The sequence below is a fragment of the Streptomyces sp. NPDC050422 genome, assembly GCF_044458665.1.
Lineage (GTDB): Bacteria > Actinomycetota > Actinomycetes > Streptomycetales > Streptomycetaceae > Streptomyces.
This window is the reverse complement of sequence record NZ_JBITIE010000004.1, coordinates 243,901-299,934: the sequence shown is the minus strand read 5'-3', so window position 1 is coordinate 299,934 and position 56,034 is coordinate 243,901. Positions and strand designations below refer to the sequence as shown.

54 protein-coding genes (1 of these 54 only partly in view) are annotated in these 56,034 nt (G+C 71.1%); 21 read left to right on the top strand and 33 right to left on the bottom strand.

Going from position 1 to position 56,034, the window contains the following annotated elements; translation table 11 throughout:
• The 4 genes from ACIBJG_RS07670 to ACIBJG_RS07655 form a co-directional block, all read right to left on the bottom strand.
• Positions 1–834, bottom strand: partial view of a sigma-70 family RNA polymerase sigma factor gene (locus ACIBJG_RS07670; RefSeq protein WP_399305153.1) — the 5' portion only. The gene continues 822 nt to the left of window position 1, outside the view; only the first 834 of its 1,656 coding nucleotides appear in the window; its start codon is at positions 832–834; its stop codon lies beyond the left edge, outside the window.
• Positions 835–939: 105 nt separating this feature from the next.
• Positions 940–2,118 (bottom strand): acyl-CoA dehydrogenase family protein, encoded by a 1,179-nt coding sequence (locus ACIBJG_RS07665; protein WP_399305150.1) that lies wholly within the window; start codon positions 2,116–2,118, stop codon positions 940–942.
• A gap of 105 nt (positions 2,119–2,223) precedes the next feature.
• Complete coding sequence (locus tag ACIBJG_RS07660; RefSeq protein ID WP_399305148.1) at positions 2,224–3,381, bottom strand: methyltransferase; 1,158 nt, start codon at positions 3,379–3,381, stop codon at positions 2,224–2,226.
• 132 nt (positions 3,382–3,513) lie between these two features.
• Complete coding sequence (locus ACIBJG_RS07655) at positions 3,514–3,711, bottom strand: hypothetical protein (RefSeq protein WP_362545683.1); 198 nt, start codon at positions 3,709–3,711, stop codon at positions 3,514–3,516.
• 251 nt (positions 3,712–3,962) lie between these two features.
• On the opposite strand from ACIBJG_RS07655, the gene ACIBJG_RS07650 reads away from it, so the two are divergent.
• On the top strand, positions 3,963–4,787 hold the full coding sequence (locus ACIBJG_RS07650; RefSeq protein WP_399305145.1) for an endonuclease I family protein: 825 nt from the start codon (positions 3,963–3,965) through the stop codon (positions 4,785–4,787).
• 46 nt (positions 4,788–4,833) lie between these two features.
• Here the strand turns inward: ACIBJG_RS07650 and glsA are convergent, their stop codons facing one another.
• Complete coding sequence (gene glsA, locus ACIBJG_RS07645; protein ID WP_399305142.1) at positions 4,834–6,171, bottom strand: glutaminase A; 1,338 nt, start codon at positions 6,169–6,171, stop codon at positions 4,834–4,836.
• A gap of 13 nt (positions 6,172–6,184) precedes the next feature.
• A complete protein-coding gene (locus ACIBJG_RS07640) occupies positions 6,185–6,751 on the bottom strand; it encodes a hypothetical protein (RefSeq protein WP_399305139.1) in 567 nt (188 codons plus the stop codon).
• A gap of 270 nt (positions 6,752–7,021) precedes the next feature.
• On the opposite strand from ACIBJG_RS07640, the gene ACIBJG_RS07635 reads away from it, so the two are divergent.
• Positions 7,022–8,137 carry a chemotaxis protein gene (locus ACIBJG_RS07635; protein WP_399305136.1) on the top strand — a complete coding sequence of 372 codons (1,116 nt, stop codon included), beginning with the start codon at positions 7,022–7,024 and terminating at the stop codon, positions 8,135–8,137.
• Positions 8,138–8,222: 85 nt separating this feature from the next.
• On the opposite strand, the gene ACIBJG_RS07630 is transcribed toward ACIBJG_RS07635, so the two are convergent.
• The 7 genes from ACIBJG_RS07630 to ACIBJG_RS07600 all read right to left on the bottom strand — a co-directional run bounded on the left by ACIBJG_RS07630 (position 8,223) and on the right by ACIBJG_RS07600 (position 17,198).
• Positions 8,223–10,610, bottom strand: a complete 2,388-nt coding sequence (locus tag ACIBJG_RS07630; protein ID WP_399305133.1) for a phosphoketolase — start codon at positions 10,608–10,610, stop codon at positions 8,223–8,225.
• Between the two features lie 63 nt (positions 10,611–10,673).
• Positions 10,674–12,080: an NADP-dependent succinic semialdehyde dehydrogenase gene (locus ACIBJG_RS07625; RefSeq protein ID WP_399305130.1), complete on the bottom strand. Its 1,407-nt coding sequence runs from the start codon at positions 12,078–12,080 to the stop codon at positions 10,674–10,676.
• 181 nt (positions 12,081–12,261) lie between these two features.
• Positions 12,262–12,765 (bottom strand): ATP-binding protein, encoded by a 504-nt coding sequence (locus tag ACIBJG_RS07620; protein WP_399305127.1) that lies wholly within the window; start codon positions 12,763–12,765, stop codon positions 12,262–12,264.
• A gap of 192 nt (positions 12,766–12,957) precedes the next feature.
• Complete coding sequence (locus ACIBJG_RS07615) at positions 12,958–15,057, bottom strand: xanthine dehydrogenase family protein molybdopterin-binding subunit (RefSeq protein WP_399305124.1); 2,100 nt, start codon at positions 15,055–15,057, stop codon at positions 12,958–12,960.
• 92 nt (positions 15,058–15,149) lie between these two features.
• Positions 15,150–16,136: an FAD binding domain-containing protein gene (locus ACIBJG_RS07610; protein ID WP_399305121.1), complete on the bottom strand. Its 987-nt coding sequence runs from the start codon at positions 16,134–16,136 to the stop codon at positions 15,150–15,152.
• Positions 16,133–16,711 carry a 2Fe-2S iron-sulfur cluster-binding protein gene (locus ACIBJG_RS07605; protein ID WP_399305118.1) on the bottom strand — a complete coding sequence of 193 codons (579 nt, stop codon included), beginning with the start codon at positions 16,709–16,711 and terminating at the stop codon, positions 16,133–16,135. The genes ACIBJG_RS07610 and ACIBJG_RS07605 overlap by 4 nt, the downstream gene beginning before the upstream one ends.
• A 94-nt stretch (positions 16,712–16,805) precedes the next feature.
• Positions 16,806–17,198 carry a hypothetical protein gene (locus ACIBJG_RS07600; protein ID WP_399305116.1) on the bottom strand — a complete coding sequence of 131 codons (393 nt, stop codon included), beginning with the start codon at positions 17,196–17,198 and terminating at the stop codon, positions 16,806–16,808.
• Positions 17,199–17,398: 200 nt separating this feature from the next.
• Here ACIBJG_RS07600 and ACIBJG_RS07595 point away from each other — a divergent pair, with 200 nt between their 5' ends.
• The gene (locus tag ACIBJG_RS07595) at positions 17,399–17,731 is read left to right on the top strand and encodes a DUF6479 family protein (RefSeq protein WP_399305113.1); all 333 of its coding nucleotides are present in this window, start codon (positions 17,399–17,401) and stop codon (positions 17,729–17,731) included.
• 99 nt (positions 17,732–17,830) lie between these two features.
• On the top strand, positions 17,831–18,640 hold the full coding sequence (locus ACIBJG_RS07590) for a VOC family protein (protein ID WP_399305110.1): 810 nt from the start codon (positions 17,831–17,833) through the stop codon (positions 18,638–18,640).
• A 27-nt stretch (positions 18,641–18,667) separates the two neighbouring features.
• Here ACIBJG_RS07590 and ACIBJG_RS07585 read toward each other — a convergent pair whose 3' ends face one another.
• From ACIBJG_RS07585 to ACIBJG_RS07575, 3 genes are all read right to left on the bottom strand, one after another.
• Positions 18,668–19,192, bottom strand: a complete 525-nt coding sequence (locus ACIBJG_RS07585) for a DUF6328 family protein (protein WP_399305107.1) — start codon at positions 19,190–19,192, stop codon at positions 18,668–18,670.
• A 141-nt stretch (positions 19,193–19,333) separates the two neighbouring features.
• On the bottom strand, positions 19,334–19,825 hold the full coding sequence (locus ACIBJG_RS07580) for a GNAT family N-acetyltransferase (RefSeq protein ID WP_399305105.1): 492 nt from the start codon (positions 19,823–19,825) through the stop codon (positions 19,334–19,336).
• A 69-nt stretch (positions 19,826–19,894) separates the two neighbouring features.
• On the bottom strand, positions 19,895–20,299 hold the full coding sequence (locus tag ACIBJG_RS07575; protein ID WP_399305102.1) for a DUF1992 domain-containing protein: 405 nt from the start codon (positions 20,297–20,299) through the stop codon (positions 19,895–19,897).
• A 238-nt stretch (positions 20,300–20,537) separates the two neighbouring features.
• Here ACIBJG_RS07575 and ACIBJG_RS07570 point away from each other — a divergent pair, with 238 nt between their 5' ends.
• Entirely contained in the window at positions 20,538–21,113 is a 576-nt protein-coding gene (locus tag ACIBJG_RS07570; RefSeq protein WP_399305099.1) for a hypothetical protein, read from the top strand.
• Complete coding sequence (locus ACIBJG_RS07565) at positions 21,110–21,685, top strand: hypothetical protein (protein WP_399305096.1); 576 nt, start codon at positions 21,110–21,112, stop codon at positions 21,683–21,685. The genes ACIBJG_RS07570 and ACIBJG_RS07565 overlap by 4 nt, the downstream gene beginning before the upstream one ends.
• A 123-nt stretch (positions 21,686–21,808) precedes the next feature.
• Here the strand turns inward: ACIBJG_RS07565 and ACIBJG_RS07560 are convergent, their stop codons facing one another.
• The 3 genes from ACIBJG_RS07560 to ACIBJG_RS07550 all read right to left on the bottom strand — a co-directional run bounded on the left by ACIBJG_RS07560 (position 21,809) and on the right by ACIBJG_RS07550 (position 23,781).
• Complete coding sequence (locus ACIBJG_RS07560) at positions 21,809–22,609, bottom strand: tyrosine-protein phosphatase (protein WP_399305093.1); 801 nt, start codon at positions 22,607–22,609, stop codon at positions 21,809–21,811.
• 381 nt (positions 22,610–22,990) lie between these two features.
• On the bottom strand, positions 22,991–23,299 hold the full coding sequence (locus ACIBJG_RS07555; protein WP_399305090.1) for an SHOCT domain-containing protein: 309 nt from the start codon (positions 23,297–23,299) through the stop codon (positions 22,991–22,993).
• A gap of 53 nt (positions 23,300–23,352) precedes the next feature.
• Positions 23,353–23,781 (bottom strand): DUF6325 family protein, encoded by a 429-nt coding sequence (locus tag ACIBJG_RS07550; protein WP_399305087.1) that lies wholly within the window; start codon positions 23,779–23,781, stop codon positions 23,353–23,355.
• A gap of 233 nt (positions 23,782–24,014) precedes the next feature.
• Here ACIBJG_RS07550 and mutA point away from each other — a divergent pair, with 233 nt between their 5' ends.
• The 5 genes from mutA (at position 24,015) to rho (ending at position 32,237) form a co-directional block, all read left to right on the top strand.
• A complete protein-coding gene (mutA, locus tag ACIBJG_RS07545; RefSeq protein ID WP_399305085.1) occupies positions 24,015–25,871 on the top strand; it encodes a methylmalonyl-CoA mutase small subunit in 1,857 nt (618 codons plus the stop codon).
• On the top strand, positions 25,871–28,096 hold the full coding sequence (gene scpA / locus ACIBJG_RS07540) for a methylmalonyl-CoA mutase (protein WP_399305082.1): 2,226 nt from the start codon (positions 25,871–25,873) through the stop codon (positions 28,094–28,096). The genes mutA and scpA overlap by 1 nt, the downstream gene beginning before the upstream one ends.
• A 12-nt stretch (positions 28,097–28,108) precedes the next feature.
• Positions 28,109–29,113: a methylmalonyl Co-A mutase-associated GTPase MeaB gene (meaB, locus tag ACIBJG_RS07535; RefSeq protein WP_399305079.1), complete on the top strand. Its 1,005-nt coding sequence runs from the start codon at positions 28,109–28,111 to the stop codon at positions 29,111–29,113.
• Between the two features lie 224 nt (positions 29,114–29,337).
• Positions 29,338–30,105 carry a dienelactone hydrolase family protein gene (locus tag ACIBJG_RS07530; protein ID WP_399305077.1) on the top strand — a complete coding sequence of 256 codons (768 nt, stop codon included), beginning with the start codon at positions 29,338–29,340 and terminating at the stop codon, positions 30,103–30,105.
• A 983-nt stretch (positions 30,106–31,088) separates the two neighbouring features.
• Positions 31,089–32,237 (top strand): transcription termination factor Rho, encoded by a 1,149-nt coding sequence (gene rho / locus ACIBJG_RS07525; RefSeq protein ID WP_399305075.1) that lies wholly within the window; start codon positions 31,089–31,091, stop codon positions 32,235–32,237.
• Positions 32,238–32,254: 17 nt separating this feature from the next.
• On the opposite strand, the gene ACIBJG_RS07520 is transcribed toward rho, so the two are convergent.
• The 4 genes from ACIBJG_RS07520 to ACIBJG_RS07505 all read right to left on the bottom strand — a co-directional run bounded on the left by ACIBJG_RS07520 (position 32,255) and on the right by ACIBJG_RS07505 (position 38,416).
• A complete protein-coding gene (locus ACIBJG_RS07520) occupies positions 32,255–33,619 on the bottom strand; it encodes an NAD(P)/FAD-dependent oxidoreductase (protein WP_399305074.1) in 1,365 nt (454 codons plus the stop codon).
• A 133-nt stretch (positions 33,620–33,752) separates the two neighbouring features.
• A complete protein-coding gene (locus ACIBJG_RS07515; RefSeq protein ID WP_399305071.1) occupies positions 33,753–34,097 on the bottom strand; it encodes a hypothetical protein in 345 nt (114 codons plus the stop codon).
• 29 nt (positions 34,098–34,126) lie between these two features.
• The gene (gene ctaD / locus ACIBJG_RS07510) at positions 34,127–35,857 is read right to left on the bottom strand and encodes a cytochrome c oxidase subunit I (protein WP_399305069.1); all 1,731 of its coding nucleotides are present in this window, start codon (positions 35,855–35,857) and stop codon (positions 34,127–34,129) included.
• Between the two features lie 336 nt (positions 35,858–36,193).
• Entirely contained in the window at positions 36,194–38,416 is a 2,223-nt protein-coding gene (locus tag ACIBJG_RS07505) for an NADP-dependent isocitrate dehydrogenase (RefSeq protein ID WP_399305066.1), read from the bottom strand.
• 159 nt (positions 38,417–38,575) lie between these two features.
• On the opposite strand from ACIBJG_RS07505, the gene ACIBJG_RS07500 reads away from it, so the two are divergent.
• Complete coding sequence (locus tag ACIBJG_RS07500; protein WP_399305063.1) at positions 38,576–39,079, top strand: tetratricopeptide repeat protein; 504 nt, start codon at positions 38,576–38,578, stop codon at positions 39,077–39,079.
• 3 nt (positions 39,080–39,082) lie between these two features.
• On the opposite strand, the gene ACIBJG_RS07495 is transcribed toward ACIBJG_RS07500, so the two are convergent.
• Both ACIBJG_RS07495 and ACIBJG_RS07490 read right to left on the bottom strand, forming a co-directional pair.
• Positions 39,083–40,114: a glutathione S-transferase family protein gene (locus tag ACIBJG_RS07495; protein ID WP_399305060.1), complete on the bottom strand. Its 1,032-nt coding sequence runs from the start codon at positions 40,112–40,114 to the stop codon at positions 39,083–39,085.
• Positions 40,115–40,123: 9 nt separating this feature from the next.
• Entirely contained in the window at positions 40,124–41,632 is a 1,509-nt protein-coding gene (locus ACIBJG_RS07490) for an MFS transporter (RefSeq protein WP_399305057.1), read from the bottom strand.
• Between the two features lie 141 nt (positions 41,633–41,773).
• Here ACIBJG_RS07490 and ACIBJG_RS07485 point away from each other — a divergent pair, with 141 nt between their 5' ends.
• Positions 41,774–42,169 (top strand): molybdopterin-binding protein, encoded by a 396-nt coding sequence (locus ACIBJG_RS07485; protein WP_399305054.1) that lies wholly within the window; start codon positions 41,774–41,776, stop codon positions 42,167–42,169.
• 76 nt (positions 42,170–42,245) lie between these two features.
• Here the strand turns inward: ACIBJG_RS07485 and ACIBJG_RS07480 are convergent, their stop codons facing one another.
• A complete protein-coding gene (locus ACIBJG_RS07480) occupies positions 42,246–43,553 on the bottom strand; it encodes an NAD(P)-binding domain-containing protein (RefSeq protein ID WP_399305051.1) in 1,308 nt (435 codons plus the stop codon).
• Between the two features lie 105 nt (positions 43,554–43,658).
• Between ACIBJG_RS07480 and ACIBJG_RS07475 the strand changes: the two genes are divergently transcribed.
• A complete protein-coding gene (locus ACIBJG_RS07475; protein WP_399305048.1) occupies positions 43,659–44,024 on the top strand; it encodes an ArsR/SmtB family transcription factor in 366 nt (121 codons plus the stop codon).
• Positions 44,025–44,079: 55 nt separating this feature from the next.
• On the opposite strand, the gene arsB is transcribed toward ACIBJG_RS07475, so the two are convergent.
• Positions 44,080–45,204 carry an ACR3 family arsenite efflux transporter gene (arsB, locus tag ACIBJG_RS07470; RefSeq protein WP_399305045.1) on the bottom strand — a complete coding sequence of 375 codons (1,125 nt, stop codon included), beginning with the start codon at positions 45,202–45,204 and terminating at the stop codon, positions 44,080–44,082.
• Positions 45,201–45,509, bottom strand: a complete 309-nt coding sequence (locus ACIBJG_RS07465) for an ArsR/SmtB family transcription factor (protein WP_399305043.1) — start codon at positions 45,507–45,509, stop codon at positions 45,201–45,203. The genes arsB and ACIBJG_RS07465 overlap by 4 nt, the downstream gene beginning before the upstream one ends.
• Positions 45,510–45,603: 94 nt before the next feature.
• Between ACIBJG_RS07465 and ACIBJG_RS07460 the strand changes: the two genes are divergently transcribed.
• The gene (locus ACIBJG_RS07460) at positions 45,604–46,026 is read left to right on the top strand and encodes an arsenate reductase ArsC (protein ID WP_399305406.1); all 423 of its coding nucleotides are present in this window, start codon (positions 45,604–45,606) and stop codon (positions 46,024–46,026) included.
• Between the two features lie 11 nt (positions 46,027–46,037).
• Here the strand turns inward: ACIBJG_RS07460 and ACIBJG_RS07455 are convergent, their stop codons facing one another.
• On the bottom strand, positions 46,038–46,583 hold the full coding sequence (locus ACIBJG_RS07455) for a DUF1697 domain-containing protein (RefSeq protein WP_399305040.1): 546 nt from the start codon (positions 46,581–46,583) through the stop codon (positions 46,038–46,040).
• 147 nt (positions 46,584–46,730) lie between these two features.
• A complete protein-coding gene (locus ACIBJG_RS07450; protein WP_399305037.1) occupies positions 46,731–48,074 on the bottom strand; it encodes an MFS transporter in 1,344 nt (447 codons plus the stop codon).
• 184 nt (positions 48,075–48,258) lie between these two features.
• On the opposite strand from ACIBJG_RS07450, the gene dhaK reads away from it, so the two are divergent.
• From dhaK to ACIBJG_RS07430, 4 genes are read left to right on the top strand one after another with little or no spacing between them, the layout of a single operon-like run.
• The gene (gene dhaK / locus ACIBJG_RS07445; protein WP_399305034.1) at positions 48,259–49,251 is read left to right on the top strand and encodes a dihydroxyacetone kinase subunit DhaK; all 993 of its coding nucleotides are present in this window, start codon (positions 48,259–48,261) and stop codon (positions 49,249–49,251) included.
• Positions 49,252–49,305: 54 nt separating this feature from the next.
• On the top strand, positions 49,306–49,920 hold the full coding sequence (gene dhaL / locus ACIBJG_RS07440) for a dihydroxyacetone kinase subunit DhaL (protein WP_399305031.1): 615 nt from the start codon (positions 49,306–49,308) through the stop codon (positions 49,918–49,920).
• Positions 49,917–50,327, top strand: coding sequence for a PTS-dependent dihydroxyacetone kinase phosphotransferase subunit DhaM (locus tag ACIBJG_RS07435; RefSeq protein ID WP_399305028.1), 411 nt, complete (start codon positions 49,917–49,919; stop codon positions 50,325–50,327). The genes dhaL and ACIBJG_RS07435 overlap by 4 nt, the downstream gene beginning before the upstream one ends.
• Before the next feature lie 51 nt (positions 50,328–50,378).
• Positions 50,379–50,876, top strand: a complete 498-nt coding sequence (locus tag ACIBJG_RS07430) for an NUDIX domain-containing protein (protein ID WP_399305025.1) — start codon at positions 50,379–50,381, stop codon at positions 50,874–50,876.
• Between the two features lie 33 nt (positions 50,877–50,909).
• On the opposite strand, the gene abc-f is transcribed toward ACIBJG_RS07430, so the two are convergent.
• From abc-f to ACIBJG_RS07415, 3 genes are all read right to left on the bottom strand, one after another.
• Positions 50,910–52,553, bottom strand: a complete 1,644-nt coding sequence (gene abc-f, locus ACIBJG_RS07425) for a ribosomal protection-like ABC-F family protein (protein WP_399305023.1) — start codon at positions 52,551–52,553, stop codon at positions 50,910–50,912.
• A gap of 315 nt (positions 52,554–52,868) precedes the next feature.
• Positions 52,869–53,804, bottom strand: a complete 936-nt coding sequence (locus ACIBJG_RS07420; RefSeq protein ID WP_399305020.1) for a M56 family metallopeptidase — start codon at positions 53,802–53,804, stop codon at positions 52,869–52,871.
• Positions 53,801–54,133, bottom strand: a complete 333-nt coding sequence (locus tag ACIBJG_RS07415; RefSeq protein WP_399305403.1) for a BlaI/MecI/CopY family transcriptional regulator — start codon at positions 54,131–54,133, stop codon at positions 53,801–53,803. The genes ACIBJG_RS07420 and ACIBJG_RS07415 overlap by 4 nt, the downstream gene beginning before the upstream one ends.
• Before the next feature lie 279 nt (positions 54,134–54,412).
• Between ACIBJG_RS07415 and ACIBJG_RS07410 the strand changes: the two genes are divergently transcribed.
• Positions 54,413–55,081, top strand: coding sequence for a DedA family protein (locus ACIBJG_RS07410; RefSeq protein WP_399305017.1), 669 nt, complete (start codon positions 54,413–54,415; stop codon positions 55,079–55,081).
• Entirely contained in the window at positions 55,081–55,683 is a 603-nt protein-coding gene (locus ACIBJG_RS07405) for a phosphatase PAP2 family protein (RefSeq protein WP_399305014.1), read from the top strand. Before ACIBJG_RS07410 ends, ACIBJG_RS07405 begins: the two co-directional genes overlap by 1 nt.
• Positions 55,684–56,034: the final 351 nt, after the last annotated feature.

The window sequence follows — 56,034 nt, the reverse complement described above, 5'->3', positions numbered from 1 at the left end:
CGTCGCCCCGAGCGCGTGCGAGGCGGCGACGGGCGCCATCCCGTCCTGCGCGGGCCACAGCGCGAGCAGGGCCACGGGCACCGCGACGAGCGCCAGCCCCGCCAGCAGGCCCTCGGCGGGCATCAGGCCGCTCCGGAGTCCGGCACACCGGAGGCAGTCACGGGCGTGCCGGGCTATGCGCTTGCGCCACAGGGCCGATGGCCGGCCGTCCCACGCCACGAGGACTCCGCGGAGTTCCTCGCACGGCGGTTGCGCGTCGAGCGCACGCACGACGATGCGGGCCGTCTCCAGCTGTGCCTTCATCCGCTGCACCCGGACCGCCGCGTACTGCGGCGAGAGCTCCAGCGCCTCGGCGACTTCGGACCGGGTCAGCTCCCCCGCACACTCCAGCCACCACAGCGACAGCAGGCCCCGGTCCTCCGGCTCCAGCCACCGCGTCGCGCGTGCCGTCTCCTGACGCTGCCCGGACAGTTGCAGACGCATCATCGTCAGACCGACGAAGTCGGCCCCGGGATCGGCGACCTGCCCGGCCTCCTCCAACGGGCCCGGCGCGCCGTTGCGGCCATGCCAGTACGCGCGGACCTGGTTCATCGCGATCGCCACCAGCCAGGAGCGGAAGCTCTCCGGGGCCCGCAGACCGCCGAGCCCGTGCAGCGCCCGGAGCATGGTGTCCTGCACCACGTCGTCCACGTCCGCCGAACCGTTCAACGCCCGGCCCACGATGTTGTAGACGAGCGGAAGGTACGCGCCTGCCAGCTCAGCCCTGGCCCCCGCGTCCCCCTCGCGGGCGGCGGTCACCAGTGCCACCGCGTCCACCGTGTGCTGATGGCTCATGAAGAAGTTCCCTGTCCTGTAGACCGCTGATGATGCCCGATGGCTCGGAGACCGCCGAGGGCGGCTCGGATATCAGTTATCCACGACCGGGATTTCCCCAGGGGCTCAGCGGCGTACCCGCGGCATCCCGAGGCCGATCCACGAGATGATCTCCCGCTGGATCTCGTTGTTGCCGCCACCGAAGGTGAAGATCACGGCGGACCGGTATCCGCGTTCGAGTTCGCCGTGCAGGACGGCGCCCGCGGAACCCTCCTTGAGTGGGCCGGCCGAGCCGACGACCTCCATGAGCCAGGCGTAGGCGTCGCGGCGCGCCTCGGAGCCGTAGACCTTGACGGCGGAGGCGTCCTGCGGGGTGAGCGTGGCGTGCTGGACGGCGGACACCATCTGCCAGTTGAGGAGTTTCATCGCGTCGAGCCGGGCGTGGGTGCGGGCGAGGCGGGCGCGTACCCAGCCGAGGTCGATGACGCGGCGGCCGTCGGCGATCCTGGTTTCGGCGGCCCAGCGGCGGACGTTGTGCAGGGCGCCGATGGCCATGGTGCCGTGGGCGGCGAGGGTGACGCGTTCGTGGTTGAGCTGGTTGGTGATGAGCCGCCAGCCCTTGTTCTCCTCGCCGACCCGGCGGGAGACGGGGACGCGGATGTTCTCGTAGTAGCTGGCCGAGGTGTCGTGCGAGGCGAGGGTGTTGATCAGGGTGCACGAGTAGCCGGGGTCCGACGTCGGGACGAGGAGCATGGTGATGCCCTTGTGGGGCGCGGCGTCCGGATCGGTGCGGGCTGCGAGCCAGACCCAGTCCGCCGTGTCGCCGTTGGTCGTCCAGATCTTCTGTCCGTTGACGACGTACGTGTCGCCGTCGCGCACCGCCCGGGTCTTGAGGGCGGCGAGGTCGGTGCCCGCGTCGGGTTCGCTGTAGCCGATCGCGAAGTCGATCTCCCCGGCGAGGACCTTCGGCAGGAAGTACGCCTTCTGTTCCTCGGTGCCGAACTGCATGATCGTCGGGCCGACGGTGTTGAGCGCCATCAGGGGCAGCGGCACGCCCGCCTGCGCCGCCTCGTCGAAGAAGATGAACTGTTCCATGGGAGAGAGGCCGCGCCCGCCGTACTCCGTGGGCCATCCGACGCCGAGCCAGCCGTCGGCGCCCAGGCGCCTGATCGTCTCGCGGTAGAAGCGTTTCTGGGCGGCCGGGTCGGCGTAGCGCGCGTAGGCGTTGTCGGGGACCAGGGCGGCGAAGTACGTATGCAGTTCGGCGCGCAACTGCTGCTGTTCAGGCGTGTATTCGAGGTGCACGGCCCCTCCAGGAGTCTCGCTTCGCGTCGCCCGTGTGCGGCGGCGCACACAGTAGAACGTGTTGCAAGAATCCGGAAGGGGCGCGAGCGCCACGGGGCGTGGCCGTCAGCGTTTGACGGCGCGCAGCACGACGAACTTGGGGTCGCCTGCCACCGTGGTGCAGTTGCCGAAGATCCGGCGCAGCAGGGTGTGGTAGGCGAGGTGCCGGTTGCCCACCACCCACAGTTCACCGCCCTGGCGCAGCGCGGTGCGCGCCCCGTGGAACATGTTCCGGGCGGTCGCGTCCGTGGTGGCCTGGTGCGAGTGGAACGGCGGGTTGCACAGGACGAGGTCCGCGCCGCCGGGCTCGGCGTCGGCCAGCCCGTCGGCGACCACGAAGCGGGCTTCCGCCTCCGGACCGACGTTGGCCCGGAAGGTCGCCTCGGCCGAGGCGAGGGCCTGGTAGGACTCGTCGACGAAGGTGAGCGATGCCTCGGGGTTGGCGAGCGCGGCGGCCAGGCCGAGGACCCCGTTCCCGCAGCCGAGGTCGACGACCCGGTCGGGGCCGCTGCGCGACGGCAGGTGCTTCAGGAAGAAGCGGGTGCCGACGTCGAGCCGCTCCGCGCAGAAGATGCCTGCGTGGTTGACCACGGTGCGGCCGGCGACGGCCCCGACGTCGTCGGGCAGCTCGTAGCGGTACGGCCAGGGGCTGGGCGTGCGGGCCAGGGAGGGGTCGGGCGTGCAGTGGATCAGCCGGGCCTTCTTGACCGCGAGCGAGGTGCGGGTGGGACCGATGATCCGCTCGAACAGCTTGAGGGTGGAGGTGTGGATCTCCTTCACCATGCCGGTGCCGATGACGACGGTGCCGGCGTGGACGGCGGGTGCGAGCCGGTGCAGCTGGTCCTCCAGGAGCGCGAGGCTCTTGGGTACGCGCACGAGCAGCACGTCGACCCGGTCCGGCGGCGTCTCGCGCACGGACAGCAGGTGCACGGCGTCGGGGGCGGCGCCGTTACGCTCCAGGTTCGCCGCCGTCGCCCGCTGTGCGAGGTAGGAGTCGGTGATCTGTACGGGGCGGTGCTCGGCCAGCGCCGTACTCAGCGCACCCCAGCGGTCGCCGACGATCACGACGCGTCCGGAGAGGCCGACCGGCTCGGCCCCGTCGACCCCCTCCAGGTGCCGGAGCAGGTATTCGTCGGCCGCGTCCCAGGCTCGGAACGGGTCGCGGGGGTTCTCGGGGAATCGGGCGAGGTCGTAACCAGCCCCTGACGTCGTCAAACGGTTCATATTGCGTTCAGGCTAACCGAGCAGCGCCGTACGCCCGAACAACCGGCGGCCGACGAGTGCCCGCACCCCGCCGGGCCGGCCGTGGCCACCGGCGATGCCGGTGGCCACGGCCGGCGCACGGGCCGCGGATGACTACGGCAGTTGCTTCTCGATGGCTGCCCTGCCCTCCCTGGCCAGCCTGCGCTCGGCCCACTCGAGATTCCGGGGTGTCAGGTCCCGCCCGGAGGCGAGCACCACGTCCTCCGCCGAAGGATTGTCGCTGGCACCGGTGTGCAAAAGACTGTCGGGGGTCACGCCCCGTACGGATATGGATTCGGGCTCGTCACTCATGCCGCCTCCTCGTCCTTGCGGCAATTCTCGCCCCCCGCCGACAGGAGCGCATCCGATGCCCGGGGGGCGCCTGCGACGGCCGGACACCGACCCTCACTTGACCTGCACATGATAGGTACGCAGCGTTCACACCTCGGTCACGGTGCGTGTGGAAGGCTCCCGCTGACCACCTAGTAACACGACCACCGCGGAGCCGCCCCCCACCCTGTGGCGGCGTCGCGGTGCCCGTATTTCCGGAGAGGACACCCCACATGTCCCGTCGTCACCTCTTCCACCGGCGCCCACTGCTGGCCACGCTCGCCGCCTTCGCGGTGCTCGGCGGCACCGCGGCCGCCGCACCCGCCACGACCCCACAGCCCACGGCCCGGCCCGCCACCCCGCTCGGCACCCTGGACGACACGTACTACCAGGACGCGCTCGGCAAGACCGGCACCGCGCTCAAGGGCGCCCTGCACACGATCATCAGCGACCAGACCAAGCTCAGCTACAGCCAGGTCTGGGACGCGCTCAAGACCACCGACGAGGATCCGGCCAACTCCTCGAACGTGATCCTTCTCTACACCGGCCGCTCCGAGCCCAAGAGCGACAACGGCGGCAACGTCGGCCAGTGGAACCGCGAGCACGTCTGGGCCAAGTCCCACGGCGACTTCGGTACCGCCACGGGCCCGGGCACCGACATCCACCACCTGCGCCCGGAAGACGTCTCGGTCAACTCCACCCGCGGCAACAAGGACTTCGACAACGGCGGCACCGAACTGGGTGACGCACCCGGCAACTACACCGACGGCGACTCCTTCGAGCCGCGCGACGCGGTCAAGGGCGACGTGGCCCGCATGATCCTCTATATGGCGGTGCGCTACGAGGGCGACGACTCCTTCGCCGACCTCGAACCCAACGACAGCGTGTCGAACGGCTCCGCACCGAACATCGGCCGGCTCTCCGTACTGAAGGCGTGGAGCGAGGAGGACCCGCCGGACAGCTTCGAACAGCGGCGCAACGACGTCATATTCGACGAGTTCCAGCACAACCGGAACCCGTTCGTCGACCACCCCGAGTGGGTGGAAGCCATCTGGTGACCAGCCCTCTCCGGGACACCTGAGGGAGCTGGTTCCCGCAGGACCGTCAGCCGTCGGCCGTCGCCGTGCACCAGGCGACGGCCGCCTCGCGGGAAGCGAAGGAACGCGCGGCCCCGGCCTCCTCGCCCGGCTCGCCGAGGCGGCCGTCGGGGTCGGCCACGGCGGTGCGCCGGCCGTCGGCGGCCAGCCGGGCCAGTCCGCTGCGCAGCATCGCCCGGGCCACGGTGTCGATGCCCGTCACGCGCACCAGGTCGAGTACCGTCGCGCCGGTCCGCCCGGTTCCCGCCTCGTCCAGGGCGTACAGGACCCGCTCCGCCGCGGTGAAGTCCAGGGCGCCCTGGGCGGCGGCGACCGCCACGCGCTCCCGGCGGGCGCGCTCACGCTCCCCGGCCGGGACGGCGGGCAGGTCGTCGGCGGTGGTGACCAGGGTGACGGTGGAGCCTGCCAGGGCCGGGTTGTACATGAGATGCAGGCCGAGCCGCTCGGAGAGCGTCCCGATCGCCAGGTGTCCCCGCACGGAGGTCCCGGTCGGATCGAGCAGCGGGCTGTACGTCGCCAGCCCGAACCGGGCCGGCCCCGCGGCGATCACTCCGCCGGACACCCCGCTCTTGGCCGGCAGCCCCACTCTGAGCAGCCAGTCGCCCGAGGCGTCGTACATGCCGCAGGTCGCCATCACCGCGAGCACCTGGGCGGCGACGGGCTCGGCCACCACGCGGTTTCCGGTGAGCGGATTGACGCCGCCGTGCGCCAGGGTCGCCGCCATCGCCGCGAGATCCAGGGCCGTCACCCGTACCGCACACTGCCGGAAGTACGTCTCCACCGCCGCCACCGGGTCCATGGGCAGGGGCCCCGTGCTGCGGACGAGGTAGGCGAGGGCGCGATTGCGGTCCCCGGTGGCGGCCTCGGAGGCGTACACCTCCTCGTCGACGTCGAGCTTCCGGCCGGCGAACCGGCTCAGGCAGTCGAGGATGCGCCCGAACCGCGGTGCGACGGGAGTGTCGGGGATGAGTGCGGTGGCGACGATGGCGCCCGCGTTGACCATGGCGTTGGCCGGGCGCCCGGTGCCGCGTTCGAGGCTGATGGCGTTGAACGCCTCCCCGCTGGGCTCGGCGTTCACCCAGCGGGACACCTCGTCGAGGCCGAGGAGGGACAGGGCCAGGGCGTAGACGAACGGCTTCGACACGGACTGGAGGGTGAACGGGACGTCGGCGTCGCCCGTGCTGTACCGGTGACCGTCCATGCTGATCAGGGCCAGCCCGAAGGCGCCGGGGTCGGCGAGGGCCAGTTGGGGGATGTAGTCGGCGAGTTCACCCTCGTCGACCCCGGCGTACGTGGTGTGCAGTTCTCGCAGTGCGTCCGTGACGGCACCGGTGGCGACGCTCACGCGGTTCCGGCCGTCAGCCGCGCTCGGCCTGGGCGATCCGGGGGAACGACTTGACGCCGGCGGCCTTGCGGCTGTTGGCGTGCTGACTGACCGTCCGGTTCGGCGGGGCGTCGGGGAAGCCCAGCACCACGGAGTCGAGGACCTTTCCGGACGCGTCCACGAACTCCACCCGCACGGCGTAGAAGGCCGCCTTGTCGGTGGGGTTGGTCACCCGTACGAGGGCGCTGCGGAACTGCTCCGACGCCGCGACCGGAAGGCCGTTGACGGAGACGTCGCCGACGGCGTTGCCCTTGCCCTCGACGCCCTTGAGTGTCGTCACGGCCTTCTGCCGGCTGCGTTCCACATCGGCGGAGACCGAGGCGGCGAAGTCCTCCTGGGTGCGCGGGCTCTCGGTCGCCGTAGCCGAGGTGGCCGGCTCCGCGGACACCGTACGGGTGCTTCTGGCCGTGCCCTGCATCGAGCTGTCGTCGCTGTCGCAGGCCGCGGTGCCCGCGACGATCACCGCGGCGAGCACGGCGGGGGTCAGGCTGCGGGCTGCGCGGCGGCCGAGGGCACGCCGCACGGGGCTGGTCTGGTTCACGGACGCTCCGTCTGCTCGGAAGTGCGAAGGAAAAGTGGCGCCCGACGAGATGGGGGCCGACGAGATAGGGGCCGGTGGCGGGGCCGGCTCCCGGAGGGTCATGCCGCGCCTTCGGCCGACTGGAACTTCCACACAGTGAGGGTGGACATCGCGCTACCTCCGGAACCCGAGATGACCAACTCGCTCATATTAGGATCAAAAGGTATGAATTGACTCGTCGAATCACCCGCTCCGCACGGCAGTGCGCGCAAGTCCCCCGGGAGGGAACTGATGGATACGGACGCCCTGACCGCCGGTCTGCTGCAAGAGCTCCGCGCGGCCAAGCCCTATCCGGCCCTGTCCCTGACCATGCCGACCCACCGGCGTGCACCGGACAACGCCCAGGACGCCGTACGGCTGCGCAACCTGGTGTCCGAGGCGGGCAGCCGGCTCGACGCCGACCCCGAGGTCACCCGCGAGGCGCGCGCGGCGGTCAAGCAGCAGCTCGACCGCGCGGTCGACGAGATCGATCCGCGCCGCGCACTGGACGCGCTGGTGGTCCTCGCCACGGCGGACGAGTACCAGATCTGGCAGCTGCCACGCACCGCACCCGAACGAGTGGTGCTCAGCGACACCTATCTGACCCGCAACCTGGTCGCGGCGAAGGCGAAAGCGCAGCCGTTCTGGGCACTCACCGTGTCCGCGGACCACGCCGCCCTGTTCAGCGGCACGTCCGACACGGCGCACGAGGAGCACATCGGCGGCTTCCCGCTGACGGCTCCGCGCGAGGCGCCCAACCCGCAGCGCGAGGAGCGGATCGGCGACACCCCGAGCACCTTCACCGACGAGGAGACCCGCCAGTTCCTGCGCACGGTGGACGAGAAGCTGCGCGGGGTGCTGGCCACCGATCCGCGCCCGCTCTACCTGGTCGGGCTCGCTCCGGCGCTGGCCCTGCTCGACGAGGTCGGCGAGGTCGCCAAGGAGGCGGTCGGCCGGGTCACCAAGGGCGCACCCGCCGAGACCTCGCCCAGCGACCTGCTGACCGAACTGCGGCCCGCGCTGGAGGCCCGGCGGAAGCGGTTCGCCGCGGAGATCGACGGCAAGCTGGACGAGGCCCGCGGGCGGCGCGCCTTCGCCGGCGGGCTCGACGAGGTGTGGGCCGCCGTACGGGAGGGACGCGCCGGCCTGGTGGCTGTGGAGGAGCACCACCAGCAGACGGTCCGGGTCGACCAGGAGCACCTGGTTCCGGTGAGCGGCGACGCCGCGGACCCGGCGGACGTGAACGTCCGTGAGGACATCGTCGACGAGCTGGTCGAGGCGGCACTGGACAGTGGCGCCGATGTCGTCTTCGTCGCGGACGACTCGCTCAAGGAGCACGGACGGATCGCGGCGGCGCTGCGTTACTGAGCCGGGGCTCCGGCCACGGCCCCTGCCAGCGGCACAGCCCCGGACGGTTGACCGTCCGGGGCTGTGCCGTGCGCAGGGGAAGCGCTCACCCCTCCCAGGTCCAGTCGGTCACTTCCGGCAGGTCCGTGCCGTGTGCGCGGATCCAGTCGTGATGGCGGGTCCGGGTGTCCGCCATCGCCTGGCGCACCGCCACCGCCCGGACCCCCAGGCCGGGAACGCGGTCGACGACGTCCATGACGAGGCGGTAGCGGTCGAGGTCGTTGCGGACCACCATGTCGAAGGGCGTGGTGGTCGTGCCCTCCTCCTTGTAGCCCCTGACGTGCAACTGGGCGTGTCCGGTCCGGCGGTAGGCCAGCCGGTGGATCAGCCAGGGATAGCCGTGGTAGGCGAAGATCACCGGCTTGTCGCGGGTGAACAGGGCGTCGTACTCGGAGTCCGGCATCCCGTGCGGATGCTCGGAATGGGGCATGAGCCGGGCCATGTCGACGACGTTCACCACCCGCACGGACAGCTCCGGCAGGTACTGCCGCAGCAGACCGGCGGCAGCCAGGGTCTCCAGCGTGGGTACGTCCCCGGCGCAGGCGAGTACGACGTCGGGTTCGCGGGTGCCGTCCTCGGTGCCCGCCCACTCCCAGACGCCCGCGCCGCGCGCACAGTGCGCACGGGCCTGGTCGAGGGTGAGCCAGTCGAAGCTCGGCTGCTTGCCCGCCACGATCACGTTCACGTAGTCCCGGCTGCGCAGCGCGTGGTCGGCCACGGAGAGCAGGGTGTTCGCGTCCGGGGGCAGATAGACGCGTACGACCTCGGGGCTCTTGTTCAGGATGTGGTCGACGAACCCCGGGTCCTGGTGCGAGAAGCCGTTGTGGTCCTGGCGCCAGACGTGCGAGGTGAGCAGGTAGTTGAGGGAGGCGATGGGGCGCCGCCAGGGCAGCCGGCGCGAGGTCCGCAGCCACTTGATGTGCTGGTTCACCATCGAGTCGACGATGTGGGCGAACGCCTCGTAGCAGGAGAAGAGTCCGTGCCGGCCGGTGAGCAGATAGCCCTCCAGCCAGCCCTGGCACAGGTGCTCGGAGAGAACCTCCATGACGCGGCCGTCGCGGGCGAGGTGCTCGTCGGTCGGGAGCGTGCCGGCCTGCCATGCCTTGCCGGTGGCCTCGTAGAGGGCGTCGAGGCGGTTGGACGCCGTCTCGTCGGGGCCGACGACGCGGAAGTCCCGCCGGTCGGCGGTGGCCGCCATGACGGCCTCCAGCAGGCCGCCGAGGATCCGGGTCGGTTCGTGGAGGACGGTCCCGGGCCTGTCCACCTGGACGGCGTGCGCGTCGAGGTCCGGCACCGGCAGGTCCCGCAGGAGCAGACCGCCGTTGGCGTACGGGGTGGCGCCGAGGCGCGCCGTGCCCTCGGGCACGCAGGCGAGGACCTGTTCCGTGGGCCGTCCCTCGGCGTCGAAGAGTTCCTCGGGCCGGTAGGAGCGCAGCCATCCCTCCAGCTGCCGCAGGTGCTCGGGGTTGTCGCGGACCCCGGGCAGCGGGACCTGGTGGGCCCGCCAGGTGCCTTCGACGGGCAGTCCGTCGACCTCGGCGGGTCCGGTCCAGCCCTTCGGCGTACGCAGCACGATCATCGGCCACCGCGGGCGCCCGGTCTCGCCGCCGGCCCTGGCGGCGTCCTGGAGCTCCCGGATGCGGTCGACGGCCCGGTCCATGGCAGCAGCCATCGCCCGGTGCACGGTGAGGGGATCGTCCCCCGCCACGTACAGCGGTTCGTGTCCGTAGCCGCGCAGCAGGGAATCGAGCTCGGCCTCGGGGAGGCGGGCGAGCACGGTCGGGTTGGCGATCTTGTAGCCGTTGAGGTGGAGGACCGGAAGGACCGCCCCGTCGTGGACGGGATCGAGGAACTTGTTGGCGTGCCAGGAACCGGCGAGCGGCCCGGTCTCCGCCTCACCGTCGCCGATGACACAGGTGACCAGCAGGTCCGGGTGGTCGAGTGCGGCGCCGTAGGCGTGCGCGAGGGCGTACCCCAGCTCGCCGCCCTCGTGGATGGAGCCGGGGGTCTCCGGTGCGACGTGACTGGGTACGCCGCCGGGGAAGGAGAACTGCTTGAACAGCAGCCCCATGCCCGCCTCGTCCCTGCTGACGTCGGGGTACGTCTGCGAGTAGCTGCCCTCCAGCCAGGAGTTGGCGAGGACGGCGGGACCGCCGTGCCCGGGGCCCCAGACGCACAGCGCGTCGAGGCGGCGCGAGGCGATCACACGGTTGAGATGGGTGTACACGAGGTTGAGCCCCGGTGAGGTGCCCCAGTGGCCGAGGAGTCTGGGCTTGATGTCCTCGGGGACGAGCGGCCGGCTCAGCAGCGGATTGCCCATCAGGTAGATCTGGCCGACGGCCAGGTAGTTGGCGGCCCGCCAGTGCGCATCGAGCGCGGCGATCTCCTCGTCGGTCGGGCCGGTCGTCGATGAGGAAGGCGGGGCGTCGCTCATGGTCACCTCTCAGCGGGCGTGTGCGGTGGGCCGGTCTCTCTGCGGCGTGTGCGGTGGTTCCGGTTACCTGGGGCCGTACCAGACGGTGGTGGCGTTGGAGAACTCGCGGATGCCGTGACCGGCGAGCTCACGTCCGTATCCGGAGCGCTTCACCCCGCCGAACGGCAGTGCGGGGTGCGAGGCCGTCATGCCGTTGAAGAACACGCCGCCCGCCTCCAGGTCCCGGATACAGCGGCGGCTCTCGTCGGCGTCACGGGTCCAGACGTTGGAACTGAGACCGAAGGGCGTGTCGTTGGCCACTTCCAGGGCCTCGTCGAGGCTTTCGGCCCGGTAGAGGGTGGCGACGGGGCCGAAGGTCTCCTCGCGATGGATGCGCATGGCGGGCGTGATGCCGGTGAGGACGGTCGGGGCGTAGAACCAGCCCCGCTCCAGTCCGCCGGTCAGACCCTCGGGCCGACCGCCGCCGCACAGGGCGGTCGCTCCGTGGCGCACGGCGTCGTCGACGAGCTCCTCCAGGTCGGTGCGCCCCTGTTCACTGGCGAGCGGTCCGATGTCGGTGGACTCCTCCAGCGGGTCGCCGACGGTCAGGTCGCGCATGCCCACGGTGAAGCGTTCGGCGAACTCCTCGTACACCTCCGTGTGCACGATGAACCTCTTGGCGGCGATGCAGGACTGCCCGTTGTTCTGGACGCGGGCGGTGACGGCGGTGCGGGCCGCCTTGGCGACGTCGGCCGAGGGCAGGACCAGGTAGGGGTCGCTGCCGCCGAGTTCCAGGACGGTGTGCTTGACCTCGTCGCCGGCGACGGCCGCGACGGCGCGGCCGGCCGGTTCGCTGCCGGTCAGGGTGGCCGCCGCCACCCGGCGGTCGCGCAGGATCGCCTCGACGGCTCCGGAGCCCACCAGCAGCGTCTGGAAGCAGCCGGCCGGGAAGCCGGCCCGGTGGAACAGGTCGCCCAGGTACAGCGCGGTCTGCGGCACGTTCGAGGCGTGCTTCAGCAGACCGGTGTTCCCGGCCATGAGCGCGGGCGCCGCGAACCGGACCACCTGCCAGAGGGGGAAGTTCCACGGCATCACGGCGAGCACGGTGCCCAGCGGCCGGTAGTGGACGTAGGCGCGGGACGCACCGGAGTCCTCGACGTCGGCGGGCGCGGGGTGCTCGTCGCCGAGGAGCTCCTCGGCATGGGCCGCGTACCAGCGCATGGCCTTCGCGCACTTCGCGGCCTCGGCCCGGGACGCCTTGATCGGTTTGCCCATCTCCAGGGTCATGGTGCGGGCGATGTCCTGCTGGTCCTCGTCGAGGAGGTCGGCGGCCCGGTTCAGCAGCCGGGAGCGCTCGCCGAATCCGGTGGTGCGGTACTCCCGGAAGGCGGCGTCCGCCGCGGCGAGCCGCCGCTCGATCTCGTCCGGCCCCAGTGCGTCGAACGTTCTGAGGGTCTCGCCGTTCGCGGGGTTGACCGTCGCGATGGGCATGGCTGTGGCCTCCTTGCCTCGGTACTTCGACCGTGCCGCGCCGCAGGCGGCGGCGCAACGCGGGCCGCCGCCATCCGCATACCCGACCGGCGCGGACCATGCATGCGTGAGGCATGCGATCCGCGCCGGAAGGGGGCAGGGGGTGGGGACGGGGGCGTGGGGCCGCTCCGTGCTGCGCGCCTCAGACGAGGGCGGGGGCGTCGGTCCGGACCGGATCGGCCATGGGGAAGTCCGTGACCACGGCCGGCGGGCGGCGGAACTCGCGGACGCCGGGCAGCGGCGGCAGCGGCACCAGTTCGATGTGCTGCGGCTCCTGCGCGTAGCGGGTGAACCAGACGACCTTGCCCTCGGTGGTCCGGCAGGTGCCCCAGCTGTCGCTGAGGGCCATGACCCGGCTGAGGCCGCCGCCCTCGTGGAGCAGCCGCGGCATGTCGGAACCGTTGTCGGCGACGGAGACCGTGAGGTGCCGTCCGGACCAGCGGAGTTCGACGACGCACTGGTTGTCGTCACCGACGTGCCGGTGGACGTTGGTCAGCAGTTCCTCCACGGCGCGGCACACGGGCCGGACGTGGAGTTCGAGACTCCAGTGGCGGAGGTGTGCGGCGACTATCCGTCGCAGCTGGGACACACGCTCTGCCGAAACCTGTAGTTCGACCACATAGTGCCGGTCGAGTGGAACGGTCATCGTCGAGGCTCCTCACATCGAGGCCCACATGCTTCGCCCCGTTGAACCAACGACCCCCGAATACGAACAGTGAGCAGATGTCACTTCTGGGTCACTCCTCAGGGTGAGGCCGCAGGGCCGGTTGCGCAACACATCCGGCCGCGCACCCCCGGTGACCGGCGCATATGCGTCCGGCGTGATCTCGCGCCGGCCTCAGTACAGAGCAGCGAGCAGCCGGTCCGGGGTGAGCGGAAGGGTCCGCATCCGGACACCGGTGGCGTGATGGACGGCGTTGCCGATCGCGGCAGCCGCGCCGACGATGCCGATCTCACCGATGCCCTTGCTGCCCATGGGATTGAGGTGCGGGTCGTCCTCGTCGATCCAGTACGCCTCCAGGCCGGTCGCGTCGGCGCAGGCCGGCACGTGGTAGGAGGCGAGGTCGCTCTCGGTGAAGTCGCCGAAGGCCGGGTCGAGGGTGCTGCCCTCGGTCAGGGCCATGCCGAGCCCCATGGTCATGCCGCCGATGAACTGGGATCGCGCGGTGCGGGAGTTGAGGATGTGTCCGGCGGCGAAGACTCCGAGCATCCGGCGTACCCGGACCTCACCGGTCCGGGAGTCGACCGCGACCTCCGCGAAGTGGGCCCCGAACGCGTGACGCGCGTACGGGGACTCCGCGGCCGTCTCCTCGCTCGTGTCCGCGGTGACGGTCACTCCGGCGGCGGGCGGCTGCCCGGAGGACTCGCCGAGCCGCGCCACGAGGGCGGTGGCCGCCTTGTGCACGGACCAGCCCCAGGAGGCGGTGCCCGAGGAGCCGCCGGCCAGCGGGGCGTCCGGCAGGTCGCTGTCCCCGATGTCGACCGTCACGTTCTCCACCGGCGTCTCCAGCACGCGTGCGGCGATCTGGGCCAGGACGGTCCGGGCACCGGTGCCGATGTCGGTGGCGTTGACGGCGATCCGGTAGGAGCCGTCGGGGGCCGCGTGCGCCGAGGCGTGGGAGGCACTGGCGTAGACGGGGTACGTGGCGGCGGCGACGCCCGTGCCGAGCAGCAGGGAGCCCTCCCGGCGGGCTCCCGGGCGCGGGTCGCGGTCGCTCCAGCCGAAGCGTGCCGCGCCGTCCCGGAGGCAGGCGGCCAGGTTGCGGCTGCTGAAGGGCTTGCCGGAGTCCGGCTCGGCGGCCGGATCGTTGCGCAGCCGCAGTTCGACGGGGTCGAGCCCGAGAGCCGTGGCGAGTTCGTCGACGGCTGATTCGAGGGCGTACATACCGGACGCCTCGCCCGGGGCGCGCATCCACGACGGGCTCGGGACATCGAGCGCGGTGACCCGGTGGACGGTCCGGCTGTGCGCGGATCCATACATCACGCGGGCGGGTACGGCGGCCTGTTCCACGAACTCCTTGACGGTGGAGGTGTGGGTGATGACCTCGTGGGCCACCGAGGTGAGGGCGCCGTCCCTTTCCGCACCGAGCCGGACGCGCTGCACGGTGGGCGCCCGGTGGCCGACGACGGCGGCCATGTGGCGCCGGGGCATGGCGAGCTCGACGGGGTGTCCCGTGTGGTGCGCGGCCATGGCGGCGAGTACGACCTGGGGGCGCGGCGTGCCCTTGCTTCCGAACCCACCGCCGACGTGCCGGGAGATGACGTTGACCTGGTCCGGCCGGAGTCCGAACACGGTGGCGAGGCTGTCACGCACCTTGGTGGCGCCCTGGCTGGAGTCGTACACGGTGAGGCGCCCTTCCGGCGACCAGTGGGCGGTCGTGGAGTGCGGCTCCATGGGGTGGTTGTGCAGCGGTCCTATCGTGTACGTGGTGTCGACCTGTACGGGTGCGGCCGCGAAGGCACTGTCGAAGTCGCCGCGTTCACGCACGGCCGGATACCCGCCGTTGGCGGTCTCCGGGGTGTAGAGCCCGCCATGGTCCGCGGTGAGGACGACGTCGTGCGTGGCGGTCTCGTAGGTGATGTACAGCGCCTCGGCGCCCGCCCGCGCGCCTTCGAGGGTGTCGGCCACGACCACGGCGATCTGCCAGCCCCGGTGCGGCACGCGGTCGTTCTGCAGGACGGCGAGGATCGGGTCGTCCGGCTCCTTGATCCGTGGCGCGTTCTCGTGGGTGAGGACGGCGCGGACACCGGGGAGGCAGAGGGCGTCGGCGGTCCGGATCGCGGTGACCCGGCCGTGGGGCACGGTGGCGGGCACGGGCCAGGCGTACAGGCAGCCGGGCAGGTTGAGCTCGGCGGCGTAGCGCGCGGCGCCGGTCACCTTGTCCCGGCCCTCGCGGCGGACGACGGGGGCGCCGAGCGGCTGGGGGGCGTTGCTCATGGCGGGAATCCTCGGCTGTTCGGGGGCGGGGGTTGTCAGGGGCGGGGGCCCTCGGGGGCGGACGTGTGGCGGACGTGTTCAGGGCGGGATCTTCAGGGGCGGGCAGCGAGTGCGGCCAGGGCGTCGACGGCCAGGTGGCGGGCCAGAGCCACCTTGAACGCGTTGTCCCGCAGTGGCCGGGCCGCGGCGAGCTCGGCGTCCACCGCGCTCACGTACGCGGTGTCGCCGGCGGGTGCGCCGCGCAGTGCCTCCTCGGCGGTGCGGGCGCGCCACGGCCGGTGGGCGAGCCCGCCGAACGCCAGCGCGGCGTGCTCGATCCGCCCTTCGCATACCCGCAGGACGGCCGCCACGGAGGCCAGGGCGAACGCGAACGAGGCGCGGTCGCGGGCTTTGCGGTAGAGGGAGACCGTGCCCTCGGGGAGCGGCGGCAGGACCACCTCGGTGATCAGTTCGTGCGGCCGGATCACGGTGTCCGCGCTCGGGTCGTCCCCGGGCAGCCGGTGGAAGTCGGTCACGGCCACGGTCCGTTCGCCGTCCGGTCCGTGCAGCAGGACCGCGGCGTCGAGAGCGGCGAGTGCCACGGCCATGTCCGACGGGTGGGTGGCGACGCACGCGGAGGAGTGACCGATGACGGCGAGATCGCGGTGGACACCCTCGCGGGCCGGGCAGCCGCTGCCGGGTTCCCGCTTGTTGCAGGGCTTCGACGTGTCCTGGAAGTACGGGCAGCGAGTGCGCTGGAGGAGATTGCCTCCGGTGGTGGCCGTGTTGCGCAGTTGCCCGGAGGCTCCGGCCAGCAGCGCCTGGGAGAGCACGGGATAGCGCGTACGCACGGCGGGATGGGCGGCCAGATCGCTGTTACGGACGGTGGCCCCGATGCGCAGTCCGCCGTCGGCCGTGTCCGTCACCCGGTCCAGGGGCAGCCGGCTGACGTCGATGAGCAGACCGGGGCTCTCCACGCCGAGCTTCATCAGGTCGACCAGATTGGTGCCGCCCCCGAGGAACCGGGCTCCGGAGTGGGCGGCGCTTTCGCGGACCGCTTCAGCGACCGATGCCGCGCGCAGATAGGCGAAGGGTTTCACGACGCGACATCCCCGATCGCCTCGACGATGCGGGGGTACGCGCCGCACCGGCACAGGTTGCCGCTCATCCGTTCCCGGATCTCGGCGGCGTCGAGCGCCACCGGCGCGGTGACGGGTGCGGTGCTCGCGGTCGCGGTCGCGGTCGCGTGGGACGGGAACCCGTCCTCGGCCTCGCCCAGAACGCCGACGCCGGAGCAGATCTGCCCCGGCGTGCAGTAGCCGCACTGGAGCGCGTCGCGCTCCAGGAAGGCTTCCTGGAGCGGATGCAGCCGGTCCCCGTCGGCCAGGCCCTCGATCGTGGTGATCCGGGCGCCGTCATGGGCGACAGCGAGTAGCAGACAGCTGTTGGCGCGCCGGCCGTCGACGAGCACGGTGCAGGCGCCGCACTGGCCGTGGTCGCAGCCCTTCTTCGCCCCGGTCAGGCCCAGGTGCAGGCGCAGTGCGTCCAGGACCGTGGTGCGGTGGTCGAGCGTCAGTGCGCGCTCGGTTCCGTTGATGTTCAGGGTGAGGGCGGAAAGGTGGCCGGTCGCCCGCCCCTCCGCCTCGCCGCCCCTCCCCCGGCTGGTCGGGTCCACGTGACGGCGCCTTTCGAGAGAGGTCGTTTCGTCTGCTTTCTACCAGCCGGGCGTCGGCTCCGCGCCATGAGCCCGGACCGGCGGGGCGTTCGGCCTACTTGTTCTCCAGCCGCAGCCGGACCTCCTCCTCCTGGTCACCGGACACGGTGCCCACGACCCGTACGGCGAAGGCGCCCGCCAGGCTCTGGCGGAGCCGGTCGACCGCCCAGTAGCCGCCCTGCACGTCGGCGGTGACGGACTCGGCGAGCCGCACCGGCCCGGACACCACCCGGGCCTCACTGACATCGACGGTCACCACCCATGCCGTGGGCCGCTTGCCTGTGACGTCCTGCGGTACGTCCACCGAGGCCCGGTCGGTGGCGAAGGCGGCCCGCAGCACGTCGAAGACCGTGCGCGCGTCCTCTTTCCCGCACCCGCTGACGACGACCGACACCTCACGGCCGTCCCGGTTTTCCTCGGAGGGCTGCTTTTCCTGTGTGCTGTTCACCGCGGTTCCTTCCCAAGGGGTCACTTCCAGGCTCGCCCCACGGGCGGACGCCTGCGACACGGGCGGCCCGGAATGCCCAGCGGGTACCCGGAGGCGCATGCCTCACGCCATTCCAAACATTTTCTGCGGTGATATCCACTTAAAACATGAATTCGACGGAAGAGCCGAGTGACATCCCTGCCCCGGGGTATCCGGCAAGCATGGACGTAACGGATGGAGCCCTGAATTCCCTGGCCCTCACCCTCGCGGACGGACGGGGCGCGACCGGCGCCGTGCTGGGCGTTGTCGGCGTGGTCCTGGTGGCTGTGCTGATCGGCGCGGTCTGGCTCGGGAGGCGGCGGCGTGCCCAGGAACTGCCGCCGCCCCGGCCCGAGGAGCAGCCCGTGGCGCCGGACCACCGCACCCACGTCGAGGAGCGCGACGTCCACGCGGACGACGACTTCCCCGCCGACGGCCGGGGACTTTCGCCGTACGAGCTCGGTGAGCACGGCAGCGAGACCATCCACCGGGACGACGACGAGCGGCGCGACTGAGCACCGCGTGTTGCGGGAGCGGCCGCCCGCGGTGAGGCTGGTGAAGGCCCCAAGGGCCACCGGCAACACCTGCCGCTCCCCCATGAAGGCAGTAGGACCATGACCGGAAGCACCTCTGGTACGGCATCCGCGCCCGCACCGCTGACCGGGCCGGCGGCGCCGTGCTGGGTCAATCTGATGACCCGGGATCTCGAGTCCGCCCAGGAGTTCTACGGCCCGGTGATGGGCTGGACGTTCCGGCCGGGCAAACTCGGCCAGGAGTTCTCGGTCGCCCGGCGCGGTGACGTACCCGTCGCCGGGATCGGCGCAGTGGCGACCACCTTCAGCGTCGCGGTGGCCTGGACGCCCTACTTCGCCGTCCAGGACGCCGATGTGACCGCTGCCCGGATCCGGGAGCGCAGCGGCACCGTGGCGGTCGGCCCGCTGGCGCTGGGCAAGGGGCGCGGCGCACTGGCCGCCGACCGGGACGGCGCGGGGTTCGGCATCTGGGAGCGGACCGCGCCCGCGACGTCACCACCCGCCCCGGACGGCCATTCGCACGCCTGGTTGCGACTGCGCACACGCAACGCCTTCGACGCCGCGATCTTCTACGGCGAGGTCCTGGACTGGGCGAGCGGCCGCCCCGGCTCCTGCGAGGTCGCGTACGCCAAGGACGAGGTGATCGTGCAGTGCGGCGGGCGCCAACTGGCCCGGATCAGCTCGGGGGCGGTCGAGGCGGCCCCCGACCCACTGGTCCGCCCGCACTGGCAGGTCAACTTCCCGGTGGACGACGTCGCGGGCGCTGTCGTGGCCGCGCAGGAACACGGCGGATCACTGGTGGAGGAACTGTCCCGGCCCGAGGGTCGCGAGGCGACGCTGATCGATCCGGACGGCGGGCTGTTCACTCTCACGGACGTTCCCAAGAGCTAGGGACGGACGCCCGGGCCCCGGGTGCCCTCACTCCTCGCGGCGGCCGTGCGATCGGGCCAGCGCCCAGGCCGGGAAGACGAACCAGCAGACCAGGAACCACAGCGCCATCCCGCCGACGAGCCAGAGGGCGAGTGCGTTGTGCAGCGCCACCCGCAGAATCAGCAGAAGCGCCGAGCACATCGTGCAGAACAGCAGGATCAGCCCGATGACGGTCAGGCGTGAAGCCCATGTGACCGTCTGGGGCTTCAGCCGCCGCCCGGTGAGCAGACGGTGGTACGACACCGGTCCGATGAGCGCACCCGCCGTGGCGGAGCCGAACATCACCGTGACCACGTAGATCGTGCGGTCCGTGTCGGAGAGATCCGCGAAGCGTGGCTGGAAGACGACGGCGAGCAGGAAGCCGAAGAGGATCTGTACGCCGGTCTGGGCGACGCGCAGTTCCTGGAGCAGATCGGTCCACCGGCGGTCCGCCCGTTCCTCCTGCGTCTCCCGGCGCCCCCATCCGCGGTCCCGGCCGCGCTGCTCCTCGGGTGGGTCGGGTGGGCTCACCATGGACCTCCGTCCGGATACGCGCAGCGCGTGTACATGCCGTGCCCCTCTTCTCCCACACGGTAAGCCTCCTGGTGGGCCGGGGCGCGTCCGGTGAGCGGTCTGCCGGCCGCTGACGCCGTGGCTCCGGCTCGCCCCGCTCTTTCAGCCGACCGGCAGCACAAGTTCGGGACGGTCCCACATCACCGCGGGCGGGGCGGCCCTCACCGTGCCGGCCCGCCGGGCCCCCACGCCCGTGTAGAACCCCTCGGCCGGCGGGTGCGACACGATGCGCACCTCGCTCAGTCCGGCCCCGCGCGCTTCGTCCCTCAGGTGCCCGATGAGCAGGCGCCCGATGCCCGCGCCCTGCACATCGTCGGCGACGAACATGAGATCGATCTCGGGCGGGTCGAGAATCAGGGAGTAGAAGCCGAGCAGCCGGTCAGTGGTCTCCCCCACGGCGGCGAAGACCCTGTGCGTCTCCACGTAGTCGTGACCCACCCGGTATCCGGCGACCATGGGTGCGTACGGCCCCTCGTAGGCACGAGAGGCCCGGACCAGACGGGTCAGGCGCTTCGTGTCCCGCACACCGGCCCGCCTGATCCCGATGTCCTCGCCCAGCGCCCGGCGCGCTCGCGACGTAATGCCTGATCTCATGCACCGAGTATCACGCATCCGGAATGGGGCAAGGCGGCGGTGCTGCGTGGACATGGAGCCGCCGACTCTTCAGGAGGAGCGGCGGCTCGTGCGCCACTCCTCTACGACGGCCTCGACGTCGAACGGCTCGAGGTTCAGGAGCGGTCCGGGCGGCGGGCGTCTGACGGCCTCGGCGATCTTCTCGTTCACCTCGTCCAGCATCCGCCGCACCTCGGCCTCGGTCCGCGTCCCGGGCACGGCGGCGAGGGTGTCCTCCGCCTGCTTGCGCAGGGCCAGCGACGGCGGGAGTACGGACATCCCCTCGCGCTGCATCTTCGCCTTGATCCACCACGCCTCGTCGTAAGGGCGGTCGAGTCCTTCGAGCGGCTTTCCGAACCCCGGCAACTGGGAGAAGTCACCACGTTGCTCGGACTCCCGAATCTGTTTGTCGACCCAGGTCTCGAAGCTGACGCCCGCGGGCTTGCGCTCGGTCACCGTGATGCCCCTCTCGGAGATGCGTGTGATTCAGCCCCTTCACGATACCCAGGGGCCGCGCCGCAGCGGCCGGAGCCCACCCGGAACGGAGCCGGCGGGCAGTTTCCGGGCCTTGAACGCGGACGGCGGGGTACACGAGCGGCACGCCCTGCCCATACGGCGCCGGGCACGATCCGAAAGGGATGGTGAGAGTGGAACACAGCGACATGCGGACCGGGAACCGACGGGAGTGGTGACCATGACGACCGTAGTGATCATCGTTGCGGCCGCCCTCGTGGTGGGCTGCGCACTGGCCTTCCTCTACACCCGGCAGACGGGCGGACACGGGATACGTCGACGCTTCGGACCCGAGTACGACCGGACGGTCGCACGCCACGACGGCGACACGAAGGCCGCCGAACGTGAGCTGCACGAGCGGCTGAAGCGGCACGGTTCCCTGCATGAGCGTCCGTTGACGAACGAAGCGCGCGCGCAGTACGCGGACCGCTGGACGCGCATCGAGGGCAGCTTCGTCGACGCGCCCCAGGAGGCGGTCGACGAGGCGGACGCCCTGCTGGCCGCACTGGCGCGCGACCTGGGCTTCCCCGACGGCAGGGACTTCGGCGAGCAGAGCGCAGCGCTCTCCGTTCACCACGCCGAGCACGTCAACGGCTATCGCCGGGTGCACGCCGCCAAACAGGGCGACGGCGGCACGGAGGACATGCGGGAGGCGATGCTGGAGGCCCGCGGCCTGTTCGACGTACTCGTCTCGAACGGCACGGACCGACCGGCCGGCCGGCACCCGCACCACGCGGAAGGAAGTGGCACGGCATGACGCACGACGTCGGATCCACACCTCGCACCCCCACCAGGGCCCCCGAGGCGGCGAAGCTGCCCCGGACAGCCACCCCCGAAGGTCCGAGGGACCACGGGACAACGGACACGCCTACGACGGACAGCCCCACCCCGGACGCCGGCCCCCCGGGCGCCGGAGCGACCGCCACCGCACGAAGGCCGGACGAAACCCCGGCCGGGAAGCCGCGGATGGCGGCCTCCGCCACAGCGGCCCTGCACGGCGACCGCACGCCGACGGAACCGGCATCCGCCCCCGGGGGGAGCACACCCGGCGCGACAACCCGCCCCCTCTTCCCGGACGGCGACCACGACCGGCTCTCCCAGCGGCTCCAGCACGCGGTGAGCGAGTTCGTCGAGAGCCCCCGCCGAGCGGTCGAGGAGGCCGAGAGCACGTTCGACACCGTGGTCGACGGCCTCACGGATTCGCTCAAGGAGTACCGGCGCGCGCTCGGCACCGCCGGACAGGACGGCGAGCCCGGCATGCGGACCGAGGAGCTGCGGGTCGCCCTGCAGCACTACCGCGACCTCACCGAGCGGCTGCTGAAGGTGTGAGCCCCGCAGTCGCCCACCACGAGCCGGCGGCAGACGCCGCACACATGGCTCCACCCTTCGCCGCTGTTTCAGGCATGCCTTCTGCCGTCGGCACACACGCGCCGGCGGCAGAAGGCGCTCAGATCATCGGGCGGACACCACGAGTTCGCCGCGCAGTCGCCGCAGCGCCGAATCGGGAATGCGCAGCCCGTCGCGCGCGTACCCGTCGAGTCCTCCCCAGCGTTCGTCCATGGCGTCCAGCGCCGTGTCCAGATAGCGCGGCCGGACCTCGATGATCGCGGAGGCGATCTCCGGGTCGCCGCCCGCGTCGAGATAGCTCTGCACGGACGGCCCGAAGGCGACCCGCATCACGGGGTTCACCGCGAGGAACTCCGCCCTGGCGACGTCGCGCGAAGCACCGAGCAGGAGCAGCAGCAGGGCCGCCGCCCAGCCCGCGCGGTCCTTGCCCGTCGTGCAGTGGAAGAGCACGGGGCGGGCGGCATCGTCGGCGGCCGTGTCGAGGAAGGCGCGGTAGGCGGCCGCCGCACGCGCAGAGAGCACCACCTTTCGGTAGGTCTCCGCGAACATCTCCTCGGCCTTCCCGCCCCCGAGCAGCCGCTCGGTCTCGACAGGATCGGCGAGCAGGGCACGGAGTCTGGCCGGTGCCACACCGGGATCGTCCCCCAGCACGTCGGCCACGAACAGCCGAGCTCCCGGCGGCAGCCGGTCGGGGGCGGAGACCCGCTCGTCCGCGGTCCGCAGGTCGACGACGGTACGGATACCGAGCCCGGCCAGCGTCGCGTCGTGCACCGGATCGTGCCCGCTGAGCTGACCGGAGCGGAGCACCGCGCCGGACCGCACCTGCCGGCCGGGGCCGAGAGCGATGCCACCCAGATCCCGCAGGTTGAGAACAGAGGCTGCCGGGACGGCCCTGGCGGTTTGCACGATGAACTTCCTCTTTTCCCGACACGTATCCGAATTGATTTCGGCTTGGCCGGATCAAAAGTCGCATGATGTCGCGAAATCGACAAAGTAAAACGCCGGTGATCATCGATCGGACAGGCCGACCGGATCGGGCAGGCGGAGGACCGTTCGGGAGGAGCCGCGCAGGGGGGTCCGGCCCGGGGCGCCGCGTCTCCGCGCCGGCCGGGAGGCGACCGGCGCAGGCGTCACTCGGACAGGCCGGGCGCACTGCTGCGACGTACGGGATACATCGCTGCGGCCTCCAGCCATGCACGCGCCGCGACACGCCCCTCCCGGTCGCCGGGCACGCGTGCACGCCGCTCGAGATTCCGGGCCGGGCGGACCGCTGCCGTCCGGCGGGGCTCACTCCGCCAGAAGCCTTGCCTTCTGGGCATCGAACTCGGCGTCGGTCAGGACGCCCTGCTTCTTCAGCTCGGCCAGTCGCTCCAGCCGGCTGATCAGATCGTCGCCGGGCGGCTCGGCGGGCTGCTGCTGCGCCGCCTGCGCCTGCGCCTGCTGACGCATCCGCTCCTCGGCCATCTGCTCGGAGTCGTCCTCGGCGAACCTCGCCTGCTGACGCCGCTGGACACGGCCGCTGACCGCCGAGGCGGTACCCGCGACCACGGCCGTGCGCGCCGCCGCCCCGAGCAGGCCGGGCCCGCGACGGTTCATTCCAGGTCCTCGAAAGATCGGCATGTCGTACGCCTTTCCGGTGCGGTGCGTGGTCAGCGTGCGGAACCGGCGGCCGAGACGGCTGCCTCGGCGACGTCGGCGGGAATCCGCTCGTGGGCGACGAGCTGACCGCCCGATGCCCGGACCGCCTCGGTGAGCGGCACGGCCCAGAGGTCCTCCCACACGATCAGCGCCGCGGAACTGCCCGGCGGCACCTGCTCACCCAGGGTCCGGATGTCGTCGCTGTTCAGCATGCCGCCGACTTCGCCCTCGACCGGCTCGAAGGAGACGACGTCGTCGGGGTCGAGTTCATCCAGTTCGATGATCTCGATCGCCCCGTCCTCGGCCCGGTGCACGAAGGTCAGATCGATGATGCGCACAGCCTTCGACGCCACCGCTTCGGCGAGAGCCGGCGCGATGGCACCGGTGAACCGGCTGCCGGGGAAGGCGACGACGAGGTATTCCACAGGTCCCACAGCCACGGGCGTGTCCTCTCCGGAAGGATGAATTGCCAGCAGCATAACTTCGGACATTTATCGCCGCACTGCGGCAATTCCTCGCAACTCAGTGATCCACGCCGGTCACAGCTGACGACATCGGGGACGCGATCCACGCGGCTACGCGACCGTACGTAAAGGATCAAGTGCGTTCGGAGAGGGCAAGGTCACAGGTCGAGCCTCTGCTGCTCATCTGAGACCTGTCCTAGCATCTGGGCATGACGGTCCTGCCTGCTGACGGGCTTTCGTTGGCTGCCGAATTCCCTGACCCCGCCCACGAGCAGTGGCAGAGCCTTGTCGAAGGTGTGCTGCGCAAGTCGGGCAAGGACGTTTCGGGTTCGGCCGCCGAGGAAGCGCTGTCCACCACGGTGGAGGACGGGCTCATCACCCGCCCCCTCTACACCTCGCGCGACGACGCGCCCGATACCGGCCTTCCCGGCTTCGCCCCCTTCACCCGCGGCAGCACACCGCAGGGCAGTACGGCGGGCGGCTGGGGCGTACGGCAGCGGCACGCGTCGACGGATCCTGTCCGGCTCAACGAGGCCGTGCTCGGGGACCTGGAGAACGGCGCCACCTCCTTGTGGCTGGCCGTCGGCGGCGCCGGCGGTGTACCGGTCTCCGGTCTGGCGCGGGCGCTGACGGGCGTCCACCTCGACCTGGCACCGCTCGTGCTCGACGCTGACGACGAACTCGACGCTGCGGCAACGGAGTTGCTGCGGATCCACGCGGAGCGTGGCGTACCGGCGGACGCGGTGCGCGGGAGCCTCGGGGCGGACCCGCTGGGGCAGGCCGCCCGCAGTGGCGGCGAGGCGGACCTCGCCTCCGCCGTGCACTGGGCGAAGCGCTGCGCGGCCGGGTTCCCCGGGCTGCGGGCGCTGACCGTGGACGCACTTCCCTACCACGAGGCCGGCGGCTCGGCCGCTCAGGAGCTGGGCAGTTCGCTGGCCACGGGCGTGGCCTATCTGCGGGCGCTGACCGATGCCGGGCTCGGTGTCGAGGAGGCCTGCGCGCAGCTGGAGTTCCGGTACGCGGCCACCGCGGACCAGTTCCTGACCATCGCCAAGCTGCGGGCCGCACGCCGGCTCTGGGCGCGGGTCGCCGAGGTCTGCGGGGCGCCGGAGGCCGGGGCGCAGCGCCAGCACGCGGTGACGTCGCCGGTGATGATGACCCGGCGCGATCCATGGGTGAACATGCTGCGGACCACGCTGGCCTGTCTGGGTGCCGGCGTCGGCGGCGCGGACTCCGTGACCGTGCTGCCCTTCGATCACGCCCTGGGACTGCCGGACGCGTTCGCGCGCCGCATCGCCCGCAACACGTCGACGATCCTGCTGGAGGAGTCCCACCTGGCCCGGGTCATCGACCCGGCGGGCGGCTCCTGGTACGTCGAGCGGCTGACGGATGAACTCGCGGACGCCGCCTGGGCCTTCTTCCAGGAGATCGAGCGGGCCGGCGGCCAGGCCGCGGCGCTCGTCTCGGGCATGGTCGCGGAGCGGATCGCGGCCACCTGGGCGGCCCGCAGCAAGGACCTGGCGCGGCGCAAGGAGCCGATCACGGGCGTCAGTGAGTTCCCGCAGCTCGCGGAGCGCACGGTGGAACGCGAGCCGGTGCCGTCGGCCGCGGCACGTGGCGGCCTTCCGGTGGTCCGCCGGGACGAGGCCTTCGAGGCGCTGCGCGCCCGTTCGGACGCCCATCTGGCGGCGACCGGCGCCCGGCCGCGGGTGTTCCTCGCCGCGCTGGGTCCCGCCGCGGCGCACACCGCGCGCGCCTCGTTCGCCGCGAACCTGTTCCAGGCGGGCGGCATCGAACCCGTCCACGAGCCGGTCCAGGTGGACGCCTCGTCGGCCGCCGCGGCCCTGGCCGCCGCGGGCACGGACGTGGTCTGTCTGTGTTCCAGTGACGCGCTCTACGCCGAACAGGCCGGTGAGGTCGCCGAGGCGCTCGTCGCGGCCGGTGCACAGCGCGTGTACCTGGCGGGGCGGCCCGGTGCGCATGCGGGTGTCGACGAGTACGTCTTCGCCGGCTGTGACGTGGTGGCTGTGCTTTCTTCCGTTCTCGACCGTATGGGTGTGGCGTAATGCGGATCCCCGACTTCTCCGACATCGAGCTCGGGCCGGGCGGCGGCGCCGAGGTGACCGAAGACCAGTGGTGTACCGCGGTCAAGGAGTCCTCCGGGAGCTCCGACGGCGACCTTCTGTGGGAGACCCCGGAAGGCATCGCGGTCAAGCCGCTGTACACCGGCCGGGATCTGGAGGGGATCGACTTCCTCGGTACGTACCCGGGGATGGCGCCGTATCTTCGCGGCCCGTACCCGACGATGTACGTCAACCAGCCCTGGACGATCCGGCAGTACGCGGGTTTCTCCACCGCCGAGGAGTCCAACGCCTTCTACCGCCGTAACCTCGCGGCCGGCCAGAAGGGCCTCTCCGTCGCCTTCGACCTGCCGACCCACCGCGGCTACGACAGCGACCACCCGCGGGTGACTGGCGACGTCGGCATGGCAGGCGTGGCGATCGACTCGATCTACGACATGCGCCAGCTGTTCGACGGCATCCCGCTGGACAAGATGTCGGTGTCGATGACCATGAACGGCGCGGTGCTGCCCGTCCTCGCGCTCTACATCGTGGCCGCCGAGGAGCAGGGCGTACCGCCCGAGAAGCTGGCCGGAACGATTCAGAACGACATTCTGAAGGAGTTCATGGTCCGCAACACCTACATCTATCCGCCGAAGCCGTCGATGCGGATCATCTCCGACATCTTCTCGTACACGTCGAGCAAGATGCCGCGCTACAACTCCATCTCCATCTCCGGCTACCACATCCAGGAAGCCGGAGCCACGGCAGACCTGGAACTGGCCTACACCCTGGCCGACGGGGTGGAGTACCTGCGGGCCGGACGCGACGCCGGCCTCGACATCGACGCGTTCGCACCACGACTGTCCTTCTTCTGGGCCATCGGCATGAACTTCTTCATGGAGATCGCGAAACTGCGCGCGGCCAGGCTGCTGTGGGCCAAGCTGGTCAAGGAGTTCGAGCCCGAGAACCCCAAGTCCCTTTCGCTGCGCACCCATTCACAAACATCGGGGTGGTCACTGACCGCGCAGGACGTGTTCAACAACGTCACACGCACCTGTGTCGAGGCGATGGCCGCGACCCAGGGCCACACCCAGTCCCTGCACACCAACGCCCTGGACGAAGCCCTCGCCCTGCCCACCGACTTCTCGGCCCGCATCGCGCGCAACACCCAGCTCCTCCTCCAGCAGGAGTCCGGCACCGGACGGGTCATCGACCCGTGGGGCGGCAGCGCCTACGTCGAAAAGCTCACCCACGACCTGGCGCGCCGGGCCTGGCAGCACATCGAGGAGGTCGAGGCGGCGGGCGGCATGGCCAAGGCCATCGACGCCGGCATCCCCAAGCTGCGCATCGAGGAGGCGGCGGCCCGTACCCAGGCGCGCATCGACTCCGGCCGCCAGCCCGTCATCGGCGTCAACAAGTACCGCGTCGAGACCGACGAGAAGATCGACGTCCTCAAGGTCGACAACTCCTCGGTGCGTACGCAGCAGCTGGAGAAGCTGCGGCGGCTGCGCGAGGAGCGCGACGAGCAGGCCTGCCAGGACGCCCTGCACGCGCTGACGGAGGCAGCCGGGCGGGATCCGGGTCCCGGGCTCGAGGGCAACCTGCTGGCGCTGGCCGTCGACGCGGCACGTGCGATGGCGACCGTGGGCGAGATCTCGGACGCGCTGGAGAAGGTCTACGGCCGGCACGCGGGCCAGATCCGTACGATCTCCGGTGTGTACCGCAACGAGGCAGGGGAGTCGCCGTCCGTGGACCGTACCCGCACGCTGGTCGACGCGTTCGAGGAGGCGGAGGGCCGCCGTCCGCGGATCCTGGTCGCCAAGATGGGCCAGGACGGGCACGACCGCGGCCAGAAGGTGATCGCGACGGCCTTCGCCGACCTGGGCTTCGACGTGGACGTCGGCCCCCTCTTCCAGACACCGGCCGAGGTCGCCCGGCAGGCGGTCGAGGCGGACGTGCACATCGTGGGCGTCTCGTCCCTGGCCGCCGGCCACCTCACGCTCGTACCCGCGCTCCGCGCGGAGCTCGCGGCGGAGGGCCGTGAGGACATCATGATCGTGGTGGGCGGGGTGATCCCGCCGCAGGACATCGACGCGCTGCACGAGGCGGGCGCGGCGGCCGTGTTCCCCCCGGGAACGGTGATCCCGGACGCGGCCCACGATCTGGTGACGCGACTCGGTGCCTCACTCGGACACGAGCTCGGTCACGAGCCCGGTCACGAGCTGTGAGCCGCTGAACCGATGGCTCCGAAGATCGATCTCGACAGCTATGTGAAGGGGGTGCTCGACGGGAGGCGGGCGCACATCGCGCGCGCCATCACCCTCGTCGAGTCCACCCGGCCCGATCACCGCGCACTGGCGCAGCAGTTGTTGCGCGAACTGCTGCCGCATGCGGGCAACGCCCGGCGCATCGGCATCAGCGGGGTGCCCGGGGTCGGCAAGTCCACGTTCATCGACGCACTCGGCACGATGCTCACCGGGCTCGGGCACCGGGTCGCGGTCCTGGCCGTCGACCCGTCCTCCAGTCGTACCGGCGGCTCCATCCTGGGCGACAAGACCAGGATGGAGCGGCTCGCGGTGGACCCGGACGCGTTCGTCCGCCCCTCCCCCACCGCCGGCACGCTCGGCGGGGTGGCGAAGGCCACCCGCGAGTCCATCGTGGTGATGGAGGCGGCCGGTTACGACGTCGTGCTCGTGGAGACGGTGGGCGTGGGCCAGTCGGAGACCGCGGTCGCCAACATGGTCGACACGTTCCTGCTGCTGACGCTGGCCCGTACCGGTGACCAGCTCCAGGGCATCAAGAAGGGCGTGCTGGAGCTGGCGGACGCCATCGCGGTGAACAAGGCCGACGGCCCGCACGAGCGCGACGCCCGCTCCGCGGCGCGTGAACTGGCGGGCGCACTGCGGCTGATGCACCCCGCGGACGCGGCCTGGACCCCGCCGGTGCTGACGTGCAGCGCCCGCGAGTCCAGCGGTCTGGACACCCTGTGGGAGCGGCTGGAGCAGCACCGGACGCTGCTGGAGTCGACCGGCCGGCTCGCGGCCAAGCGGCGCGATCAGCAGGTCGACTGGACGTGGACGATGGTGCGCGACGAGCTGCTGGAGAGTCTGCGCAGTCATCCCGGAGTGCGTGCGCTGACGCCGGAACTCGAACTGCGCGTACGAGAGGGCTCGTTGCCCGCCTCGTCGGCCGCCGAACAGATCCTGGAAGTGTTCCGGGGGACGGAGCGCGACGGCCGGACGTGATGCGCCTCAGAGGTCGAGCCGGTACGCGAACGAGCGGAGCGTCGGCTCGTACCCGAACGCGTCGTTGATGCTCCGCATGTACGCGTTGCTGTCGGCGGTGTCCGCGAGCAGGCCGCCCAGGTCGGGGGGCGCTCACGGGCGACGATAACGGGGATACCCGCGCTGTTCTGCCGGCGGCAGAACACCAGCCGGACCGGGCTCGACGATCACTACAGTCCAGTCTCATGACGACGATTACGACACGTACGGTCGAGTATCCGGCCGACGGTTTGACGATGATCGGACACCTCGCGCTCCCGGCCGGTGTCGACCGCCGGCCCGCGGTGCTGATCGGACCAGAGGGCATGGGGCTCAGCGACGTCGAGCGCCGCCGGGCCGACGCTCTCGCCGAACTGGGATATATAGCGCTGGCCTTCGACCTTCACGGCGGGCGCTATTTGGGCGACCCCGAGGAGATGCTGGCCCGCTGCCTGCCGCTGCTCGCTGATCCCGACCGGATGCGGGGCATCGGCCATGCGGCGCTCGACGTGTTGCGCACCGAACCGCGGACAGACCCCGACCGGATCGCCGCCGTCGGCTACGGCACCGGGGGCGCCGTCGGGCTGGAACTCGGGCGCGATGGCGTCAGCCTGCGCGCGATCGGGACAGTCAACGCAACTACCACGGGCCGACCGGGCGAGGCGGCGCGCATTCGCTGCCCGGTGTGGGCCGGGGTCGGGTCGGAAGACCCGATCATGTCGCCCGCGCAACGGGACGCGTTCACCGCCGAGATGCAGGCCGCGGGCGTCGACTGGCGCCTCGCGGTCTACGGCGGCGCCCTGCACGCCTTCCACCACCCACCGGTCGACCACCCCACGGTCCCCGGCGTCGGCTATCACCCACAGCACGCGCAGCGAGCCTGGCGCGATGTCGTCGACCTGCTCGCCGAGTGCCTGCCCGTGACGGAGGATCTGGGGCATGACCCAGGTAAGCGTGCTGGCTCCGGGCACTGACAGTCCCCTCCCCTCAAGTCCGCACACCAGAACCGCATTCGAGCAGATGCTCGATCGCGGAAACGCATTCGCAACTGCCGCAGTAAATGCCGGATTGACTGCGGCAGAGCCCCTCCCGTCATCTTCGCGACCCGCGGCGGGCACGCCGGCCGCCGGGATGAGGTGTACGCATTTACTGCGGCAGTGCTGGAAGGGCGGGCGGGCAGGCGGGGCGATCAAACCGGTGACCGAACTCTGGAGCGGGGGCGCGCTCGGGCTGCCGCACCCCCGGGCGGTGCCTCTGTCCGCGCCGCCGTCGTCGTACACCGCGGCGGTCGCGCGGCACCTGCGGTGCGGGCATCGCAAAGTCCTCCGCGCGCATCTGCCGGATCTCTCTGACGACGTGGGGGTGGATACTCAGCGGCGAACCGGCGCCGACCGGACCCGCCCGCCGGAGCGCGAAACTGCCCGTCTTCCCTGTCACCGCGATCGACGACCCGGCCCTGCCGGAGGTACTGGCCGAACTGGCGGCGGCACGGGCGAACGAGATGGACGCCGACACCGTCAACCGGGAGCTGCCCATCGCACGCAAGGCGATCGACTGGTGGCAACGCCAGGGCTGGACCGAATCCGACCCACGATCGGCATCGAGCGGCGGCCGGCACCGCCGGACCGCACCAAGCCGGCGCCCTTGCGGCAACGGGGTTACGACCGCGGCTGAGGACGTCAGCCGCACCACACCGGCCAGCGGAGCCCGGCGGTCGTGCTACATTGCAATCGGTACATGTGTACGCCTCTCATTCAGGCGCCTGTACCGATTCGCCTTCACCACACTGATGCGCCCGTCCTTTCCGACCGGCGGTCCAGCTTCATCGCATTATTTCTCCAGTCCGGTACGGACCTCTTCCCACCGGTCTTTCCTGCCCGTCTTCCGGGGCGTGAGTTCTCCGCCCCTGTCTCCGCCGGGCCCCTTCATTCGCATGTCCGCGAAAGGACCACCCCGCATGACCACCACACTCGAACACCCCGTATCCAGCACCACCCGGCCCGCCGCCACCACGGCCGCCGCCGGCATCCTCGACATCACGCAGCAGGGGCACGGCTCCCTGCGCTCCGCGGGCGGCCACCCCGGCCCCGCCGACGTGCAGGTCCCCGCAGCGCTCATCCGCCGGCACGGCCTGCGCAAGGGCGACGTCATCGAGGGTGTCTGCGAGCGGCCCCGCGCCCTGAGCGCCGTCGCACGCGTCAACGGACTGCCTCCGCAGTCGTTGCGCGGCCGCCCGCACTTCCGCGACCTCACCCCGCTCCACCCCCAGCAGCGCATGCGCCTGGAGACGCCGTCCGGCGGCCCCTCGACGCGCATCGTCGATCTCGTCGCACCGATCGGCAAGGGACAGCGCGGGCTGATCGTCGCGCCGCCCAGGACCGGCAAGACGGTCCTCCTCCAGCAGATCGCGGCCGCCGTCGCCGAGAACCACCCCGCGTCCCATCTGATGGTGGTGCTCCTCGACGAACGCCCCGAGGAGGTCACCGACATGCGCCGCTCGGTTCGCGGCGAGGTCTACGCCTCCACCTTCGACCGGCCCGCCAAGGAACACATCGCCCTCGCGGAACTCGCCCTCGAACGCGCCAAACGGCTCGTCGAGCAGGGCCGCGACGTCGTCATCCTGCTGGACTCGCTCACGCGGCTCTGCCGGGCCCACAACAACGCCGCGGGCAACGGCGGACGCACCCTCAGCGGCGGTGTGGACGCCGCCGCACTGATCGGCCCCAAGCGCCTCTTCGGAGCCGCCCGCCTCACCGAGGAGGCCGGTTCCCTGACCATTCTGGCCACGGCGCTCGTCGACACCGGTTCCCGGGCCGACGAGTACTTCTTCGAGGAGCTGAAGGGCACCGGGAACATGGAACTCCGGCTCGACCGCTCACTGGCCGAGAAGCGCATCCACCCGGCGGTGAACATCGCCGCCTCCGGCACCCGGCGCGATGAACTCCTCGTACCGGCTGACGAGTTGACCGCCGTACGAGGTCTGCGCCGGGCGCTGCACTCCCGGGACGCACAGACGTCCCTGGAGACGCTGCTGGACCGGATCCGGAACACCGCGGACAACGCCGCCTTCCTGCGCCTGATCCGCACCACCGTACCGTCGGCCTGACGGGCCCCGGCGCCGGATCACTTCATCCGGGCGTTCAACGAGGCGGTGTGCTCGCGGACCTGCTCCGGGGTGAGATAGCTGTCCGTGTACTCGAAGTCCCGCAGGGTCGCGGGCTTGCGGGACTGGAATCCCGTACGGACGAAGTCGTCGCCCGCCGCCGCGTTGATCAGCCAGTTGGCCATGACGCGCGCCTTGGCCACGTTGGTCCGCAGCGCCGACCAGTGGTAGCCGCGGGCCACGGCCTGGGCGGTGATCCCGTGCATCTCGATACCGAGGGGCTTGGAGACGGCGTCCTTGCCGCCCAGGTCCACGACGAGCCCGAGATCCTTGTGGACGTAAGGCCGCAGCGGCTGGTGCCTGAGCGTCGCCAGCAGGTTGTCGGCGAGCCTGCGGCCCTGGCGCATCGCGTGCTGGGCCGTCGGCGGGCACACCGCGCCGTCGCCCTTGGCGAGGTCCGGCACGGCCGCCACGTCCCCGAGAGCGAACATGCCGTCGTAACCGGGCAGGGCCATCTCGGGGGTCACCGCCAGCCTGCCGCGTACCGTCTCCGCGTCGAACGTGCTGACGAGGGGGCTCGCGGTGACACCGGCCGTCCAGATCAGCGTGCGGCAGGGCAGTACCCGGCCGTCGGTGAACGTCACCTTGTCGGCGCCCGCCTCGGCGATGGAGACTCCGAGCGACACCTCGATTCCGCGTTCCCGCAGGACCTTCAGCGCGCTCTCGCCGAGCTTGTCGCCCAGTTCGGGCATGAGCTTCGGAGCGATGTCGATCAGATGCCACTTGATCAGCTTCGGGTCGAGCCGCGGATAGTGCTTCACCGCGTTGCTGGTGAGGCGTTGCAGACAGGCTGCCGTCTCGGTTCCCGCGTACCCTCCGCCGACGACCACGAACTGCAGCCGGGAGGCCCGCTCCTCCTCGTCGCTGCTGGCGTCCGCGAGGTCGAGCTGCGCGATCACGTGGTCGCGTACGTACGCCGCCTCGGCCAGCGTCTTCATGCCACGGGCGTTGTCGAGCAGTCCGGGGATGTCGAACGTGCGGGTGACGCTGCCCGGGCTGATCACGATGTAGTCGTACGGCTCATGGACCACCTCATCGGTGATCTTGCGGATGACGCAGATCTTCGCCTTGGGGTCCACTCCGATGGCCCCGCCGGGAATGATGCGCGTGCGGTGCCGGCTGCTCCGTCGCAGAGACACCGCGACGGACTGCGGGGTGAGGACGCCGGAGGCGACCTGTGGCAGCAGAGGCAGGTAGAGCTGGTACGAGAACGGCGCGACGAGCGCGATGTCCGCTTCGCCAGGGCGGAGCCCGCGCTCCAGACGGCGCACGCACTCGACCCCGGCAAATCCGGCTCCGACAACGAGAATCCTGGGTCGTGCCACAGTGTTCGTCCCTTCTCGGGGTCTGCACGGTCGTCCGTTCGCCTGCCCCGTCACACGCGTCCGTCACCTCTCATCTTTACGAGACGCGCGCGAGTCCGCCTGCTGGGGCGGCAGAACGGACGAACTACGCGGCTCATCTGGCCAGGAACGTCCAGGCGGTGCAGGCGCCACCTGTCGTACCCGCGACCACCGCAGCGGCGACGCAGCGTGCCCTGAGTCTGCGATAGCGCTCGCCGTACTCGCCGCGCAGTTCGGTAGCGCGGTCCAAGACGCGTACGAGCATCGCCCGCGAGGCTGCCGCCCGGTCGGCCGTGTAGACCCGCTCCACGTCCTCGCGCTGGGCCGACGTGAGCCACGGCAGCTCGTCGGTGAAGCGGCGGGCGCACCGTCGCGCCTCCTCGACCTCGGCGTTCCACAGCAGATAGCCCTCCATCTGGGCCAGGCCGCGGGCGCTGTCCTTCTCGGGATCGGTACCCATGCGTCTCTCCTCTCCTTCTGCGGTCCTGCTCACGTCTGCCTGTCCCCCGGCGCCACCGTCACGGAACGGTCACCGCGGTTCGATGCCTCGTCGAGTTCGCGTACGGAGGGGTGGTGCAGGTCGAACGCAGGGGACTCGGAACGGATCCGGGGCAGGGTCACGAAGTTATGCCGCGGCGGCGGGCAGGAGGTCGCCCACTCCAGCGAACGGCCGTAGCCCCACGGGTCGTCGACCTCGACCTTCTTGCCGTACTTGGCGGTCTTCCAGACGTTGTAGAAGAACGGCAGCATCGACAGGCCCAGCAGGAACGAGGAGATCGTCGAGATCGTGTTCAGCGCGGTGAAACCATCGCTGGCGAGGTAGTCGGCGTAGCGGCGCGGCATGCCCTCGGCGCCCAGCCAGTGCTGCACCAGGAACGTGCCGTGGAAGCCGACGAACAGCGTCCAGAAGGTGATCTTCCCGAGCCGCTCGTCCAGCATCTTCCCGGTGAACTTCGGCCACCAGAAGTGGAATCCGGCGAACATCGCGAACACCACGGTGCCGAAGACGACGTAGTGGAAGTGCGCGACCACGAAGTACGAGTCCGAGACGTGGAAGTCCATAGGCGGCGAGGCCAGGATGACGCCGGTGAGACCGCCGAAGAGGAACGTGACGAGGAAGCCGATGGACCAGAGCATCGGTGTCTCGAAGGACAGCGAGCCCTTCCACATCGTGCCGATCCAGTTGAAGAACTTCACCCCGGTGGGCACCGCGATGAGGAACGTCATGAAGGAGAAGAACGGCAGGAGCACTCCCCCGGTGACGAACATGTGGTGCGCCCACACGGTCGCGGAGAGACCGGCGATGGAGATCGTCGCAGCCACCAGGCCGATGTATCCGAAGATCGGTTTCCGGCTGAAGACGGGGATGATCTCACTGACGATCCCGAAGAACGGGAGCGCGATGATGTACACCTCCGGGTGGCCGAAGAACCAGAACAGGTGTTGCCACAGCAGCGCGCCGCCGTTGCTCGCGTTGAAGACCTGGGCACCGAACTTGCGGTCCGCCTCCAGCGCCAGGAGCGCTGCCGCGAGGACCGGGAAGGCCATCAGGACCAGGACCGCGGTCAGCAGGACGTTCCAGACGAAGATCGGCATGCGGAACATCGTCATGCCGGGGGCGCGCATGCAGATGATCGTGGTGATGAAGTTGACCGATCCGAGGATCGTGCCGAAGCCGGAGAAGGCCAGACCCATGATCCACATGTCTCCGCCGACACCCGGCGAGCGGACCGCGTCCGTCAGCGGGGAGTAGGCGAACCAGCCGAAGTCGGCCGCGCCGTTCGGGGTGAGGAAACCGGCCACCACGAGGAGCGAGCCGAAGAGGTACAGCCAGTACGCAAACATGTTCAGCCGCGGGAACGCCACGTCGGGCGCGCCGATCTGCAGCGGCATGATCCAGTTGGTGAACCCGGCGAACAGCGGCGTCGCGAACATCAGCAGCATGATCGTGCCGTGGATGGTGAACGCCTGGTTGAACTGCTCGTTCGACACGATCTGCGTGCCCGGACGGGCCAGCTCGGCGCGCATGACGAGCGCGAGCAGGCCGCCGACGATGAAGAACGCGAACGAGGTGACCAGGTACAGCGAGCCGATCGTCTTGTGGTCGGTGGTGGTCAGCCACTTGATGACGACGTTTCCCGGCTCCTTGCTGTGCACCGGAAGCTCGTTGGCGTACGACTCCTCTTCGTCCGTCGGCTCTGCTGTGCCCGTCGTCGTCACTGGGACGCTCCTTCGGTTGTCATCCGCGGGTGGACTGCGAACCCGGCGTGGCGCCGCTCCAGCGGGTCGGCCGAACGGCCCTTCCCGCGCGTCGCGCATGTTTCCGGTTGCAGCAAACCAGCCATGGGCCCGCCGAAGGTGGCCCGGCGCCCGCCACGGCGCCACTTTCACTCGTCAGGGCGTCCCGGTCCACCCGCGGCCGGGCGAGCCGGACACATGGGAACGGTCCCGCAAACAGCTCCGCCCCGGCTCGACGGAACGTCGGCCGGGGCGGAGCTGTCACAGGGCGTACGGCGAGGGAAGAGGTGCGGCCCCTGCCCGTACACCCGTGTCACATCAGGCGAGGCTCGCGATCGCCTGGTTGAACGTGGCCGACGGGCGCATGACGGCCTCGGCCTTGGCCGGGTCGGGCTGGTAGTAGCCGCCGATGTCGACCGGCTTGCCCTGGACCGCGACCAGTTCGCCGACGATGGTCTGCTCCTGCTCGGCCAGCGTCCTGGCGAGCGGGGCGAACGCCGTCGCCAGCTCGGCGTCGGTGCTCTGCTGCGCCAGCTCCTGGGCCCAGTACAGGGACAGGTAGAAGTGGCTGCCGCGGTTGTCGATGCCGCCGAGCTTGCGGCTCGGGGACTTGTCCTCGTTCAGGAACGTGGCGGTCGCACGGTCCAGCGTGTCCGCGAGGACCTGGGCGCGCGCGTTGTCCGTGGTCTGCGCGAGGTGCTCGAAGCTGACCGCGAGGGCGAGGAACTCGCCCAGGCTGTCCCAGCGCAGGTAGTTCTCCTTGACGAGCTGCTGGACGTGCTTGGGCGCGGAGCCGCCGGCACCCGTCTCGAACAGACCGCCACCGTTCATCAGCGGCACGACGGAGAGCATCTTCGCGCTGGTGCCGAGTTCCAGGATCGGGAACAGGTCGGTGAGGTAGTCACGCAGCACGTTGCCGGTCACCGAGATGGTGTCCTCACCGCGGCGGATGCGCTCCAGAGAGAAGGCGGTGGCCTCCTCCGGGGTCAGGATCTCGATCTGGAGACCGTCGGTGTCGTGGTCGGCCAGGTAGGTCTTGACCTTGGCGATGAGCTGCGCGTCGTGGGCGCGGCCCTCGTCGAGCCAGAACACGGCCGGGTTGCCGGTCGCGCGGGCGCGGGTGACGGCGAGCTTGACCCAGTCCTGGATCGGCAGGTCCTTGGTCTGGCACATCCGGAAGATGTCACCGGCGCCGACGGCCTGCTCCAGGACGGTGTTGCCGGCGGTGTCGACGACGCGCACCGTGCCCGTGGCGGGGATCTCGAAGGTCTTGTCGTGGCTGCCGTACTCCTCGGCCTTCTGCGCCATCAGACCGACGTTGGGCACCGAGCCCATGGTCGACGGGTCGAAGGCGCCGTGCGCGCGGCAGTCGTCGAGCACGACCTGGTAGACACCGGCGTAGCTGCTGTCCGGCAGCACAGCGATGGTGTCGGCCTCCTGGCCGTCCGGGCCCCACATGTGGCCGGAGGTGCGGATCATGGCCGGCATGGAGGCGTCGACGATGACGTCGCTGGGGACGTGCAGGTTGGTGATGCCCTTGTCGGAGTCGACCATCGCGAGGGCGGGGCCCTCGGCGAGCTCGGCCTCGAAGGACGCCTTGATCTCGGAGCCGACGTGAGGCACCGAGTCGAGACCCTTGAGGATCCCGCCGAGGCCGTCGTTCGGGGTCAGGCCCGCGGCGGCGAGGACGTCGCCGTACTTGGCGAAGGTGTTCGGGAAGAAGGCACGGACCACGTGGCCGAAGATGATCGGGTCGGAGACCTTCATCATCGTGGCCTTGAGGTGGACGGAGAACAGCACGTCCTCGGACTTGGCCCGGGCGATCTGGGCGGTGAAGAACTCACGCAGCGCGGCAACGCGCATGACGGCCGCGTCCACGACCTCACCGGCGAGCACGGGTACGGACTCGCGCAGCACCGTGGTGGTGCCGTCGTCGCCCACCAGCTCGATGCGCAGCGAGCCGGGCTCGGCGATCACGGCGGACTTCTCGGTGGAGCGGAAGTCGTCGACACCCATCGTCGCGACGTTCGTCTTCGAGTCGGCCGTCCAGGCGCCCATGCGGTGCGGGTGAGTCTTGGCGTAGTTCTTGACCGACGCGGGGGCGCGGCGGTCCGAGTTGCCCTCGCGCAGGACGGGGTTGACCGCGCTGCCCTTGATCTTGTCGTAACGGGCGCGGACGTCCTTGTCCGCGTCGCTCTGCGGGTCGTCCGGGTAGTCCGGAAGCGCGTACCCCTGCCCCTGCAGCTCGGCGATCGCGGCCTTCAGCTGCGGGATCGAGGCCGAGACGTTCGGCAGCTTGATGATGTTCGCACCGGGAGTGGTGGCCAGCGCGCCCAGCTCGGCGAGAGCGTCGTCGATGCGCTGGTTCTCCTGGAGGTGGTCGGGGAAACTGGCGATGATCCGGCCCGCCAGGGAGATGTCGCGGCTCTCCACGGTGACCCCGGCCTTCGAGGCATACGCCTCGACCACGGGCAGGAACGAATACGTCGCCAGGGCCGGGGCCTCGTCGGTGTGTGTATAGATGATGGTCGAGTCAGTCACCCTGTGCTCCGCTCCACGTCTGCAACATTGCTTGACATCAAGATATCTCGTGATCGCCACTGTCTCGACAGGGCCCCGCCCCGTCCGGTCCGGAACCGGCCGTACCGCCCCGCACGGCGGATTTGCCGTATCCGCACGGTCCTGGCAGCGTGCGGCGGCATGGGCACGGACAGCGAGCACGACGAGGCACTGTCAGAGGCCGTACGGCTGCGCGAACAGCGCACGCCCCAGGCGCACGAGCAACTGCTGAGCCTGGCCGCCGGTCATCCCGGCCACGCCGGGATCGCCTACCAGACGGCATGGGCACACGACTCCCTCGGCCTGGAGGCGCAGGCCGTCGCGTTCTACGAACGCGCGCTGGACGGCGCGGGACTCACGCCCGAGGACCGTCACGGGGCCTTCCTGGGACTCGGCAGCACCTTGCGCGTGCTGGGCCGTTACGAGGAGGCGCGCGCCGTGCTGCGCCGCGGACTGGCGGAGTTCACGGACGATGCCGCCCTGCGCACCTTCCTCGCCATGACGCTGTACAACCTCGGCGAGGCGCGGGAGGCCGTGAGCACGCTCCTCAAGGTGGCGGCCGCCACCGGCGCGGACCCCCGGCTCCGGGCGTACGGTCCGGCGATCGAGCACTACGCCGACCGCCTGGACGAGACGGAGCAGTAACGCTCAGGGCCGGTGCCGCGGAGGAACCTGTTCGTCCGCCGGAACGGGCCCGGGCGGGGTCCCGTCGCCGAACGGCCGGCCACCGAGCTGCTCGCGGTGGTGCGGGGTGAGGAACCCCGACAGGTCGGGACCGGCGGGCACGATGCCGGTGGGGTTGATGCCGCTGTGGACCCGGTAGTAGTGCTGCTTGATGTGGTGGAAGTCGACGGTGTCACCGAATCCGGGGGTCTGGTAGAGGTCCCTGAGGTACGCCCACAGGACCGGGTCCTCGGTCAGTTTCGAGCGGTTGCACTTGAAGTGGCCGTGGTAGACGGCGTCGAAGCGCACCAGGGTGGTGAAGAGGCGGATGTCGGCCTCGGTGATCGTGTCGCCGACCAGGTAGCGCCGGTCCGTCAGCCGGTCCGACACCTGGTCCAGGCGGCGGAAGAGTGTCTCGTAGGCGCTCTCGTACGTGCTCTGGCCGTCGGCGAAGCCGGCCCGGTACACGCCGTTGTTGACGTCGCGGTAGATCCCTTCCATCACCTCGTCGATCTCCTCGCGCAACGGCTCCGGGTAGAGGTCGGGCGCCCCGGGGCGGTGCAGCGCGGTCCATTGGGTGGCGAGGTCCAGAGTGATCTGCTGGTAGTCGTTGGTGACGAGCCTGCCGCTGGGGACGTCGACGATCGCAGGGACGCTGACGCCGCCGGGGTAGCCGCGCTCCCTGGCGTCGTACGCCTCGCTCAGATAGCGGATGCCGAGCACCGGGTCCCGGCCGTCCGGGTCCAGGGTGAAGCGCCAGCTGCGGTCGTCCTGCAGCGGGTCGGCGACGGCGAGCGAGAGGGCGCGCTCCAGTCCCAGCAGCCTGCGGGAGACCAGGGCGCGGCTCGCCCAGGGGCAGGCGCGGCTGACGACGAGGCGGTAGCGGCCGGCCTCGACCGGCCAGCCGTCGCGCCCGTCGGCGGTGATGCGGTCGGCGAAATGGCTGCGGGACCGCTTGAAGGGCTTGTGCCCGTACGAACTGTTGCCGTCCTGGGCGGTGCCGTCGGCGTCGTTCATCGCGTCTCCTTAGTGGTCCGCCGGTGAGGGTGCGGACTGCTGTGGTGTACGGCTTCTGCCCCGCCGGGTCCCGCCCACGTCGGCCAGGGCCACGAGCAATCCGGCGAGCACGAAGGCGACGGAGACGATCAGCCCGTGGTCGTAGGCGGTGGACCAGGCCGCGGAGCCGACCTGGGCGAAGAACACCGAGCCCACGGCGGCGATCCCGATCGCGGAGCCGACGCGCTGGCCGGTCTGCAGGGTGCCGCCGGCGCTTCCCGCGGTGGCCACCGGCACCTGTGACAGGGTCAGCGTCTGGTTGGGTGCGATGACCAGGCCGCTGCCCAGTCCGGCCAGCAGCAGCGGGGCAGCCATCGCCCATCCCGCGCCCCTGCCGGGCACCAGGTGGACGGCGAGTGCGGTGGCGGCCAGTCCGACCGCGACGGTGGACATGCCCACAACGACGAGGGGGCGTCCGTAACGCCCCACCAGCCTGCCGCCGGGACCCGCGGCGACGGCGGATCCGAGGGCGAACGGGGTGATCGCCAGGCCTGCCTGCAACGCGGTGTAGTGCAGCCCGCTCTGCAGGTAGAGCGTGGTGATGAAGAAGATCGAGGTGAATCCGGCGAAGTACAGCAGGATCAGCAGGCAGCCCAGCCAGTAGGAACGGACCCGGAAGAGTCTGAGGTCGACGACCGGCTGGGTGCCGCGGCGCCCGCACCGGTACTCCCAGCCGACGAACGCGGCGAGCAGGGCCGCGGCGACCACCAGGAGCAGCCACTTCCCGTTGCCCGGCCACTGGTGGGCCTGGACGAACGGCAGCAGCAGGGCCAGGACCCCCGCGCCGAGCAGCAGGATGCCCAGGGGGTCGAGGTCCCGCAGCCGCACCGGGCCCGCGGAGGGGGTGTCCGGCAGCAGCCGCCGTGCGAGCAGGAGGCAGACGAACCCGAGGGGCAGATTGACGTAGAACACCCAGCGCCAGCCCTCCTCGGCCCCGGCCGCCTGGATGAGCAGTCCGCCCAGCAGCGGGCCGACGGCGGTGGAGATGCCGACCACCGTGCCGAACATGCCGAACGCCCGGCCGCGCTCCCGCCCCGAGAACATCTGCTGGATGAGAGCGGAGATCTGCGGCGAGACGAGGCCGCCGGCCAGGCCCTGGACCAGCCGGGCGATCACCAGCCAGGTGCTGGACTGGGCGGCGCCGCAGGCGGCGGATGACAGGGTGAAGAGCACCAGCCCGGCCATGAAGACCTCGCGGCGCCCCCGGGCGTCACCGAGGCGCCCGGCGGGAATCAGGAAGAGTCCGAAGGCGAGCGCGTAGCCCGAGAGCACCCACTGCAGATCGGACTCCGGGGTGTGCAGCCCTTCCCGGATGGAGGGCAGGGCGACGTTGACGATGGACACGTCCAAGAGGGTCATGAAGCCCGCGACCAGGCAGACCGCGAGTGCCTGCCACCGCCGGGGGTCGGGGGTGTCCGGTCCGGTGGCGGGGCCCTTGTCCCGCCCCGCAGAACCCCGGTACCCCGCACTCTCTGCCATGGCTCGCACCCTAGGGCGCACGCCGCGATTCCTCATCCCGGCAGGGCCACCCGGCCCACCGGCCCGGTCTCCGTATCGCACTCACCGAGACTTCTGGGACAAGCTTGCATATGCGAGTTTATTTGCCCTAGAGTGTCGCATATGCAGTCCTACACCATCGGGCAGGCCGCCCGCCTGCTGGGCGTCAGCCCGGACACCGCACGGCGCTGGGCGGATGCCGGCCGCGTCGCCACCCATCGCGAGGAGGGCGGCCGCCGCCTCATCGACGGCCGCGACCTGGCCGCGTTCTGCGTAGAGGTCGCACAGAACGGCACCGGCGACGAGGAGGTCTCCTACACCTCCGCGCGCAACGCCTTTCCAGGCATCGTCACAGCGGTCAAACTCGGGGACGTGGCGGCGCAGGTGGAGATCCAGGCCGGTCCGCACCGGCTCGTGTCGCTGCTGACCAGGGAGGCCGTCGAGGACCTCGGGCTGGAGGTCGGCATGACGGCGACCGCCCGCGTGAAGTCGACCAGCGTGCACATCGACCGCACCTGACCCGCTCCTCCGGCCCCGCAGGCGGCCGCCGAACGCGGCCTCGCGGCCGTGCGCCCCTGCCGCCGGTCCGGAACCCTCAGGCTCCGCAGCAGCCGCCTTCGTCGGCCTGGGCGGCGGCTGGGCCGTCGAAGAGTCCGGCGCCGCCGCATACTCCCGTTTCGGGGAGGGCGAGTTCGACGCGGTCGGCGGCTTCGGTGTCGCCGGCCAGTGCGGCGGCGACGGAGCGGACCTGTTCGAAGCCGGTCATGGCGAGGAAGGTCGGGGCGCGTCCGTAGGACTTCATGCCGACCATGTAGAGGTCCTGTTCGGGGTGGGACAGTTCGCGGTGGCCGTGCGGGTAGACGGTGCCGCAGGAGTGCTGGTTCGGGTCGATGAGCGGTGCGAGCTCCACCGGTGCCTGCAGGCGCTCGTCCAGGGCGAGGCGGAGTTCGGACAGGAAGGACAGGTCGGGGCGCAGGCCCGTCAGGACGATGACCTCGTCCACCGAGTCGAGTCGCCTGCCGTCCTCACCTACGAGGGTCAGGCGGTCGTCGTCGGCCTGCTCGATGATCTCGGTGCGGAAACCGGTGACGGCGTCGGCGTATCCGTTGTCGACGGCCGCCTTGGCGGCCAGGCCCAGGGCGCCTCGGGCGGGGAGCTGGTCGGCGGAGCCGCCGCCGAAGGTGGAGCCGCTGATGCCGCGGCGCAGGATCCATACGGAGTGGGTGCCCGGTTCGTCCTTCGCCACGTCGGCGAGGGTGGTCAGGGCGGTGAACGCGGAGGCGCCGGAGCCGATGACGGCGGTGCGCTTTCCGGCGTACCGGGCGCGGACGGCCGGGTCCCTGAGGTCGGGGACGCGGTAGCAGATGCGGGCTGACGCGGCGCGTTCACCCAGGGCGGGGAGGCCGTCGGCGCCGATCGGCCCGGGGGTGGACCAGGTGCCGGACGCATCGATCACGGCCCGGGCGAGGATCCGCTCCTCCCCGCCGTCGGCGCGGGTGAGGCGAAGAGTGAAGGGCTGCTGTTCGCGGTCGGCGTCGACGATCCGGTCGCGGCCGAGGCGGGAGACCCCGGTCACGGTGGTGCCGTAGCACACCTTGTCACCGAGGACATCGGCGAGCGGCTGGAGGTACCGCTCGGCCCAGTCCCCGCCCGTGGGGTAGGTGTCCGCGTCGGGCTTGACCCAGCCGGCCGGCGCCAGGAGCTTCTCGGCCGCCGCGTCGGTCAGCTCGCTCCAGGTCGAGAACAGCCGTACGTGGGACCAGCCGCGCACCGCGGTGGCGGCGGTCGGCCCGGCCTCCAGGACCAGGGGTTCGATGCCGCGCCCGAGGAGGTGGGCGGCGGCCGCCAGCCCGGCAGGGCCGGCGCCGATGACGACGACCGGAAGGTCTGCAGTGGTGGTCATGGCGGTGATGTCCTCCGGGATGGGCGACCGCTCCCGGCCGCTGTTTCGATTGCTGTCTATACAGGAAGCTTGGCACTCGGCATCGATGAGTGTCAACATAGACGTATGTCGAAGTCAGAAATGGTGGAGCTGCGGGTGCCGGACACCGGAACGGTGGTGCCGTGCTGCCCGCCGATCACCGCGGGCGAGCTGCCGCAGGACGACGCGGAGAGGATGGCCGTGATGTTCAAGGCGCTGTCCGACCCGGTCCGGCTGCGCCTGTTCTCGAAGGTCGCCTCGCATCCGGGCGGCGAGGCGTGCGTGTGCGACATCTCCGATGTCGGCGTCTCCCAGCCGACCGTGTCCCACCACCTGAAGAAGCTGCGCGAGGCCGGCCTGCTGACCTCGGAACGGCGCGGGACCTGGGTCTACTACCAGGTCGCACCGTCCGTGGTGGCGGCCATGTCCGCCATGCTGGACCTCCGCACCTGACCGGACGCCGGTGCCCGTCCGCAGCGCGCGCGACGGGCGGGGCACCGGCTCGGCGTCAGCCCAGCCGCCCCGGGGTGGTGGGCGACGCGAATCTGCCGCGCCAGGCCAGCGCGACGTACACGAGTCCGATCAGGACGGGGACCTCGATGAGCGGACCGACCACGCCGGAGAGCGCCTGGCCGGAGGTGACGCCGAAGGTGGCGATGGCGACGGCGATGGCCAGTTCGAAGTTGTTGCCAGCCGCGGTGAACGCCAGCGTCGCGGTGCGGTCGTAGGCCAGTCCGAGGGCCAAACCGAGCGCGAACGCACCGAAGAACATGATCGCGAAGTAGACGAGCAGCGGCAGCGCGATCCGCACTACGTCCAGTGGCTGCGAGGTGATGGTCTTCCCCTGGAGTGCGAACAGGATGACGATCGTGAAGAGCAGCCCGTACAGCGCCCAGGGTCCGATCCTCGGCAGGAACTTCGCCTCGTAGGACCGGCGGCCCATCTTCTTCTCGCCGATGCGGCGGGTAAGAAAGCCGGCGAGCAGCGGGACCCCGAGGAAGACGACCACGTTCAGCGCGATGTGCCACACCGGCACATCGAGGCCCTGCCCGTCACCCAGGCCCAGCCACCGCGGCAGCAGGTCGAGGTAGAACCAGCCCAGTACACCGAACGCGATCACCTGGAACACAGAGTTCAGCGCGACGAGGACGGCTGCGGCCTCGCGGTCGCCGCAGGCGAGGTCGTTCCAGATGATGACCATGGCGATACAGCGGGCGAGGCCGACGATGATCAGGCCGGTGCGGTAATCGGGCAGGTCGGGAAGGAAGATCCACGCCAGGGCGAACATCACCGCCGGGCCGATGATCCAGTTGATGACCAGCGAGGACACCATCAGTTTCCGGTCGCCGGTGACGGTGTCCAGGCGGTCGTAGCGGACCTTGGCCAGCACCGGGTACATCATGACCAGCAGGCCGAGCGCGATCGGCAGGGAGATGCCGCCCACCTCGATCTTCGCCAGGGCGTCGCCCATCCCGGGAACGATCCGCCCCAGGCCCAGACCGACGGCCATGGCCAGCAGGATCCACACCGCGAGGAAGCGGTCGAGGGTGGAGAGCTTCCGGACGACGGACTCGTCCACGGAGGACCGGACCTGCGGAGCGGAGGGCCGGGGGGAGGACTCGGTGGAGGTCACGGGCAGGCCCTCCTGTTCCCAGTCGCCGTACGGGCGGACTCGGCCAGTGCCGCGAACTGCCCGGAGAGACCGGCGAGGACCTCGGGGCGCAGCTTGTAGTAGGTGAAGCGGCCGCACGGCTCGGTCTCCACCACACCGGCCTCACGCAGGACCTTCATGTGGTTGGACAGGTTGGTCTGCTTCGCGCCGGTCTCCTCGACCAGGTGCGTCGTACAGAGCGTCTCGCGCGCCAGCAGGGTCACGATCCGGAGGCGGAGCGGATCGCTCAGCACCCGCATCAGATCAGCGTCGACTGAAGTCAGCATGCGCTGATACTGTCACATCACCACCCACTGATATCAGCTGGGACTGATTCGTCGACGGCTTGGTTCCGTCACGCGACGAGGGAGCATGATCACCATGGCCGAGCCCGGCGGCAAGCCGTCCGTCCTGTTCGTCTGCGTGCACAATGCCGGCCGCTCCCAGATGGCCGCGGCGTGGCTGGCCCATCTGGCCGGGGACCGTATCGAGGTCCGCTCCGCCGGTTCGGCCCCGGGCGCCCGTGTCAATCCCGCCGCCGTCGAAGCGATGGCCGAGGTCGGCATCGACATCTCCGCCCGGACCCCGAAGATCCTCACCACCGACGCGGTCCGCGAGTCCGACGTGTGCGTCACCATGGGCTGCGGCGACACCTGCCCCGTGTTCCCGGGCAAGCGCTACCTCGACTGGACGCTGGAGGACCCGGCCGGCCGGGGAGTCGAAGCCGTGCGCACCGTCCGCGACGAGATCAGGGCGCTCGTCGAAGGGCTGATCGCAGAGATCGCCCCGGACACCACCGCCTGAGAGCCCGTCCGTCAGGCCGCGCCCTTCTTGGCCGCGTCGAGGATCTTCACGACGGTGTGGAAGTAGCGCGTCGTCGCGTCGTGGCCCAGGACACGCTCCTGGAAGCCCTTCGCCGCGGGTGCCCTGCCGTTGATCAGGTACCAGACGACAAAGGCGTCGTAGCCGGTGCTGCCGATGATCTCCATGTCCTTCTTGGCAGAGAGCATCGGCAACTCGAGCTCCGGATCGATCCGCTCGGTCGTGAACACCACGCAGCAGCGCAGGTCGTCGGTGACCGTGACGTCCTTGAACGGGTCGAGCGCGATCAGCGCCTCCAGTTCCGGCACCGTACGCAGACAGACCGCGACCTCGTAGCCGAGTGCCTGGGCCAGATGGTCGCCGATCCGGGCACCGAGCACGGCCCGGTCCGTCTCGTCGGACTCGAAGAAGACGTTTCCGCTCTGGATGTAGCTGCGTACGGAGTCGAACCCCATGTCCGTGAACAGACTGCGCAGATACTCCATCTTCACCGAGCGGCCAGGCACGTTCATTCCGCGCAGGAACGCGATGTACAACAAATCAGATCACCTGTCCGCAAGGAGAAGACCACAGGGAGAAATCCGTACGAGGAGGGGTGCCACGGTCGGCGCCCGTCAGCGTAGCCCGCGTGCCATTCGGGCGGGAGGACGGCAGGTCCGCGCCCTGCGGCGGGATTCGCCGCAGGGTCACGCCGGGTTCCCCAACGGCCGCTCGCCGGGCGAGGACTGTGCGATGCCTGTCACCGTGCCCGCCAGCGCGATGCACAGCACGGCGATGCCGACGACGACGAAGACGGCAGTGACCCCGAAACCGGCCGCGGCCGCCGTGGCAGCGGCCGCGCCCAGCGGGCCGAGGGCCGAGTGGATGGTCCAGAACGTGGAGGTCACCCGCCCCAGCAGCCGGCTCGGCGTCACCTCCTGACGGAGCGACATGGAGGAGATGCCCGCGACCCCGGTGCACAGGACGTTGACCGTCATCAGGACGGCGATCACCGGCACGCTCCGCGACAGCCCCATGCAGGTGACGGCCACCCCGGCAAGCGCGAAGGCAGCGATCCAGCTCGCCCCGAACCCCATCCGCGCACGGACCCGGGCGACCACGGCGGAGGCGATGAACGTGCCAACGGTGCCGGCCGCCAGCACATAGCCGACCGTGGTGTCACGGTGGCCGAGATCGTGCTTCAGCAGATAGATGACGAGGTCCGTCATCCCGTACGTGAGGAACGTCAGCAACGACAGCAGCACGGTCAGCGGGCGGAGCACCGGATGCGCCCAGAGGAACCGTGCGCCCGCCAGGAACTCCCGCCGCACCGCGCCGCGTCCGGCCCTGTCCGCGTCGACGCGCGGACTCGTCCGGATCCTGACGAACAGCACACCGACGGCGGAGACCGCGAAGGTCACGGAGTCGATGCCGATGGCCGCGGCCGGACCGGCGGCAGCGGCCACGAAGCCCGCGAGTGCCGGGCCCGCGACTCCGGCGACGGCGAAGGTGGCGAAGAGATGTCCGTTGGCCCTCGCGATCTGGTCCGGCGCCACGATGGCCGGGACCACGGTCACATAGGTGACCTGGAAGAGCATGGAGAAGACGCCCACGACCGGAACGATGGTGTAGACGAGCCAGATCGGCGTCGCGAACAGCCAGACCAGCGGGATGAGCGCGTAGAGCAGACAGCGGGCACCGTCGCTGATCATCAGGAGCCGCCTGCGGTCGAACCGGTCCGCGATCACACCGGCGAACACCCCTGTGACGATCGAGGCGACTCCCGTGAGACCGGTGACGACCCCCATCTGGACCACCGACCCCGTGCTGTGCAGCACCAGAAGCGGGATGGCCACGTACGAGAAAGAGTCCCCGAGGGCGGACAGGGCCTGGATCACCAGGAACATGCGGTAGACGGGGTTCCTCCGGAGCGAGAGGGTGGCAGGCGCCGCCCCGGCCGTCGTCGTCTCCTTCTCCGGTGATTCCGGTGATTCCGGTGATTCCGGTGATTCCGGTGATTCTGACGATTCCGATGATTCGCCTGCACCCACTGCGTACCCTCCTCGATCCGGCTCGGCCCGGCCCCGACGGTATGCGTCAGGGGGCGAGGAGGGCCCCTCATTTTCCGGCCTGCCCGCAACATCGCGCACGAGGGAACGCGTGCGGTTCTTCGCACAAGGCCTCCGGCGTCCTACGGTGGTGGTCCACCGCCGACAGTCTTCCTGGGAGATTCCGTTGCGCATGCTGATCAACGTCCCCGAAACCGTGGTCGCCGACGGGCTGCGCGGCATGGCCGCCGCCCATCCCGAACTGACCGTGGACGTCGAGAACCGTGTGGTCGTACGAGGCGACGCGCCCGTGGCCGGAAAGGTCGCCCTGGTCTCCGGCGGCGGGTCCGGGCACGAACCGCTCCATGCCGGGTTCGTCGGCCCCGGCATGCTGTCGGCCGCGTGCCCCGGTGAGGTGTTCACGTCGCCCGTGCCGGATCAGATGGTGCGGGCCGCCGCAGCCGTCGACAGCGGCGAGGGCGTGCTGTTCATCGTGAAGAACTACACCGGTGACGTGCTGAACTTCGAGATGGCCGCCGAACTCGCCGACGAGGAGGGCGTGCAGGTCGCCCAGGTCCTCGTCAATGACGATGTGGCGGTGACGGACAGCCTCTTCACGGCGGGGCGACGGGGCACGGGAGCGACCCTCTTCGTCGAGAAGATCGCCGGCGCCGCGGCGGAGGAGGGCACGCCGCTGGACCGGGTCGCGGCCCTCGCACGGCAGGTCAACGAGGCGTCGCGGAGTTTCGGGGTGGCGCTGACGTCGGTCACCACGCCCGCGAAGGGCTCGCCCACGTTCGATCTGCCGCCCGGTGAACTCGAACTCGGCGTGGGGATCCACGGCGAACCGGGACGGGAGCGGCGGCCGATGATGACCTCGCGCGAGATCGCCGACTTCGCGGTGGACGCAGTGCTGGAGGATCTGCGGCCGCAGGGACCGGTCATCGCCCTCGTCAACGGGATGGGCGCGACGCCGTTGCTGGAGCTGTACGGGTTCAACGCCGAGGTACAGCGGGTGCTCTCCCAGCGCGGCGTGGTGGTGGCCCGTACCCTCGTGGGGAACTATGTGACCTCGCTCGACATGGCGGGCTGTTCGGTGACGCTCTGCCAGGTGGACGAGGAACTGGTACGGCTCTGGGACGCGCCGGTGGAGACACCCGCACTGCGCTGGGGCCGTTGACCCGCCCGTCCCCTCGCGGGGGCGCCCTTTCATTCGACGCACCGAGGAGCGCATGTGCTCGACGCCGATTTCTTCCGCCGCTGGATGTCCACGACCACTGCCTCGGTCGACCGTGAGTCGGAGCATCTGACCGAACTCGACTCCGCGATCGGGGACGCCGACCACGGCAGCAACCTGCAGCGCGGGTTCACCGCGGTCTCGGGCGCCCTGGAGAAGGAGCCGCCGCAGACACCGGGCGCCGTACTGATGCTGGCCGGGCGGCAGTTGATCTCGTCCGTCGGCGGGGCGTCGGGGCCGTTGTACGGGACGCTGCTGCGGCGCACGGGCAAGGCACTGGGTGATGCGCCCGCCGTCACCGACGAGCAGTTGGCGCAGGCGCTCGGGGAGGGTGTGGCGGCGGTGGCCCAGCTGGGCGGGGCGCAGGCCGGCGACAAGACGATGCTCGATGCGCTGCTGCCGGCGGTCGAGGCGCTCGCGACGTCGTTCGAGGCAGGGGCGGACGCGGCCCGGGCGGGCGCACTGGCGACCGTCCCCCTGCAGGCGCGCAAGGGCCGCGCGAGCTACCTGGGTGAGCGGAGTATCGGGCATCAGGATCCGGGGGCCACATCGGCCGCGCTACTGATGGCCGCGCTCGCGGAGACGGCCGCCGCGGCGGGAGGTGGCTCGTGAGCGGGGACAAGCAGGTCGGGATCGTGCTGGTGTCGCACAGCGGTCCGGTGGCCGAGGCGGTCGCCGACCTGGCGAGGGGGCTGGCGGCCGGCGGTGCGACGGCTCCGGTGGCTGCGGCCGGAGGTACGCCTGCGGGCGGTCTCGGGACCAGCGCGGAGCTCATCGCGGAGGCGGCCCGGTCCGTCGACGGCGGTGCGGGTGTCGCGGTACTCGTCGACCTGGGCAGCGCCGTGCTGACGGTGAAGGCGATGCTGGCCGAGGGCGACGAGCTCCCGGCGGGCGCGCGCCTGGTGGACGCGCCCTTCGTGGAGGGTGCGGTGGCCGCGGTGGTCACGGCGTCGGCCGGCGGCGACCTCGACGCGGTGGCGGCCGCCGCCTCGGAGGCGTACGACTACCGCAAGGGATAGGGCGGCCTGTCGTCCGGGCCTTCCCCGGCTGCGGTGACCACACTTGACGGCATGGCACCCCACAGCGCCGGTCTCCTTCTGTTCCGCCGTCGCGGCACCGGCTTCGAGGTCCTCGTCGGGCACATGGGCGGTCCGTTCTGGGCGCGCCGGGAAAGTGCGGCGTGGTCGGTGCCCAAGGGCGAGTACGGGCCCGAGGAGGAAGCGGAGGCGGCGGCCCGGCGGGAGTTCGAGGAGGAGTTCGGCCACCCGGTGCCGGAGGGTGCGTGGGTGGCGCTGGGCGAGTCGCGTCAGGCCGGCGGGAAGACCGTGACGGTGTGGGCCGTGGAGGCCGACCTCGATCCGGATGCGGCGGTTCCGGGGACGTTCACGATGGAATGGCCCCCGGGGTCAGGTGTGCAGCGGGAGTTCCCCGAGATCGACCGGTTCGCCTGGTGCCCGCCGGAGGTGGCGGCCGAGCGGCTCGTCAAGGGGCAGCGGGTCTTCGTGGAGCGGCTGCGTGAGCGCCTTACGGGCGGGCAGGGCCCCGCCGCGCACGGCGACGAGGCCTGATTCCGCGGGCCCCTTCGCCGTGCTTCGCCGTGGTCAGGTGCGGACGACGGGCCTGCCCGCGTGGAGATCCAGCCGGTCGCCGGTGAAACGGTCGCGGAAGCTGCGGTCGTGCGAGACGACCACGACGGCTCCCTCGTACGCCGCCAGCGCCGCCTCCACCTCCTCCACCAGGGCCAGGGCGATGTGATTGGTCGGCTCGTCCAGGATCAGCAGATCGGCGGGCCGCGTGACCAGCCGGGCCAGCGCGAGCCTTCGCTGCTGCCCGACGGAGAGCGCGGCGACCGGGACGGACAGGTCGTCCGGTCGGAAGAGGCCGAGCGCGAGGAGCATGTCGGTGTACTCGTCCGCGTGGCCGGGCCGTCCTGCCGCGAAGGTCGCCAGCAGGGTGCGGCGGGTCGGCCGGGCGGGGAGCTCCTGCGGGAGATAGCCGATCCGGGCCCGGCGGCGCACCGTGCCGGTGTCGGGGGCGAGGTCACCTGCCAGGACCCTCAGGAGGGTCGACTTCCCTGCCCCGTTGGGCCCGCTGACCAGCAGGCGCTGCCCGCTGTCGACCCGGAGCGCCGGCATGTTCAGCCGGTCGCCCACCGCTACGGACGCCAGCTCCACCAATGGCCCCGGCGGCCGGTCCCCGGCGGAGGCCAGGGTCAGTCCGGCGGAGAACCGCAACGGCTGGGGCGGAGCCGGCACCGGCGCCCCGCGCAGCCCCTCCAACCGCGTTCTGGCCGCTCTGACCTGTCCGGAAAGCTTCGCCTCGTGCGAGCGTCGATGCATGCTCCAGCCCTCCCCGGGGTCCTTGCCGGTGGCGGCGAGCCGCTGTCCCGCCGCGTTCACGAGCTCTTCGGTACGGGCCAGGTCGTCCAGCCACTCCTGGTGGTCCTGCGCCCAGCGGCGGCGTGCCGCGGCCTTCGCGATGCGGTAGCCGTCCCAGCCGTCCCCGTAGCGGACGACGCTGCGCAGATCCCGGTCGACCTCGACGATGACGGTGGTAGTCCGTTCCAGGAACGCGCGGTCGTGGGTGATCACGACAAGCGTGCCGCGGTGGGCACGCAGCTGGTCCTCCAGCCAGGTGACGGCCCGGAGGTCGAGGTGGTTGGTCGGCTCGTCGAGGAGGAGGAGTTCGGGGGCGGATGCCAGGACGCAGGCGAGCGCGAGCCTGGACTGTTCGCCGCCGGAGAGGCTGCCGAGCGTGCGCCGGCGGGTGAGGTGCGCGAGTCCGAGGCCGTGCAGCGCGGCGTCCGTCCGGGCATCGGCCTGGTATCCGCCGCGTTCCTCGAACTCAGTCAGCAGGTCTCCGTACAGGGCGAGTTGCGCGTCCTCGGCGCCTCCAGGGACAGCGAGTGCCGCTTCGGCGGCGCGGATCCGCCGCTCCAGTGCGCGCAGTTCGGCGAGGGCGGCGTCGACGGCGTCCTGGACGGTGTCGGCGGGGTCGAGCGCCAGCGTCTGCGAGAGGTAACCGGAGCCGCCGTGGAAGCGGACGGTGATCTCGCCGCTGTCCGGCGTCTCGGCGCCGGCGATCAGCCGCAGGAGGGTGGACTTCCCGGATCCGTTCTCGCCGATGACACCGACGTGATCGCCGGGCCGGACGGTGAGCGAGACCTGGTCGAGGACGGCGCGGTCTCCGTATGCCTTGGAGACGTCCTTCAAGGTCAGCTGGGCGCGGTCGTGCGGGAGGGGCATGGTGGCGTTCCCTGGGGGTGCGTGCCTCGGCGGCCCCTGGCAGGGCACGGCGGGCGGGGCTTCCGGACGGTCCGAGGGGAGGGCGGCGCGGCGTCACCTGAGCGTCGGTCGGCGACGGCTCGGTGGCGTGCGGTTGCGGCCCTGGCCGGAATCAGCGGAAGAAGTAGTACGAACCCATGAGGTGAGTGTAGCCAGGGAAGGGCTGGCGCTTCCAGGTGATTTGCCTTGGCCCTTGGCCCTCTGTCGTTGGTCTTTGGCCCTCCGACGTCGGCCTGTGCCCTGTGCCCTGTGCCCTTGTGGAAGCTGGACCAGGCCCTACGGGCTCTCGCCCTGTGCGATCTCGATGCTGTTGTGGAGGTCGTACGTGGCGTCGAGCGCGGCGGCGCCCGACACGGCCAGGCAGGCCAGCAGGGTCGCGGCGGCGGCCCGGCCCACGCGGGGGCGCGCGGCGGCCCGGCCGAGCAGTGCGGCGACGCGACGCGGTACGGGCCCCGCGGCCGCCGGGAGCGCCACTGCCGGGCGGGGCACCGACGGCTCTCCGGCGGTCCGGGCGGCGAGCGCGGCGCGCCCGATCGCGCGGGCTGCGACCCGGCGGTCCCCCACGGCGTGCGCGGCGGCCTCGTCGGCGCAGCGTTCCAGCGCGTATCCCATGGGGGCACGCAGAGCGCGCAGGGCCGGGTGGCAGCGCGCGGACAGTTCAGCGGCGGCGAGGTACAGGTGGTGGCGGCCGGTGAGGTGGGCGCGTTCGTGGGCGAGGAGCGCCTCCCGCTCGGCGGGGTCGAGGGCGTGCAGCATGCCGGTGGTGACGACGATCCGGCCGGGGCTGCCGGGCCGTCCGGGGAGCGCGTAGGCGTCCGGACGGCTGTCGCGCAGGACCGACAGCTCCTCCCCATCGCTCCGGTCCGGGCGGGTCCGGTGAAGCTGGGCCCAGTGGCCGCGCACCGCACGCGTCACGGCGGCGGCGCAGCCCGCGATCAGCACCAGGGCGGCGGCCGCGAGCGGGACGGCTGTGCCCGGTGCGGCGGCCGCGAGGGGGTGGACGAACTCGCCCGCGGCGGCGACGGCGGACAGCCGGCCGGCCCCGGGGGCCACCAGGAGCGTCAGGGCGAGCACGGTGCACAGCGCGAGGCCCGCGCCGGTCGCGGCGAGGAGTCGCACGGCCCGTGCGGGGGCCAGGGCGTCGGCCAGCCGGCGGGCGGCGGGAACGACGACGAAGGGCACCAGCAGCGGAATCCACACGGCGTAGATCACCGGGCGTCACCGTCGAGAAGATCGCGGAGCAGCCTCTCGTCCTCGTCCGTGAGCTGGGAGACGAACCGGGCCAGCACCGTGCTGCGGTCCTGTTCCTTGCCCAGTTCGCTGTGCATCCGGCGGGCGGTCAGGCCGGCCGCGTCCGCGGTGGGCGTGTACGCGAAACCGCGCCCCGCCCTGCTGCGGGTGACCGAGCCCTTCTCGTAGAGGCGCGACAGGATCGTGGTCACGGTGGTGCGGGCGAGTTCCGTCGCGACGGAACTCTGGACCTGGCCTGGGGTGAGCGGCGTGCCGGCCGTCCAGAGCGCCGCCAGGATCGTGGACTCCAGTTCACCGGAGGGGCGTCGCTCGGCGGTGGCGCGGTCTGCTGCGCCGGACGCGGATCCGGCCGGGGTCTCCGGCCCGGGTGTGACCGGCGGCATCGATTCGGGGGCCGGCGCGCCGGACGGGCGGTGGGCGGATTCTCCGCCCGGTATCCCGTTCACCTGGGACATGGGAACTCTCCTCCCCGTTCGGGCGTCTACAGTGATGTAGACCGTCTACATCACTGTAGTCAGTCGGGCGTTCCCGCAGGGCCGCCCGCTCACCATTATGGGAGACCCGCCACCGTGTCCGTACTTTCGTCGGCGCCGCTGCCACAAGCGGTGAACCTGCTGGACGCCGGTTCGCTGCTCGGCACGTTCGGCGCGCTCGGCATCGCCGTCGTGCTCTTCGCCGAGACGGGGCTGCTCGTCGGCTTCTTCCTTCCCGGCGACTCCCTGCTGTTCACGGCGGGCCTCTTCTGTGTTTCCGGCGCCCACGGGCCGGTCCAGCTGTCGTTGCCACAGGTACTGACGGCCGCGGTAGCCGGCGCGCTGGTCGGCGCGCAGACGGGCTACTGGATCGGGCGGCGCGGCGGCCGGGCGCTGCTCGCCCGCAGCGGCGCCGATCGGCTCCACCAGGGCGCCGCCCGCGCCGAGGAACTGCTCGGGAGATACGGCCATGGCCGCGCCATCGTGCTGGCCCGCTTCGTCCCCGTGGTGCGCACTGTGCTCAACCCCCTGGCCGGGGCGCTCGGCGTCCCCATGCGTTCGTTCACCCTGTGGCAGGCCGTCGGCGGCGTGGTCTGGACCGTGGGACTGGTCCTCGCCGGATACGGCCTGGGCTCCTCGGTGCCGAACGTCGACCGGTACCTGCTGCCGATCGTCGCCGTGGTGGTCGCCCTCTCCCTCATTCCGCTCGTTGCCGAACTGATCCGCTCCCGCGCCCGGCGCTCCGCCGAAGGAGATACCCCTTGATGCCGCTCGCCTCCGCCGCCTCCTCGATCGACGGCGGCTTCTACACCTGGGTCACCGAACTGGCCCAGCGCTCTCCCGCCCCGCTGGACTCCGCCGTCCGGATCTGGTCGGACTACGGGCTGGCCCTGTTCGCCCTGCTGATGCTCGCGGCCTGGTGGCGCTCCCGCCCGGCGGATCCCGCGCGCACCGCCATGGCTCTCTCCACCCCGCTCGTCGTGGTGACCGCCTATCTCGTCAACGACCTGGTCAAGTCGGTCTTCCACGAACAACGGCCCTGCCGGACGCTGCATGTCGTGACGGTGGAGGCCTGTCCGGCACTGGGTGACTGGTCCTTCCCCAGCAACCACGCAGCCATCGCGGCGGCCGCTGCGACGGCGATCTGGCTGACCGACCGCCGGCTCGGGGCGGTCGCACTCGCTGCCGCACTGCTGATGGGCGCCTCCCGGGTCTGGATCGGGGCGCACTACCCGCACGATGTGCTGATCGGGCTCCTGACCGGCGCCCTGGTCGCCTGGCCTCTGACAGTGGCGGCCCGACGCTGTGCGCCCGCGGTGGTGCGACTGCGTGACAGCCGGCTCAGGCCACTGGTTGCGGCGGGGTGAGGCAGGCCGCTCGTTGCGGCGGAACGACGCAGAAGGCTGCTCGCGGCGGCGTGCCGCAGGACGTGCCGAACCGGGCGCCGATGGGCATGGGCCGGACGTGAGACCCGCGCCCCGTGCCGCGGCAGCTGTCATACCCGGGTCTGACAGGGGAATCCAGGCCCTGGTCCGACGACCTGAACGGGACGCCCGGGACATCGTCGGAGCATGACCTTCCCCTCCCGGCCCACCGCACCCGGCCGCGCGTCGTCCTCGTCCACGGCGGAGCCGTCCGCCGCCCCCGCCCCCACCCCCCGCGCCTCGGCCGCCTTCAGCCGGATGTTGCCGGTGGCACGCATGGAAGAGTTCCCCGGA

Coding starts and splice junctions, on each gene's coding strand:
- ACIBJG_RS07660 (WP_399305148.1), bottom strand. CDS start 3,381: ATGAACCGTTTGACGACGTCAGGGGCTGGTTACGACCTCGCCCGATTC.
- ACIBJG_RS07655 (WP_362545683.1), bottom strand. CDS start 3,711: ATGAGTGACGAGCCCGAATCCATATCCGTACGGGGCGTGACCCCCGAC.
- ACIBJG_RS07650 (WP_399305145.1), top strand. CDS start 3,963: ATGTCCCGTCGTCACCTCTTCCACCGGCGCCCACTGCTGGCCACGCTC.
- ACIBJG_RS07635 (WP_399305136.1), top strand. CDS start 7,022: ATGGATACGGACGCCCTGACCGCCGGTCTGCTGCAAGAGCTCCGCGCG.
- ACIBJG_RS07630 (WP_399305133.1), bottom strand. CDS start 10,610: ATGAGCGACGCCCCGCCTTCCTCATCGACGACCGGCCCGACCGACGAG.
- ACIBJG_RS07625 (WP_399305130.1), bottom strand. CDS start 12,080: ATGCCCATCGCGACGGTCAACCCCGCGAACGGCGAGACCCTCAGAACG.
- ACIBJG_RS07620 (WP_399305127.1), bottom strand. CDS start 12,765: ATGACCGTTCCACTCGACCGGCACTATGTGGTCGAACTACAGGTTTCG.
- ACIBJG_RS07615 (WP_399305124.1), bottom strand. CDS start 15,057: ATGAGCAACGCCCCCCAGCCGCTCGGCGCCCCCGTCGTCCGCCGCGAG.
- ACIBJG_RS07595 (WP_399305113.1), top strand. CDS start 17,399: ATGGACGTAACGGATGGAGCCCTGAATTCCCTGGCCCTCACCCTCGCG.
- ACIBJG_RS07590 (WP_399305110.1), top strand. CDS start 17,831: ATGACCGGAAGCACCTCTGGTACGGCATCCGCGCCCGCACCGCTGACC.
- ACIBJG_RS07585 (WP_399305107.1), bottom strand. CDS start 19,192: ATGGTGAGCCCACCCGACCCACCCGAGGAGCAGCGCGGCCGGGACCGC.
- ACIBJG_RS07580 (WP_399305105.1), bottom strand. CDS start 19,825: ATGAGATCAGGCATTACGTCGCGAGCGCGCCGGGCGCTGGGCGAGGAC.
- ACIBJG_RS07570 (WP_399305099.1), top strand. CDS start 20,538: ATGACGACCGTAGTGATCATCGTTGCGGCCGCCCTCGTGGTGGGCTGC.
- ACIBJG_RS07565 (WP_399305096.1), top strand. CDS start 21,110: ATGACGCACGACGTCGGATCCACACCTCGCACCCCCACCAGGGCCCCC.
- ACIBJG_RS07555 (WP_399305090.1), bottom strand. CDS start 23,299: ATGAACCGTCGCGGGCCCGGCCTGCTCGGGGCGGCGGCGCGCACGGCC.
- mutA (WP_399305085.1), top strand. CDS start 24,015: ATGACGGTCCTGCCTGCTGACGGGCTTTCGTTGGCTGCCGAATTCCCT.
- scpA (WP_399305082.1), top strand. CDS start 25,871: ATGCGGATCCCCGACTTCTCCGACATCGAGCTCGGGCCGGGCGGCGGC.
- meaB (WP_399305079.1), top strand. CDS start 28,109: ATGGCTCCGAAGATCGATCTCGACAGCTATGTGAAGGGGGTGCTCGAC.
- ACIBJG_RS07530 (WP_399305077.1), top strand. CDS start 29,338: ATGACGACGATTACGACACGTACGGTCGAGTATCCGGCCGACGGTTTG.
- rho (WP_399305075.1), top strand. CDS start 31,089: ATGACCACCACACTCGAACACCCCGTATCCAGCACCACCCGGCCCGCC.
- ACIBJG_RS07515 (WP_399305071.1), bottom strand. CDS start 34,097: ATGGGTACCGATCCCGAGAAGGACAGCGCCCGCGGCCTGGCCCAGATG.
- ACIBJG_RS07500 (WP_399305063.1), top strand. CDS start 38,576: ATGGGCACGGACAGCGAGCACGACGAGGCACTGTCAGAGGCCGTACGG.
- ACIBJG_RS07495 (WP_399305060.1), bottom strand. CDS start 40,114: ATGAACGACGCCGACGGCACCGCCCAGGACGGCAACAGTTCGTACGGG.
- ACIBJG_RS07490 (WP_399305057.1), bottom strand. CDS start 41,632: ATGGCAGAGAGTGCGGGGTACCGGGGTTCTGCGGGGCGGGACAAGGGC.
- ACIBJG_RS07485 (WP_399305054.1), top strand. CDS start 41,774: ATGCAGTCCTACACCATCGGGCAGGCCGCCCGCCTGCTGGGCGTCAGC.
- ACIBJG_RS07480 (WP_399305051.1), bottom strand. CDS start 43,553: ATGACCACCACTGCAGACCTTCCGGTCGTCGTCATCGGCGCCGGCCCT.
- ACIBJG_RS07475 (WP_399305048.1), top strand. CDS start 43,659: ATGTCGAAGTCAGAAATGGTGGAGCTGCGGGTGCCGGACACCGGAACG.
- ACIBJG_RS07465 (WP_399305043.1), bottom strand. CDS start 45,509: ATGCTGACTTCAGTCGACGCTGATCTGATGCGGGTGCTGAGCGATCCG.
- ACIBJG_RS07460 (WP_399305406.1), top strand. CDS start 45,604: ATGGCCGAGCCCGGCGGCAAGCCGTCCGTCCTGTTCGTCTGCGTGCAC.
- ACIBJG_RS07430 (WP_399305025.1), top strand. CDS start 50,379: ATGGCACCCCACAGCGCCGGTCTCCTTCTGTTCCGCCGTCGCGGCACC.
- abc-f (WP_399305023.1), bottom strand. CDS start 52,553: ATGCCCCTCCCGCACGACCGCGCCCAGCTGACCTTGAAGGACGTCTCC.
- ACIBJG_RS07405 (WP_399305014.1), top strand. CDS start 55,081: ATGCCGCTCGCCTCCGCCGCCTCCTCGATCGACGGCGGCTTCTACACC.